Source organism: Amycolatopsis sp. NPDC102389, from assembly GCF_044765885.1.
In the GTDB taxonomy this organism is placed as follows: Bacteria; Actinomycetota; Actinomycetes; order Mycobacteriales; family Pseudonocardiaceae; genus Amycolatopsis.
This window is the reverse complement of sequence record NZ_JBIWKX010000030.1, coordinates 1-57,341: the sequence shown is the minus strand read 5'-3', so window position 1 is coordinate 57,341 and position 57,341 is coordinate 1. Positions and strand designations below refer to the sequence as shown.

The 57,341-nt window shown below is 68.8% G+C and carries 49 protein-coding genes (1 of these 49 running past the window's edge); 29 read left to right on the top strand and 20 right to left on the bottom strand.

The window, feature by feature from the left end; translation table 11 throughout:
- Positions 1 to 680: the 5' portion of a CPBP family intramembrane glutamic endopeptidase gene (locus ACIRGA_RS24090; RefSeq protein WP_400944664.1), read on the bottom strand. The gene continues 118 nt to the left of window position 1, outside the view; only the first 680 of its 798 coding nucleotides appear in the window; it begins with the start codon at positions 678 to 680; the stop codon falls past the left edge of the window.
- 23 nt (positions 681 to 703) lie between these two features.
- Between ACIRGA_RS24090 and ACIRGA_RS24085 the strand changes: the two genes are divergently transcribed.
- A complete protein-coding gene (locus tag ACIRGA_RS24085) occupies positions 704 to 1,165 on the top strand; it encodes a PPOX class F420-dependent oxidoreductase (RefSeq protein WP_400845865.1) in 462 nt (153 codons plus the stop codon).
- Here the strand turns inward: ACIRGA_RS24085 and ACIRGA_RS24080 are convergent.
- Entirely contained in the window at positions 1,162 to 1,953 is a 792-nt protein-coding gene (locus ACIRGA_RS24080) for a DUF2470 domain-containing protein (protein ID WP_400944662.1), read from the bottom strand. The genes ACIRGA_RS24085 and ACIRGA_RS24080 overlap by 4 nt on opposite strands.
- 94 nt (positions 1,954 to 2,047) lie before the next feature.
- On the opposite strand from ACIRGA_RS24080, the gene ACIRGA_RS24075 reads away from it, so the two are divergent.
- Positions 2,048 to 3,055, top strand: coding sequence for a hypothetical protein (locus tag ACIRGA_RS24075; RefSeq protein WP_400944660.1), 1,008 nt, complete (start codon positions 2,048 to 2,050; stop codon positions 3,053 to 3,055).
- 3 nt (positions 3,056 to 3,058) lie between these two features.
- Here ACIRGA_RS24075 and ACIRGA_RS24070 read toward each other — a convergent pair whose 3' ends face one another.
- From ACIRGA_RS24070 to ACIRGA_RS24060, 3 genes are all read right to left on the bottom strand, one after another.
- The gene (locus tag ACIRGA_RS24070; RefSeq protein ID WP_400944658.1) at positions 3,059 to 3,799 is read right to left on the bottom strand and encodes a hypothetical protein; all 741 of its coding nucleotides are present in this window, start codon (positions 3,797 to 3,799) and stop codon (positions 3,059 to 3,061) included.
- Positions 3,800 to 3,810: 11 nt separating this feature from the next.
- On the bottom strand, positions 3,811 to 5,628 hold the full coding sequence (locus ACIRGA_RS24065; RefSeq protein ID WP_400944656.1) for a substrate-binding and VWA domain-containing protein: 1,818 nt from the start codon (positions 5,626 to 5,628) through the stop codon (positions 3,811 to 3,813).
- Positions 5,629 to 5,791: 163 nt separating this feature from the next.
- Positions 5,792 to 6,967 carry a homogentisate 1,2-dioxygenase gene (locus tag ACIRGA_RS24060; protein ID WP_400944654.1) on the bottom strand — a complete coding sequence of 392 codons (1,176 nt, stop codon included), beginning with the start codon at positions 6,965 to 6,967 and terminating at the stop codon, positions 5,792 to 5,794.
- A gap of 85 nt (positions 6,968 to 7,052) precedes the next feature.
- Between ACIRGA_RS24060 and ACIRGA_RS24055 the strand changes: the two genes are divergently transcribed.
- Together ACIRGA_RS24055 and ACIRGA_RS24050 are read left to right on the top strand one after the other, a co-directional pair.
- On the top strand, positions 7,053 to 7,907 hold the full coding sequence (locus ACIRGA_RS24055; protein WP_305016648.1) for a hypothetical protein: 855 nt from the start codon (positions 7,053 to 7,055) through the stop codon (positions 7,905 to 7,907).
- Positions 7,904 to 8,545 carry an IclR family transcriptional regulator gene (locus ACIRGA_RS24050; RefSeq protein ID WP_016330607.1) on the top strand — a complete coding sequence of 214 codons (642 nt, stop codon included), beginning with the start codon at positions 7,904 to 7,906 and terminating at the stop codon, positions 8,543 to 8,545. Before ACIRGA_RS24055 ends, ACIRGA_RS24050 begins: the two co-directional genes overlap by 4 nt.
- A 3-nt stretch (positions 8,546 to 8,548) precedes the next feature.
- Here the strand turns inward: ACIRGA_RS24050 and ACIRGA_RS24045 are convergent, their stop codons facing one another.
- Positions 8,549 to 9,220 carry a DUF998 domain-containing protein gene (locus ACIRGA_RS24045; RefSeq protein ID WP_400944652.1) on the bottom strand — a complete coding sequence of 224 codons (672 nt, stop codon included), beginning with the start codon at positions 9,218 to 9,220 and terminating at the stop codon, positions 8,549 to 8,551.
- A gap of 88 nt (positions 9,221 to 9,308) precedes the next feature.
- Entirely contained in the window at positions 9,309 to 9,896 is a 588-nt protein-coding gene (locus tag ACIRGA_RS24040; protein ID WP_400944752.1) for a TMEM165/GDT1 family protein, read from the bottom strand.
- Between the two features lie 188 nt (positions 9,897 to 10,084).
- Here ACIRGA_RS24040 and ACIRGA_RS24035 point away from each other — a divergent pair, with 188 nt between their 5' ends.
- The 10 genes from ACIRGA_RS24035 (at position 10,085) to ACIRGA_RS23990 (ending at position 23,970) form a co-directional block, all read left to right on the top strand.
- Positions 10,085 to 11,041: a S41 family peptidase gene (locus ACIRGA_RS24035; protein WP_400944650.1), complete on the top strand. Its 957-nt coding sequence runs from the start codon at positions 10,085 to 10,087 to the stop codon at positions 11,039 to 11,041.
- Positions 11,042 to 11,122: 81 nt separating this feature from the next.
- On the top strand, positions 11,123 to 12,634 hold the full coding sequence (locus ACIRGA_RS24030; protein ID WP_400944648.1) for a cytochrome ubiquinol oxidase subunit I: 1,512 nt from the start codon (positions 11,123 to 11,125) through the stop codon (positions 12,632 to 12,634).
- A 378-nt stretch (positions 12,635 to 13,012) separates the two neighbouring features.
- Positions 13,013 to 14,020, top strand: a complete 1,008-nt coding sequence (gene cydB, locus ACIRGA_RS24025; RefSeq protein ID WP_400944646.1) for a cytochrome d ubiquinol oxidase subunit II — start codon at positions 13,013 to 13,015, stop codon at positions 14,018 to 14,020.
- On the top strand, positions 14,017 to 17,253 hold the full coding sequence (gene cydD / locus ACIRGA_RS24020) for a thiol reductant ABC exporter subunit CydD (protein WP_400944644.1): 3,237 nt from the start codon (positions 14,017 to 14,019) through the stop codon (positions 17,251 to 17,253). The genes cydB and cydD overlap by 4 nt, the downstream gene beginning before the upstream one ends.
- Positions 17,254 to 17,267: 14 nt before the next feature.
- Entirely contained in the window at positions 17,268 to 18,413 is a 1,146-nt protein-coding gene (locus ACIRGA_RS24015) for a GAF domain-containing sensor histidine kinase (RefSeq protein ID WP_038507361.1), read from the top strand.
- A 133-nt stretch (positions 18,414 to 18,546) separates the two neighbouring features.
- A complete protein-coding gene (locus ACIRGA_RS24010) occupies positions 18,547 to 19,164 on the top strand; it encodes an excalibur calcium-binding domain-containing protein (RefSeq protein ID WP_400944641.1) in 618 nt (205 codons plus the stop codon).
- On the top strand, positions 19,161 to 19,778 hold the full coding sequence (locus ACIRGA_RS24005) for a class F sortase (protein WP_400944639.1): 618 nt from the start codon (positions 19,161 to 19,163) through the stop codon (positions 19,776 to 19,778). Before ACIRGA_RS24010 ends, ACIRGA_RS24005 begins: the two co-directional genes overlap by 4 nt.
- Before the next feature lie 9 nt (positions 19,779 to 19,787).
- Complete coding sequence (locus ACIRGA_RS24000; RefSeq protein ID WP_400944637.1) at positions 19,788 to 20,396, top strand: histidine phosphatase family protein; 609 nt, start codon at positions 19,788 to 19,790, stop codon at positions 20,394 to 20,396.
- Positions 20,397 to 20,438: 42 nt separating this feature from the next.
- Positions 20,439 to 21,698, top strand: coding sequence for a haloacid dehalogenase-like hydrolase (locus tag ACIRGA_RS23995; RefSeq protein WP_400944635.1), 1,260 nt, complete (start codon positions 20,439 to 20,441; stop codon positions 21,696 to 21,698).
- A 73-nt stretch (positions 21,699 to 21,771) separates the two neighbouring features.
- The gene (locus tag ACIRGA_RS23990; RefSeq protein WP_400944633.1) at positions 21,772 to 23,970 is read left to right on the top strand and encodes an NB-ARC domain-containing protein; all 2,199 of its coding nucleotides are present in this window, start codon (positions 21,772 to 21,774) and stop codon (positions 23,968 to 23,970) included.
- On the opposite strand, the gene ACIRGA_RS23985 is transcribed toward ACIRGA_RS23990, so the two are convergent.
- Both ACIRGA_RS23985 and ACIRGA_RS23980 read right to left on the bottom strand, forming a co-directional pair.
- Complete coding sequence (locus ACIRGA_RS23985) at positions 23,930 to 25,576, bottom strand: hypothetical protein (protein WP_400944631.1); 1,647 nt, start codon at positions 25,574 to 25,576, stop codon at positions 23,930 to 23,932. The genes ACIRGA_RS23990 and ACIRGA_RS23985 overlap by 41 nt on opposite strands.
- Positions 25,576 to 26,202 (bottom strand): response regulator transcription factor, encoded by a 627-nt coding sequence (locus ACIRGA_RS23980; RefSeq protein ID WP_016330621.1) that lies wholly within the window; start codon positions 26,200 to 26,202, stop codon positions 25,576 to 25,578. The genes ACIRGA_RS23985 and ACIRGA_RS23980 overlap by 1 nt, the downstream gene beginning before the upstream one ends.
- Before the next feature lie 288 nt (positions 26,203 to 26,490).
- Here ACIRGA_RS23980 and ACIRGA_RS23975 point away from each other — a divergent pair, with 288 nt between their 5' ends.
- The gene (locus ACIRGA_RS23975; protein WP_400944629.1) at positions 26,491 to 30,522 is read left to right on the top strand and encodes an AAA domain-containing protein; all 4,032 of its coding nucleotides are present in this window, start codon (positions 26,491 to 26,493) and stop codon (positions 30,520 to 30,522) included.
- On the top strand, positions 30,523 to 31,395 hold the full coding sequence (locus tag ACIRGA_RS23970; protein ID WP_400944627.1) for a hypothetical protein: 873 nt from the start codon (positions 30,523 to 30,525) through the stop codon (positions 31,393 to 31,395).
- A gap of 36 nt (positions 31,396 to 31,431) precedes the next feature.
- Here ACIRGA_RS23970 and ACIRGA_RS23965 read toward each other — a convergent pair whose 3' ends face one another.
- The 3 genes from ACIRGA_RS23965 to ACIRGA_RS23955 all read right to left on the bottom strand — a co-directional run bounded on the left by ACIRGA_RS23965 (position 31,432) and on the right by ACIRGA_RS23955 (position 36,943).
- Positions 31,432 to 32,025 (bottom strand): excalibur calcium-binding domain-containing protein, encoded by a 594-nt coding sequence (locus ACIRGA_RS23965; RefSeq protein ID WP_400944625.1) that lies wholly within the window; start codon positions 32,023 to 32,025, stop codon positions 31,432 to 31,434.
- A 2,009-nt stretch (positions 32,026 to 34,034) separates the two neighbouring features.
- On the bottom strand, positions 34,035 to 36,557 hold the full coding sequence (locus ACIRGA_RS23960) for a M14 family zinc carboxypeptidase (protein ID WP_400944623.1): 2,523 nt from the start codon (positions 36,555 to 36,557) through the stop codon (positions 34,035 to 34,037).
- A gap of 68 nt (positions 36,558 to 36,625) precedes the next feature.
- The gene (locus ACIRGA_RS23955; RefSeq protein WP_061980383.1) at positions 36,626 to 36,943 is read right to left on the bottom strand and encodes a nucleotide pyrophosphohydrolase; all 318 of its coding nucleotides are present in this window, start codon (positions 36,941 to 36,943) and stop codon (positions 36,626 to 36,628) included.
- A gap of 121 nt (positions 36,944 to 37,064) precedes the next feature.
- Between ACIRGA_RS23955 and ACIRGA_RS23950 the strand changes: the two genes are divergently transcribed.
- The 3 genes from ACIRGA_RS23950 to ACIRGA_RS23940 all read left to right on the top strand — a co-directional run bounded on the left by ACIRGA_RS23950 (position 37,065) and on the right by ACIRGA_RS23940 (position 41,020).
- The gene (locus ACIRGA_RS23950) at positions 37,065 to 37,988 is read left to right on the top strand and encodes a nitrate- and nitrite sensing domain-containing protein (RefSeq protein ID WP_400944620.1); all 924 of its coding nucleotides are present in this window, start codon (positions 37,065 to 37,067) and stop codon (positions 37,986 to 37,988) included.
- Positions 37,985 to 39,322, top strand: coding sequence for a hypothetical protein (locus ACIRGA_RS23945; RefSeq protein ID WP_400944618.1), 1,338 nt, complete (start codon positions 37,985 to 37,987; stop codon positions 39,320 to 39,322). The genes ACIRGA_RS23950 and ACIRGA_RS23945 overlap by 4 nt, the downstream gene beginning before the upstream one ends.
- Before the next feature lie 144 nt (positions 39,323 to 39,466).
- Positions 39,467 to 41,020 (top strand): DUF1841 family protein, encoded by a 1,554-nt coding sequence (locus ACIRGA_RS23940; RefSeq protein ID WP_400944616.1) that lies wholly within the window; start codon positions 39,467 to 39,469, stop codon positions 41,018 to 41,020.
- An 11-nt stretch (positions 41,021 to 41,031) separates the two neighbouring features.
- Here ACIRGA_RS23940 and ACIRGA_RS23935 read toward each other — a convergent pair whose 3' ends face one another.
- The 3 genes from ACIRGA_RS23935 to ACIRGA_RS23925 form a co-directional block, all read right to left on the bottom strand.
- Complete coding sequence (locus tag ACIRGA_RS23935; protein WP_400944614.1) at positions 41,032 to 41,202, bottom strand: hypothetical protein; 171 nt, start codon at positions 41,200 to 41,202, stop codon at positions 41,032 to 41,034.
- 264 nt (positions 41,203 to 41,466) lie between these two features.
- Complete coding sequence (gene coaA / locus ACIRGA_RS23930) at positions 41,467 to 42,399, bottom strand: type I pantothenate kinase (protein WP_400944612.1); 933 nt, start codon at positions 42,397 to 42,399, stop codon at positions 41,467 to 41,469.
- Between the two features lie 157 nt (positions 42,400 to 42,556).
- Entirely contained in the window at positions 42,557 to 43,207 is a 651-nt protein-coding gene (locus tag ACIRGA_RS23925; RefSeq protein WP_400944610.1) for a macro domain-containing protein, read from the bottom strand.
- 97 nt (positions 43,208 to 43,304) lie between these two features.
- Between ACIRGA_RS23925 and pheA the strand changes: the two genes are divergently transcribed.
- From pheA to ACIRGA_RS23910, 3 genes are all read left to right on the top strand, one after another.
- The gene (pheA, locus tag ACIRGA_RS23920; RefSeq protein ID WP_400944608.1) at positions 43,305 to 44,213 is read left to right on the top strand and encodes a prephenate dehydratase; all 909 of its coding nucleotides are present in this window, start codon (positions 43,305 to 43,307) and stop codon (positions 44,211 to 44,213) included.
- A complete protein-coding gene (locus ACIRGA_RS23915) occupies positions 44,210 to 44,839 on the top strand; it encodes a histidine phosphatase family protein (protein WP_400944606.1) in 630 nt (209 codons plus the stop codon). The genes pheA and ACIRGA_RS23915 overlap by 4 nt, the downstream gene beginning before the upstream one ends.
- 219 nt (positions 44,840 to 45,058) lie before the next feature.
- A complete protein-coding gene (locus ACIRGA_RS23910) occupies positions 45,059 to 45,706 on the top strand; it encodes a DUF4232 domain-containing protein (RefSeq protein WP_400944604.1) in 648 nt (215 codons plus the stop codon).
- Here the strand turns inward: ACIRGA_RS23910 and ACIRGA_RS23905 are convergent.
- From ACIRGA_RS23905 to ACIRGA_RS23890, 4 genes are all read right to left on the bottom strand, one after another.
- The gene (locus ACIRGA_RS23905) at positions 45,703 to 46,140 is read right to left on the bottom strand and encodes a hypothetical protein (protein ID WP_400944602.1); all 438 of its coding nucleotides are present in this window, start codon (positions 46,138 to 46,140) and stop codon (positions 45,703 to 45,705) included. The genes ACIRGA_RS23910 and ACIRGA_RS23905 overlap by 4 nt on opposite strands.
- 61 nt (positions 46,141 to 46,201) lie before the next feature.
- The gene (locus ACIRGA_RS23900) at positions 46,202 to 47,461 is read right to left on the bottom strand and encodes an MFS transporter (RefSeq protein ID WP_400944600.1); all 1,260 of its coding nucleotides are present in this window, start codon (positions 47,459 to 47,461) and stop codon (positions 46,202 to 46,204) included.
- 216 nt (positions 47,462 to 47,677) lie between these two features.
- A complete protein-coding gene (locus ACIRGA_RS23895) occupies positions 47,678 to 48,028 on the bottom strand; it encodes a metallopeptidase family protein (RefSeq protein WP_007030570.1) in 351 nt (116 codons plus the stop codon).
- A 4-nt stretch (positions 48,029 to 48,032) separates the two neighbouring features.
- Positions 48,033 to 49,022, bottom strand: a complete 990-nt coding sequence (locus ACIRGA_RS23890; protein ID WP_400944598.1) for a septum formation family protein — start codon at positions 49,020 to 49,022, stop codon at positions 48,033 to 48,035.
- A gap of 144 nt (positions 49,023 to 49,166) precedes the next feature.
- Here ACIRGA_RS23890 and ACIRGA_RS23885 point away from each other — a divergent pair, with 144 nt between their 5' ends.
- The 4 genes from ACIRGA_RS23885 to ACIRGA_RS23870 are packed head-to-tail and all read left to right on the top strand — an operon-like array spanning position 49,167 to position 52,345.
- Complete coding sequence (locus ACIRGA_RS23885; protein ID WP_400944750.1) at positions 49,167 to 49,715, top strand: hypothetical protein; 549 nt, start codon at positions 49,167 to 49,169, stop codon at positions 49,713 to 49,715.
- Positions 49,716 to 50,882, top strand: coding sequence for a glutathionylspermidine synthase family protein (locus ACIRGA_RS23880; RefSeq protein WP_400944596.1), 1,167 nt, complete (start codon positions 49,716 to 49,718; stop codon positions 50,880 to 50,882).
- Positions 50,883 to 50,931: 49 nt separating this feature from the next.
- Positions 50,932 to 51,384, top strand: a complete 453-nt coding sequence (locus tag ACIRGA_RS23875) for a DUF350 domain-containing protein (RefSeq protein WP_016330638.1) — start codon at positions 50,932 to 50,934, stop codon at positions 51,382 to 51,384.
- A gap of 55 nt (positions 51,385 to 51,439) precedes the next feature.
- On the top strand, positions 51,440 to 52,345 hold the full coding sequence (locus ACIRGA_RS23870) for a haloalkane dehalogenase (RefSeq protein ID WP_400944593.1): 906 nt from the start codon (positions 51,440 to 51,442) through the stop codon (positions 52,343 to 52,345).
- A 60-nt stretch (positions 52,346 to 52,405) separates the two neighbouring features.
- Here ACIRGA_RS23870 and ACIRGA_RS23865 read toward each other — a convergent pair whose 3' ends face one another.
- Complete coding sequence (locus ACIRGA_RS23865) at positions 52,406 to 53,689, bottom strand: aspartate aminotransferase family protein (RefSeq protein ID WP_400944591.1); 1,284 nt, start codon at positions 53,687 to 53,689, stop codon at positions 52,406 to 52,408.
- Between the two features lie 153 nt (positions 53,690 to 53,842).
- Here ACIRGA_RS23865 and serS point away from each other — a divergent pair, with 153 nt between their 5' ends.
- Genes serS through ACIRGA_RS23850 form a run of 3 tightly spaced genes read left to right on the top strand, consistent with a single transcriptional unit; the run spans position 53,843 to position 57,197 of the window.
- Positions 53,843 to 55,111, top strand: coding sequence for a serine--tRNA ligase (gene serS, locus ACIRGA_RS23860; protein WP_400944589.1), 1,269 nt, complete (start codon positions 53,843 to 53,845; stop codon positions 55,109 to 55,111).
- A 23-nt stretch (positions 55,112 to 55,134) separates the two neighbouring features.
- A complete protein-coding gene (locus tag ACIRGA_RS23855) occupies positions 55,135 to 56,145 on the top strand; it encodes a DUF3558 family protein (RefSeq protein WP_400944587.1) in 1,011 nt (336 codons plus the stop codon).
- Between the two features lie 47 nt (positions 56,146 to 56,192).
- A complete protein-coding gene (locus ACIRGA_RS23850; protein ID WP_400944585.1) occupies positions 56,193 to 57,197 on the top strand; it encodes a DUF3558 family protein in 1,005 nt (334 codons plus the stop codon).
- Positions 57,198 to 57,341 lie beyond the last annotated feature (144 nt).

The following is a 57,341-nucleotide window of genomic DNA, read 5'->3' as shown; positions in this document are numbered from 1 at the left end:
CCGAACACCAGGCCCATCACGACGTTGCCGACGAAACCGCCGAAACCCTGATACAGGTGATACGACCCGCGAAGCACCGAAGACGCGGCCAGCGAGGTGTTCTCACGCCAGCCGAGCTGCCGCAGCCGGGTCAGCAGATACGCGACGACGAGCACCTCTTCGGCGAACGCGTTGCCGAAGGCCGACAACGTCAGCGTGATCGGCCGCCACCACGTCTCGCCCAAAGTGGACGGTTGCACCGACAGGCTGAACCCGAGGCTGTAGGAGAGAAAGTACAGCCCCAGCCCCGGAATCCCGATCACCGCGGCGAGCAGGAGCCCGTGGACGACGTCGCGGCTGGGCCGCCGTTTGTCGAGGCCGATCTCCGCGAGCTTCATCCCGCCGCGCCACAACAGGTACAGCCCGAGCGCGCCCCAGCCCACCAGCTGGCCCGCGCTCAGGAGCTGCTTGAGCAGGTCGACCAGGCTCAGCGTCGCCTGGGGGACGTTGAGCTGGGCCTGTTGCCGCGCCAGCGGCACGGGCTGCAGCAGCGAGTCCACAAGGGACAGCAGACTGCGCAGCCCGGACAGGCCGAGGGTGATGCCGAAGACGACGACCAGTTCGATGACGATCGCGCGGCGGCGTGCCGGATCTTCCACGAATTCCGGCAGCGCCGGGCGTTCGGGACGCAGCCAGCTCATCGGCCGCACGTTACCGTCGGGGCATGCCAAGGAGCATCGCGACCAACGAAACCGTCGACCGCGCCGCGCTGGTCGACTTCCTGTCCACCCGCCACCGCGCCATCCTGATGACCACCAAGGCCGACGGCGGACCCCAGCTCTCCCCGGTGACCTGCGGCGTCGACGGAGAAGGCCGCCTGGTCATCTCCACGTACCCGAAGCGCGCGAAGGTCGTCAACGTGCGACGCGAGCCGAAGGTGTCCGCCTGTGTCCTCTCCGACGAGTGGAACGACCAGTGGGTCCAGCTGAACGGCACGGCCGAGGTACTCGACCTGCCCGACTCGGTCGAGCCGCTGGTCGACTACTTCCGCGCGATCTCCGGTGAGCATCCCGACTGGGACGAGTACCGCGAAGCGATGGTGAAGCAGGGCAAGAGCATCATCCGCGTCACCATCGAATCGTGGGGCCCGATCGCCAAGGGCGGCTTCCCGGCCGAACTGGCCTAACCCTGCGGAAAGTACGGGCAGCCGACGAGACGGCGGATCTCGCCGCTCAGCTGATGCGGCCCGTCGACCGGCCGCGAGAACGCGAGCCGGACGTCGTGGTCGCCCGAGTCGGCCTCCACCCGCAGCCGCAGGCCGTAGCGGTCCAGCCCGAGCGGCCGGATCCAGCCGCCGCGCAGTTCGGCGGGCACGTGCTTGGCGAGCTGCTGGACGACGTCGGCGTGGTCGGTCTCCAGATGCCGCAGCCACGCGGCCTCGTAGTCGTGGAACGGGTCCGGCGGCGCGGCGCTGAACATATGCGGCCGGAGCGAGTGCGTGCCCTCGGCGTCGGCCAGTACCAGTGACGCCGGGGTCAGCCTCAGCAGCGTCAGGCCGTGTCCGACGTCCAGAAGCCGCTCGTCCGGCCGGGTTTCGGCGATGGAGACCGCGCGGGCCCGTGCCGAGACCTCGGAAAGCGGGCGGAGCCAGCCCGTGATCCACAGCAGCCCGCGGATGGGCTCGCGCAGGTCGACCGGCGCCTGATCGGTCAGTTCGACCATCACCGCGAGCTCGCCGCGCTGGGCCTCGTGCGCGCGTTTCACCAGGTGGTGCTCGTCCGGCAGCAGGATGCTGACGCTGCCGCTCGGATGCACGTGGTGCAGCTCGGGGATGACACGGCCGCACTGTCCAGGCAGGTCACGCTGCTCGGCGGTCGGCATCAGCGTCGCCGGCCCGTTGCGGGTGGCGATCGTCTTCGCGCGTTCCGCGGGGTTCGGCGCCGGCGGGCGGCGGATGGACGTCGGTGTGGTCACGGCTCACCTCCTAGTTAGGTGAGCCTAACCTGATCTGGCCGTTCAGTGGAAGTAGCCTGGATCACGTCTCACCGCATCCGTATACGTTGACCTGGTGGAAGACCACAGAATCCGGGTGCTCGAACCACCCGAAGGGATTCCGGCGTTGAACATGCCGGTCCTGAGACCCCTTCTCGATCGCAACACCGCGACCACCGGAACGATGACCATCGCGACCGGACTGGCAGTGGTGCTGGGTGTCGTGCTCGCGATCTCCGGAGGGCACGGGATCGCCGTGCCCACGGCCCTCCTCGTCTTCATGACACCGTCTTCGCTTTACTTGGGCTACTCCTCCCTTGCCGGATCCTCGCCGATGCGCAAACTCACCGACAAGCCGTTCCGCCTGGTGAGCGGGCTGGACGGCGCCCTGGTCGCCGGTTCGCGGGTGAGCGTTCCCCTGGACGGGCGGTGGCTCGTCGTGCGGTTCCCCGTCCCGCTCCGGACGCAACTCGCGGCGCAGCGGCGGCTCTGGGTGCTCGGGCGGTTCGTCGTGTTGCCCGGTGTCGTCGTCCCGCGTCGTGGTGCGTTCCGCGACAACCCGGTGAAGGGCTCCGTCCCCTTCGCCGCGGAGCCGGTGTCGCCGGGCCGGATTCTCGCGGCGCAGCGGAGGCTGCTTTCGGCGTACTACTTCCTCGCCGCCGTGATGCTGCTCGTCGCGAGCGCGTTCGCCTTCTGGACGGCGGTGGACTATCCGCGGTGGGACGGCGTCATGGTGAAGTTCCTGTCGTTTGTCGGCTACGGCTTCGCGGTGGGCGCGGTCGGGCTCGCCGTCGTCGCCGTTGTGCTGCTGAGGAAGCTGCCCGAGCCGCGGTGGACCGAACTCGCCGTCGTGTCCGGGCCGGCGTCGGTCAACTTCTTCGGCATGGTCACCGTGAAGGGCCGGACGGTCCTGCCGGACGGCCGCGAGGTCACGGTCCAGGCGGGCGGCTCGGATCCGTCGCTGGCCGCGAACATCGCCGCGACCGGACGGCTGTGGGTGCTCGGCGTGCCGGCGGCCGGGAAGACGGCGAAGGCGGGCGTGCCGGGACACGCGGTTTTCGGGCCGGTCCGATTCGGCCGGTGACGGTCAGCCGAGAGAGCGCCGCGTCGCCTCCTCGGTCTCCACGACACCCCGCCTGATCCCTTCCAGCTGCTCGCTCAACTCGCCGATCGTGGTGGTGTCGAGCAACGCGTCGCCGGTGGCGGCCGAGAGTTCGGCCGCCCTGGCGACCAGGCCGTCGAGGCCGAGCGCGCCGGATCGCAGCTGTGCCAGCAGTTTCCGCTGCGCGCCCGAAAGCCGCGTGTGCACGTCTTCCTGTGCCTGCACGGCCTCGAGCGACTGGGTCAGATCGCCGCGGATGTCGTCGTCGGCGGTCTTCAAATCCTTGCGCAGCCGGGCTTTCTCGGCCGACACCGCGCCCAAGTCCACGCGCGCCAAGGCCTTCCCGGTGGCGGACGCGCGAGCGGCCAGCCGCCGGAGGGTGTCGACGGTTTCCCGCACCACCGGTTCCATGCCCGCCACCCGGTCGGCGAGCGGGCCGGTGTCGAGTGAGGCGGAGATCGACCGGAAGCCATCGGCCGCGGCCTCCGCACGCCGCAGCCAGCCCGCCTCGGGTGAGCCGGGCTCGACGTCGGGAAGCGGCCGTTCTTCGGCCTCCAGCAAGGGTTTCGGGCGCGTGGCGGCGGCGACCCCGGCGCGGGCGGCGAGCACGGTGACGCCGACACCGAGCGCGGCGAGCGTCGGCAGTTGCACCGCCCAGGCCGCCCCCGCCGACGTCGCCGCGAGGAGCAGTCCCCACGGTTCGGCTAGCTCACGGACGAAGCGCATATCCGAGGATCTCAGAAATTCGAGATCACGGCGGTGAAGACCTGGTCGATCGAGTCCGGTTTGGACGAGTCGTACCCGACGCCTTGAGTGGTCTCGGCGATCTCCTTGAGCACGTTCAGATCCGCGTCCGACCCGTAGGCGATGGTGAACAGCCGCACCGCCTCACCGCCGCCCTCGGTCCGCAACCGGCCGGTGAGATTCTGCAGATCGATGCCGCCGGGATCCTCGTTCCGGCCGTCGGTGAGCACGACGACCGCGTTGATCGCGTCCGGATCCAGCCGCTGCTTCATGAACTCGTAGGCCGCGAGCGACGAGTCGTAGAGCCCCGTCCCGTTCTGCGGGGTCAGCCCGTTCAGCCGCGACGCCAGCTCCTGCCTGCCCGGCTCGCCGCCGATCGGCGACACCGGCCGGAGTTCGGCGTAGTCCTTGTCGCCGTCCAGTTTCGTCGAGAACATCCACAGCCCGACCTTGTCCGCGTCGCTGAACTGCGGCAACGACGCCACGGCCGCCTGTTTCGCGAGATCCATCTTGTTCTTGCCGGTCCCGCCGACGCTGTCGCCCATCGACCCGGAGACGTCGACGACCAGCAGCACGTTCGCCTTCTTCCGCAGGTCCTTCCACGACTTCAGCACCTCGGTCAGCACCGGCGGGCTCGGCGGGCGGATCAGGTTGAGCTTCGAGTCCGGCTCGGCGCCGTTCTCCTTCGTGGTCTGCGAGCCGGGTTTCCCGTCGAACGTGCGGAAACCGATGTCGCTGAACTTCTGCTGCGCTTCGGCGCCCCGCAGATGCGCGAGGAAATCCGCCGCGACCTGCTTGTGGACGTCGTCGGCCCAGTTCAGCACGGTGAACGGGTGGTCGGAGTTGAGCGTGCCGTCGCTCGGGTAGATCCCGGCGAGCGGCACCTTCGGCGGCGCGTGCTGGCCGCGTTTCGCCGGATCGTTCGTGGGATTGCCCTGGTTGTAGCCGACGAGCGAGTTCTCCTCGACCGTCACCGCCGAGATGTACGACATCGCGGCGCCGCGGTCGTCGGCCTTCTGCAGGTTCGTCAGGAACGTCAGCGTGTTGTCGCCGTAGTGGACGATGGCCTGCTCGACGTTCTGCACGAACGTGCGCGCCTCGGGTTTCGCGAGCGCGTTCGCGGTGAGGTCCGAAGACGTGCCCGTCGCCGCGTAGTAGGCGCCGATGGTGGCGTTGAGGCCGGAGGTCGAGATGTTCGGATTCGTCTTCCCCAGCCGGAACTTGCCCCATTCCGGATGGCCGTACTTCGCCCAGCCCTGCGGATCCGTGGCGAGCGCGGCGAGATCCTTCCAGCCGATGCCCTTGCCTGGCCAGCCGAGCGCTTCGGCCATCGGCTTCGGCATCGCGACGACCAGCGGCGCGTTCGCGACCGATTCCGGGTCGCCCTCGGGCACCAGCGCGGGGTGATCGGTGCCGGTGAGGTTCTGGCGCAGCAGATTCACCCAGCCGGACGCGGCGGGCGTCCAGACGTCCGGGCGCGGGCCGTCCACCGCCTCGTTCCAGCCGCGGGACAGCGCCTGCATCGCGGTGCCGGACGATTTCGACTGCACGAGCACGTCGACGCAGCGCCCGGCCACCGTGCGGCCGCTGTAGCCCTTGGCGATCTCGGCGACCACGCCCGCCTTTTCCGGCGACGACGACACCTGCAGCTTGACCGCGTCACCCGTCGTGCACTTCGCTTCCACGGCCTCCTCGCCGGAGTCGCTCGTGATCGCGCGCAGGCCGATGATCAAGCCGACGGCGACCACCGCCGCGGCCACGAACGCCAGGACCTTGCGGCCGCCGCGGGACTGCCCTGGATTCACGACCATGGAGAACCTCCCGGTGAGAAACACCGATTATCCGGAGGTTTCGCCTTGCCCGGCTTGGCGTTGCCGAACCGTTGCGGCCGTGGCGGTACTTATCCCGCCACCCCTGCCGCATTTAGTCCTCTGAATGCGCTGGGCACGCATTAGAGGACTAAATGCGGGGTCGCTAGGCGCCGGGGCCGCGGCCGGACCAGGTCCAGGCGTAGCCGTGGTCCTCCGACGCGTCGGCCGCCTCGCCGAGATCCAGCGGCGCGAAGGTGTCCACCATGACCGCGGTCTCGTCGAAGAACTGCGCCCCGATCGACGCCTCCGCCGCCCCGGGCTGCGGCCCGTGCGTGAAACCGGACGGGTGCAGCGAGAGCGAACCGACCTCGATCCCGGAGCCTTTGCGCGCCTCGTAGTTCCCCCGGACGTAGAACATCAGCTCGTCCGAGTCGACGTTCGCGTGGTTGTACGGCACCGGGATCGACTCGGGGTGGTAGTCGACCTTGCGCGGGCAGAACGAGCAGACCACGAAGTTCGGGCCCTCGAACGTCTGGTGCACGGGCGGCGGCTGGTGCACGCGGCCGGTGATGGGCTCGAAATCGTCGATGTTGAACACCCACGGGTACAGGCAGCCGTCCCAGCCGACGACGTCGAACGGGTGGGTCGCGTAGGTGTAGCGCGTCAGCCCGGCGCGGTGCCGCACGAGGACCTCGACGTCGGTGCCGTCGACGACCAGCGGCTCCGACGGGCCGCGGATGTCGCGTTCGCAGTACGGCGAGTGCTCCAGGAACTGGCCCTTCGCCGACAGGTACCGCTTCGGCGGGCCGATGTGGCCGCGCGCCTCGATGGTCAGCAGCTTGACCCCGTCGTCGTCGTGCGGGAGCACGCGATAGGTGCACGACGTCGGGATGACGAGGTAGTCGCCGTCGCCGACCTCCAGCGAGCCGTAGATCGTCTCGACGGTCGCGCCGCCGCCCTGGACGTAGAACAGCTCGTCGCCTGCCGCGTTGCGGTACAGCGGCGAAGGCTTGGTCGCGTGGACGAAGCCGATGGTGACGTCGGAGTTGCCGAACAGCTGCCGCCGGTCGGTGACCGCGTCGGCGTCGCCGAACTTGAGGTCCTGGGTCTTGAACGCGCGGGGCTTGAGCGGGTGGTTCGGGGTGATCGGGCCGCGCTCGTCCTCGATCGCGACGGCGTCGACGATCGCGGTGGGCAGGCCGCGGTGATAGAGCAGCGCCGAGTCCGCCGAGAAGCCCTCGACACCCATCAATTCCTCGGCGTACAGGCCACCGTCGGGCTTGCGGAACGCCGTGTGGCGCTTGTGCGGGATCTCGCCTACCTGCCGGTAGTAAGGCATCGGAATCTCCCCGGAACGTGTCCGTTGTGCGAACGATTTTGTCCTGATGTCGTACGCTACTAGCGTGTCAGTCGTGTCAAGCGCTGTGGAACTCACGCCACCCGGCCCCCGAGGAATCCCTCCCCTGTTCGCGCGGCTCGTCGACGACTCGGCGTTGTTCCCGCCCGGTGAGGCGTCCATGCCCGAAGCGCTGCGTGCGCACTTCGCGTCGAGGGCCGGTGAGCACTCCGGCGTCCTCGGTGTGTTCCTGTGCCAGGCGTCGAGGCTGCCCGAGCTCATCACCGAACTCATCAAGATCAAACCCAAGGAACCGCTGCCGCTGTCGCTGATCATCGACACCGGCCTCGGCGGCGTCCCGAAGGCGATCTCGATCGTCGAATCGCGCAGCGAGATCCTCAGCCTGCGCATGGTGGAGATGCCGGCGCCGTCGGACGTCGACGAGGTCTGGCTGGAGCGGGTGTCCGAGTTCGTGCCCGAGGACGTCATCCGCGTGGTCGAGCCGCGGCGCGGCGTCGGCTGGCTGGACGGCGTGCGGAAGGTGATCGAGCACGGCAGCTGGCCGAAGATCCGCTGCGGCGGCAAGGCAGGCGAGAACTTCCCCAGCGTCGACGAGGTCGCCGACTTCCTCGCCGTGGTCAGCGGCTCGACGGGGGCGTCGTTCAAGGCGACGAACAGCCTGCACCGCGCCGTCCGGCACACCGAGGAGTCGAGCGGTTTCACCCATCACGGGTTCCTGAACCTGATCGTGGCGTCCGCGCGCTGCCTCTCCGGCGGCGACGTGCGCGCGGCCCTCGAAACGACCGACGGCGCCGCGCTGGCCGCCGAGGCCAAGGGCATGTCGGACGAGGCGGCGAAGGCCGTTCGCGGGCTCTTCGCGTCTTACGCGGCGGCCTCGTTCGACGAGCCGGTCGCCGACCTCGGGGAACTCGGGTTGTTGTGACCCGCGAAGGGTCACTCACCCTCGACCGGGGCCTCGCCTTGTTGCAGGCCGTGGCGGACGCCGGTGGCGAGGCGGCGACGATCTCCGAACTCGCCGTCGCCATCGGCGCGAGCCGGGCTGCCGTCTACCGGCTGCTCGTCCCGCTGTCCGAACGCGGACTGGTGTGGCGCGACGGCAACAAAGTGCGGCTGGGCGTCGGCCTGCTCCGGCTCGCCGGGCAGGTCCTCCCGCAGCTGCGCGAGGCGGCGCGGCCGGTCCTGCGCGAGCTGGCGGAGAAGGTCGGCGCGACGGCGCACCTGTCGGTCGCGCAAGGGGATCAGGCGCAGGCCGTCGCGGTCGTCGAACCGTCGTGGACGAGCTTCCACGTCGCCTACCGCGTCGGCACCCGTCATCCGCTGTCCGCCGGCGCGGCGGGCAAGGCGATGACGCTGCGTCCCGGCGGCGGCGAAGGCTGGGTCACCTCGTCGGGTGAGCTGGAGGCGGGCGCCTCCGGGGTCGCGGCGCCCGTGCGCGGGGTGCCGGGCTTGAAGGCCAGCGTGGGTGTCGTGTCCCTCGAACCGCTGGACGCCTCCGTGGTGGGGCCCGCGGTCGTGGCGGCCGCCGTCCGGCTGGCCGAGGTGCTGAAGCAGCCCGAATAGCTCTCAGCGGTGGCTGAGCAGCGGGCGCACCATGGTCGCCAACAGCGTGAGGTCGACCGCGAACAGCAGCCGCTCGAACAGGCCGAGCGTGACCTCCTGGTGCGACGGGCCGGTGAGCATCGTCCAGACGAAGCCGCCGAGCACGATCACCACCGCGGCGAAGCTGGCCACCGAAAGCCGCCGGATCGTCGTGCGGCGCGGCTCCCACGGGCACCGCGCGCGGCCCGGCCGCGTCAGCAACCAGGCGGCGGCGGGAAGCGCGAGGAAAGCCGCCAGCGCGGCGTAGTTGTGGATCTGGCCTGCCAGCGACCGGGCCTGGCCCTCGGGGTCGACGGGGACGAGCGCGAGGACGAACAGCCCGGCGCACCACACGCCGAGCAGGACGAGCACGGATTCGTAGCCCTGGCGGTGCGCCTTGGCGATCCCGCCGAGCAGCGCGAGCGAACCGAAGCCCAGCGCCAGGCACATCGCGCCGAACAGCGGCGCCGCCGTCGAACCGGGCGAAAGGTAGCCGTAGACGTACTCGGACAGCGTCTGCCAGATCGGGCTGACCTGGCTGGACAGCCTCAGGTGCAGATCGATCGAAATGGCGACGGCCACGGCCATGCCGAAGATCGCGAGCCTGCCGTGCACGGGGGAGACGGCGCGGGCCGCGAGGGTCTTCGACGAGGTCACAACCGGTTTCTCCAGGCAAGTCGGGGCGGGTGTTCACCTTTTCGTTCCCGAAAGGTTACCCGGCGAACCTGTGAAAACCCCGTGCGCCTCAGAAGGCGAGCTGGGCCAATGCGAACAGCGAGAAACCGGCGAAGACGAAGCCCGCCACACGCTGGATGAGCTTGGGACGGATCCGGCTGCGCACCTTCGCGCCGATGAAGACGGCGAGACCGGCGACGGCGACCAGTGCGACGAAGGAGCCGAGGCCGACCGCGAACGGGTTGCCGAAGCGGGCCGTGAGGCTGGCCGTCGCGAGCTGGGACGCGTCGCCCCACTCGGCGGCGAACAGCACGCCGAACGACGTCAGCGCGGAGCGGAGGAAGGTCGCGGGGCCGGGACCGGAACGCGAGGCGTCCTCTCCGCCGTCTTTGGCGGGACTGAACCCTTCGCGGAGAAGCATGTACGCGCCGATACCGAACATGCCGGCGACGATCGCGGTCACCAGCGCTTCCGGCAGCAAACCGAGCACACTGCCGAAGGTGGCGGCGATCGCGGATTGCACGGCGAATGCGGCGGTGACCCCGACGAATACCGGCCACGCGCGAAAACGGGTGGTGAGAACCAAAGTCGCGACCAGGGTCTTGTCCGGCAGTTCCACCGCCAAGACCAGGCCGAACGCGCTGATCAGCGCCAGCATCGAGCTAGACATGATGGTTCTTCACCCCTTTCACTGCAACGATAAAGGGGCGATTCAGAGAAAGGCAAGCTGATGGTTTTTCCGAATCGGACGGCATGTGCGGGCGAATTGTATTCCTCGGCCGGGCGGAAATGAGTCTTCGGCAAACCGAATTCTTTTTTCAGGCTTCACTGGTAGCGTCGCCGGCCATGGACGAGAGAGCGCGGATCGAAGACGTGTGCAGGCGCCTGAAGGAGCACTACGTGTTCCCCGACGTCGCCGAGAAGCTGACCGTGTACTTACGGGCGAGGCTGAGTGACGGCGCGTACGCGGGGCTCGACGATCAGGCGTTCGCCGTCGCGGTCACGCAGGATCTGCAGTCGGTCAACGGGGACAAGCATCTGCGGTTGCGTCATCACGTCGAACCGCTGCCCGACGCGGAAGGGGAGTCGTTCGATCCCGAGGAGTTCCGGCGCGAGGCGGAGCTGAACTGCCACGGCATCACGTCGGCGCGGCGGCTGGCCGGGAACGTCGGCTACCTGGAGACCAAGCTCTTCTACGCGCCGGATAGTGCCGGTGAGGCCCTCTCCGCGGCGATGACGCTGCTCGCGACCACCGACGCGCTGCTCATCGACGTCCGGGAGAACCGGGGCGGCGACCCGTCCACGGTCGCGCTGCTGATCAGCTACCTGGTCGGCGACGAGCCCGTCCACTTCAACAGCATCTATCTGCGCGACGGCGACGTGACCAACCAGTTCTGGACGCTGCCGTACGTACCGGGCCGCAAGTTCGGCCCGGACAAGCCGGTGTGGGTGCTGACCGGGCCGACGACGTTCTCCGGCGCCGAGGACCTGAGCTACTCGCTGCAGCAACTCGGGCGGGCGAAAACGGTCGGCGCCGTCACCGGCGGTGGGGCGAACCCGCGGAAGCAATACAAAGTGGACACCCATCTGGATGTCACAGTCCCGGGTGGACGGGCCGTGAACCCGGTCACGGGGTCCAACTGGGAAGGCGTCGGCGTCCAGCCCGACATCGCCGTCGACGTCGAGGCCGCTTTCGACACGGCGTACGCGTTGGCGCTGGCCCACGTGCTGACGCTGGGGGACACGGGCGCGCGGCGGCAGGTCGCCGATGAGGCGCGGCTGGCGCTCGCCGCCCTCGGCTGAGCCGGGCGCGGGACCTACGTCCTAGCGAGATCGGGACCACTTGAACTGGCGGGCTCAACGGGCGTTGAGCAGGCTTGAGGCGTGGAGGTTCTCGATCTCGCTAGGTGGCAGTTCGGCATAACCACCGTCTATCACTTCCTGATGGTCCCGCTGACCATCGGGCTTTCCGTCCTGGTCGCCGGGATGCAGACGGCGTGGGTCCGCACGGGTGACCGGCGGTACCTGAAGATGACCAAGTTCTGGGGGAAACTCCTGCTGGTCAACTTCGCGATGGGCGTGGTCACCGGCATCGTGCAGGAGTTCCAGTTCGGGATGAACTGGAGCGCGTACTCGCGGTTCGTCGGCGACGTGTTCGGCGCGCCGCTGGCGATGGAAGGGCTCGTCGCGTTCTTCGTCGAGTCGACCTTCCTGGGGCTGTGGATCTTCGGCTGGGACAAGCTGCCGAAGAAGGTCCACCTGGCGTGCGCGTGGGCGTATTCGCTGGCGACCGTGGCGTCCGCGTACTTCATCCTGGCGGCGAACTCGTGGATGCAGCATCCGGTCGGGGTCGAGTTCGTCGACGGCAAGCCGACGATGAACTCGATCTGGGCGGTGCTGACGAACAACACCGCGCTGGCCGCGATCCCGCACACGCTCGCGGGTGCCTTCTCGGTGGCGGCGGCGTTCCTGGTCGGGGTGGCCGGCTGGCAGTTGTGGCGCAAGCGTTCGGAGGACGACGAGCACCGCGCGGTGTGGCGTTCGTCGTTGCGTCTCGGCGGCTGGACCGGCGTGGTGGCGTTCGCGGTGCTCGCGATCACCGGCGACGTGCAGGGCAAGCTGATGTTCGAGCAGCAGCCGATGAAGATGGCTTCGGCGGAAGCGTTGTGCCATACGGAGAAACCGGCGAGCTTCTCGATCATCGCGATCGGCGACGTCCGGAACGCGAACTGCGAGGACGTCAAGACGTTCAACGTGCCCGCTCTGCTCTCGTTCTTGGCGCACAACGACTTCTCGACCGAGGTCAAGGGCGTGGAGAACCTGGTCACCGAGTATCAGGCGAAATACGGCACGAACTACCCGGACGACCCGCAGCTCGGTTCGCTCGCGGGCAAGCCGATCGACTACGTGCCCAGCCTGCCGGTGACCTACTGGGGCTTCCGCGCGATGATCGGCTTCGGCGCGATCTCGGCCGGGATCGGGCTGCTCGCGCTGTGGCTGACCCGGCGCGGGCGGATCCCCGGGCAACGCTGGTTCCCGTGGCTCGTGCTCGGCGGGATCGCGACCCCGTTCATCGGCAACAGCGCCGGCTGGATCTTCACCGAGATGGGCCGTCAGCCGTTCGTGGTGGTGCCGAACCCGACCGGTGTCGACGGGGTGTGGATGTTCACGGCGCAGGCCGTCTCGAAGTTGTCCACAGGCGAGGTGTGGACGTCGCTGATCGCTCTGACGACCGTCTACGCGGTGCTCGGCGTCGTCGAGGTGTTCCTGATGCGCAAGTACGTCCGCGGCGGCGTCGACGCGGTCATGCCACCCGAGAAACCGGCCTCGACCAGCAAGAACAGCGACTCGAAAGGCGGTGACGGCGATGACGACGCGCTGGCCTTCGCCTACTGATCGCCTCTTGACCTCACGTACCCAGCCCCCCGCCCTTCCCGGGGGACGGCCCCGCACCCAGCGTATCGGGAGTATCGCTCAGGCGGGTTACCCACAGCCGATCTGTGGACAACTTGGGCGGTTGTGGATAACTCAGGGCGACCGGGGTTTGAAGGGTGGGACGGCGGGCGTCGCGAAAGCCACTTTCGCGACGCTGGATGTCCCGAAAGTGGCTTTCGTGACATGGCGGACGGCGTCGTCAGGGCGCGCGGACGGGCTGCGGGCTGAAGGGGCCCTTCACCGCATCGCACGCCCCGAAGGCTCCCTTCACCGCGTCGCATGCGGTGAAAGCGTCCTTCAGCCCCAGCCCGAGCCCAGGTCCAGGAAAGGGAGCATCCGATGACCCTCGAAACGATCTGGTTCTGCGTCATCGCCCTGTTCTGGCTCGGTTACCTCTTCCTCGAAGGCTTCGACTTCGGCGTCGGCATGCTCATGCCGGTCCTCGCGAAGGACAACACCGAACGCCGCGTCATGGTCAACACGATCGGCCCGGTCTGGGACGGCAACGAGGTCTGGCTGATCGTCGCCGGCGGCGCGATGTTCGCCGCGTTCCCCGGCTGGTACGCGTCGCTGTTCTCGGCCGCGTACCTCCCGCTCCTGGTGGTCCTGCTCGCCCTCATCGGCCGCGGCGTCGCGTTCGAGTACCGCGGCAAGGTCGACACCGATCGCTGGCGCCGCAACTGGGACCGCGTCATCGGCATCGGCTCGTGGGTCCCGCCGTTCGGCGTCGGCCTGCTCCTCGCGACCACCGTTCTCGGCCTCCCGCTCGACGCCGACGGCAACCGGGTCGGTGGCCCGTTCGCCGCCCTCAGCGTCGAAACGCTGCTCGGTGCGATCGCGGTCGTCGGGTTCTCGCTGGTCCACGGCGCCGCGTTCCTCGCGCTCAAGACCGAAGGCGACCTCCGCCACCGCGCGCGGAAGCTGGCCACGCGCCTGCTGCCGGTCTCGCTGCTGCCGTTGCTCGCGTTCCTCATCGTCGTGCAGCTGCGCTCGGGTGACCTGTGGACGCTGCTCCTCATCGGGGTCGCCGTCATCGCCGCCGTGCTCGCGTGGTTCAAGATCCGCCTGGGCCGCGAAGGGCAGGCGTTCGCCGCGCTCGGCGGGGTCATCGCCGCTTCCGCCGTCGCGATCTTCGTCGCGCTGTACCCCAACGTCCTGCCGTCCACTTTGGACGCGGCGAACACGTTGACGATCGCGGGCGAGGCGTCGAGCCCGTACACCCTGACCGTGATGACCTGGGTCGCGCTCTTCGGCGCTCCCGCCGTCCTGATCTACCAAGGCTGGACGTACTGGGTGTTCCGCAAGCGCATCGGCACCCGGCACATCCCACCGGTGCACGCACCATGACCGAACTTCCCGGCCGCGACACCCTTTCCGCCACGGAGTCCACAATGGACCCAGCGCGACCGGGGAAGGGTCCGCTCGGCGCGCTCGCTCCGCTTTCGGGCGCGGCGCGCCGGGCGTTGATCCTCAGCGGGATCCTCTCGTTCGCCAACGCGCTTCTGCTGGTGGGACAGGCGTTCCTGCTGGCCGACGTCCTCTCCGCGGTCGTCCGCGGAACACCGGGGGACCGCACCGTCCAGCTGGCCGCGCTGCTCGCGCTCGTCGTAGGGCGCGCGTTGACCGGCTGGGCGGTGCGGATCGTTTCCGTTCGCGCGGCCGCCCGCGCGAAGGAGGAATTGCGCGCCAAAGCCCTCGACCATGCCTTGAAACTCGGCCCGGAATGGATCGCGCGCCGCGGCCACGGCGAGCTGACGTCGTTGACCACCAAGGGACTCGACGCGCTCGACGCCTACTTCACCCAATACCTTCCGGCGCTGGTGACCGCCGCGATCGTGCCGCTCGCCGCCGGCGTCGCGATCCTGTTCGCCGACTGGCCGTCGGCCCTGCTCGTCGTGATCACCGTGCCGCTGGTGCCGCTGTTCGCCATCCTGATCGGCAAGCACACCGCCGAACGGGTCGCCGAAGCCGCTGACGCGGAACAACGGCTGTCCGGGCATCTGCTGGAACTCGTGCGGGCGCTGCCGATCCTCAGCGCGTTCCGCCGCGCCGGGGCACAGGCCGAGACGGTCCGGAAGATCTCCGAACGCCATCGCCGCACCACGCTCAAGACGTTGAAGGTCGCGTTCGCGTCGGCGTTCGCGCTCGAACTGATCGCGACGCTCTCGGTCGCGCTGGTCGCGGTCGTCATCGGGGTCCGGCTCGTCTCGGGCGAGCTGTCGCTGGCCATCGGGCTCGGCGTGCTGATCCTCGTGCCTGAGTGCTACCAGCCGTTGCGCGCGGTCGGCGCCGCGTTCCACGCCAGCGAAGACGGCGTCGAGGCCGTGCGACGGGTCGCGGATGTGCTCGCGGAACCGTTGCCGCCCAACGGTTCCGCGACACCGGCCAAGGGCGAGGTCCACGTCGGCGGGCTGCGGGTCGCCAGGCGCGGCGGATTCGCGCCCGACGGCGAGACGTTCAGCGTCCGGCCCGGCGAGATCACCTGGCTGCGCGCGCCCAGCGGCGGCGGCAAGTCGACGACGCTCGCCGCGCTGCTCGGCTTCGTGCAGGCGCACGACGGGACGATCACCATCGACGGCACCGACCTCGCCGACGCCGATCTGGCGCGGTGGCGGGAAAACGTCGCCTGGGTGCCGCAATCGCCGGTGTTCGGCGGGGGCACGGTCCGCGATGAGGTCGGCGCCGAAGACATCCTCGGCGAACTCGGGCTCACGGGGCTGGCGGAACGGCCGGTTTCGAAGCTGTCGCAGGGCCAACGCCAGCGTGTCGCGGTGGCGCGGGCCCTGGTGCGGGTCCGGTCGGGCGCGTGGCTGCTCCTGCTCGACGAACCCACCGCGCACCTCGACGAGGTCAACGCCGCGCGCGTCATGACCGCCGTCCGCGCAGCTGTCGCCAACGGCGCCGCCGCGATCATCGCCGCCCACGAACGCGGCTCCGGTATCGACATGTCGACATCGATGACGGTCGGGGCTGGAACCACGGAGGAAACGCGGGAGGTCAGGCCGCTGCCTTGGCGCGACCTGCTGCACCCCCGGTTCTTCGGTGGCGCGTTGCTCGGCGCCGCCGCCCTGCTCGCCGGGGTCGCGCTGACCGCGCTTTCGGGCTGGCTGATCGCCAAGGCGTCGCAACAACCGCCGATCCTGACCCTGACGGTGATGATCGTCGGCGTGCGGACGTTCGGTCTCGGCCGCGCGGGGCTGCGGTACGTCGAACGGCTGGTCACGCACGACGCCGCGTTCCGGATCGCGGGAAGCCTGCGCGTCCGGCTGTGGGAGTCGCTGGTGCGGCTCGGGCCGGCACGAGCGCTTCGGGCGGGCGAGGAGCAGCGGCGGCTCGTCGGCGACACCGACACCGTGCGCGACCTGCTCCCACGCGTGGTCACGCCGCTGGTCGTGGTCGCGTTGGTGGCCGTCGGCGCGGTCGCGGTCCAGGCCGCGGTGCTGCCCGAAGCCGGGCTCGCGCTGGCCGCGGCCGTGCTCGTCAGCGCGTTCGCGCCGCTGCTCGCGCTTCGGGCGGAACGCCGCGCGACCAGTGCACTGGCCGCCGGGCGGCGTTCGGTGTCGGCCCAGGTGCTGAGCCTGTTCGAAGCCGCCGCCGAGCTGATCGCCTACGGGGTCGACAAAGAGCAACGTCGCCGAATCGCCACGGCCGACGCCGCGCTGACCGCTGAAGCCCGGCGACAGGCCTTCGGTGCCGGAGCGGCCGATGCCCTGATCATCCTGGCGACGGGGGCCGCCACCGTCGTGAGCACCGGGTTGGCCGTGAGCGCCGTCGCCGTCGGCGCGCTGAACCCGGTGCTCGCGCCCGTGGTCGCCCTGGTGCCGCTCGCGCTGGCGGAGGTCCTCTCCCTTCTTCCGCCCGCCGCGCAGCACTGGGACACCCTGCGCCAGGCCCGCCTGCGCCTCGCCGCGTGCGATGAAGACGTCCTTCACGGCGAAATTCTTCACAGCACCGGCGGGGTGCGGATCCGGAACGCCGACCTCGGCTGGCCCGGCACCGAGCAGCCGGTCCTCACCGGGGTCGACCTCGACATCGCGCCCGGTACGCACGTCGCCGTCGTCGGCCCGAGCGGCGCCGGAAAGTCGACGCTCATCGCGGCCCTGCTCGGTTTCCTCGAGCCGCGCACGGGAGACGTCGCCGCTCCCGAAAACGTCGCCTGGGCACCTCAGGAACCGATGCTCGTCTCGACCACGGTCGCCGAGAACCTGCGTCTCGCGCGGCCGGCGGCGTCCGAGGCCGATCTTCGGAATGCCTTGTACCAGGCCGTTCTCGAGGACGTCGAGCTCACGACGATGCTGGACAGCGCCGGTGCCGGCCTTTCGGGCGGGCAGGCGCAGCGTCTCGCGCTGGCGCGGGCCGTGCTCGGCGCCGAGCAGGCCGATCTCGTCCTGCTCGACGAGCCCACCGCCCACCTCGACGAGCCGACCGCGCGCACCGTCCGCGAACGGCTCGGCGAGGCGCTCGCCGGGAAGACCGTCGTCCACGTCACGCACCACGCCGCCGAAGCCGACGGCGCGGACGTGATCCTGGAGGTCCGAGAGGGCCGCGTCACAAGGCGAGTACTGGCCGGAGCGGACTAATGTCGATAGCGCTCATGGATCCCACGCTTGCCGCGCGCGCACTGTCCGCCGCCACCGAGATCACCGGCACCGCCCTGTCCGGTGACGACCCGGGTGACGTGCTGGAGACCGTGGTCGCCCGCGCCGTCGAACTGGCCGAGGCCGACCTCGGTCTCGTCATGGTGCGCGCGGACGACGGCCAGGTGGTCGCCGAGGCCGCGCACGGAGCCACCACCCAAGGCCTGCGAGGGCTGGCTTTTTCCGCCGATTCCGCGGCGGGCCAGGTCGCGCGCGGCGGGGAGCCGGTGGTCAGCGAGGACTTCACCGTCGATCCCCGCACGGCGCCGTTCGTGCCGCCGGAACTGCAGGGCTTCGGGCCTTTCGCCGCTTCGGCGTTCGGCGCGGGCGGACGGGTTCTCGGCGCGCTCACCGTGTACCGCCGCCACGGCGGGGAGCCGTTCTCCGCCAGCACGGTCGAGGTGCTCACCGCGTTCGCCGCGCAGGCGGGTGTGGTGCTCGCGCTGGCCGAGGGTGCCAACGCCCGGCACCGCGTGACCCTCTACCAAGAGCGTGAACGCATCGCGCGCGAACTGCACGACGTCATCGTTCAGCGCCTCTACGGCGCCGGGATGCAGCTCGACCGCGTCCGCAAGAACATGCGGAAACGCTTCGCGCAGGCCGACGGCGCGCGGCTGTCCGAGGCGATCGACCAGCTCGACCAGACCATCGAAGAGATCCGCGGCACCGTGCGCGCCCTGCGCAGCCCGGAACCCGCGAACGAGACCGTCACCGCCACCGACCTCGCCGAGTCCGCGCGGGGCGAGGTGCGCATCGCGGGCGAGCTGCTCGGCTACCCGCCGACCCTCGAACTGTCCGGAGAACTCGCCGACATCCCCGCCGAACAGGCGGATCACATCCGGGCCGCCCTGCGCGAGGCACTGTCCAATGTGGTCAGACACTCCGGGGCGAGCGAAACCCGCGTGACGCTCAGCCGTGATGCGGAAGGCGTCAAACTCCGCGTGCGGGACAACGGATCCGGCGTCCCGCAGGGGGTCGCCAAACGCGGCCTCCGGCATCTCGCCGAACGGGCGACGACGTCCGGCGGGCGCTTTTCGATCAATTCTTCCCCGAGCCTGGGGACTTTGGTCGCTTTCGACGTTCCGCTCGATCAAACCGTGTGAAATTAACGATCCTGGTCGCTCATTAGAGTGACGGTCCGCGTTTTCCGATTAATCCGTAACAGCTGCGGCCAGGGCGCGATTCTAAGGGCATCGAACGCGCTCCGAGCGCGGATTCCCAGCGAAAGGACTCCTCATGTCCTCGGTTCGTCGCGCCCTCGGCACGGCCGCCATCCTTGCCGGATTCTCCTTGTTCGGCCCCGCTTCCGTCGCGTTCGCGCTGGCGGAAGCACCCGCGATCGCCGATCTGGACTGCGGTGACTTCAAGTATCAGGAAGACGCGCAGGCGGTGCTCGACAAAGATCGATCCGATCCGCATCGCCTCGACGAAGACCACGACGGAATCGCTTGTGAAACGCTGCCCAAGCGGGGAACTTCGCCGACCAAGACGAGCACGCCGACCGTTCCTTCGATCACCACGGAAACGCGCGCGCCGCGGTTCATCGACAAGGACTGCGCAGATTTCCCGTCGCAAGCCGCCGCACAGGCCGAGCTCAAGAAGAACCCGCGGGACCCGTACAAACTCGACGGTGACCACGACGGGTACGCCTGCGAATCCCGGTTCGGCGAACCCGCGAAATCCGGCCAGGTGAAGGTCAAACCCGTCGGCGGGGTGGCGACCGGCGGTGGGGAACCCGCCGAAAGCAACGGTGGGTTCCTGGAGATCGTCGCGGTCGCGCTGACCGGCACCGCCCTGTTGACCATGTCGGCCGCGGGTGCGTCCCTGGTCCTCCGGCGGCGTGCCGAGCGATGATCCGGCCCGCCTGGCGCCGGTGGCCGTTTCCGCTGGTCATCGGCACGCTCATCGGGGTGGTGCTCGCGGCCGCGCTGACCGCGTGCGCCGTCCCTCCGCCGGGCGAGGGCGCGTCGCCTCCGACGGTGACGGCGGTGGCGCCTTCGCCCACGGTGACCTCGCCGGCCATGAGACCGGCGAGGCTCGAGATCCCGGCGATCGGGGTCCGCACCGGCGGGGTCGTCGGCCTCGGCCTGGCCGGTGACGGCACCCTGCAGGTACCGCACGACGCGATCACCGCCGGCTGGTTCACCGGCGGTCCGGCCCCCGGCGAGATCGGGCCCGCCGTCCTCGCCGGGCACGTCGACTACAAGAAGGTCCCCGGCGTTTTCGTCCGGCTCAAGGACCTCAAGGCCGGCGACGAAGCCCTCGTCCACCGCGAGGACGGGAGCACGGCGGTGTTCACCGTGTACGCCGTCGAGCGGCATCCGAAGGCGTCCTTCCCCACGGACAAGGTCTACGGCGACACGGCCGGGCCCGAACTGCGCCTGATCACCTGCGGCGGGGATTTCGACTCCTCGACCGGCAACTACCTGGACAACGTCGTGGCCTTCGCGAAGCTGACTCGCGGCTAGATTCTCCGGATGCGCACCGTTCACGTCGTCACGCATCCGGAGGCCACCCACCACGTCGATCGCCTGGTCGGCGGATGGTACGACGCCGATCTCACTCCGGACGGTGAGCGCGCGGCCATCGCCGTCGCCGAGTCGCTGCGCGCGGAGGTGCCTGACGAGGTGGAGCTCTATTCGTCGGACCTGCGCCGCACCGCGCGGACCGCGGAACTGATCGGCGAACGGCTCGGCGTGACCCCGGTCCTGGACCGGCGGCTGCGCGAGAAGTCGTACGGGGAAGCCGGTGGCAAACCACAGGCGTGGCTGGACAGCCGGTTCGTCCCGCCTCCGGCCGTCGGCGAGCGGCTGGGACACGACGAAGGAATCCCCGGCGCTGAAACGAAAGGCGCGATGGCGGCGCGGGTCTACTCGGCCATGGAGTCGATCCTGGAAAGCCCGTGCGAGCACCAGATCGTCGTCACGCACGGTGGCGCGCTCACCTTCGTGATCGCCGCGTGGATCCGGATGCCGCTCGAGTCGGCCGGGTACGTCGACTTCCGCGGTTCACCCGGCAGCGTCACCGTGCTTCGTGAGGACGACTACTTCCACAACCGGCAGGTCGTGACCCTCGCCGGGAAGTGACAGGATCTCCCCGGACAGTCGACGACCATGTGGGGAGATGACATGCCGAGGTTCCTGCGAGCCGTGGCCCTTGCCGCCGCCGTGGCGGTCGTACCTGTGGCTTTGCCCGGTGCGGCGACCGCAACGACCGTGTCGACACAGTCTCGCTGCCCACAGCTACAACTGGCCGACCATTGGTACGGCGACAACGCGGCGAAGATCCAGCAGGTCATCTGCGGTACGAAGCACGGTGAGCGGCCGGTCGCGGTGTTCGACTGGGACAACACGGTCATCAAGAACGACATCTCCGACCAGACCGTCTTCTGGATGATCCGGCACGACAAGGTCCTGCAGCCGCGGGACAAGGACTGGCGCACCACGAGCCGCTTCATGACCGACGCCGGCGCGAACGCGCTGAGCAAGGCGTGCGGCACCGCCACCCCGGCCGGAAAACCGCTGCCGACCAGTAAGAACGTCACCTGCGCCGACGAGCTCCTCTCGGTGCGGAAGAGCGCGAAGACGACCACCGGCGAAGAGGTCTTCGCGGGGAACAACCGGCGGTACATGGAGGCGGCCTACGCCTGGGTCGCGCAGATCAACGCCGGATACCGCCCGGACGAGGTCCGTGCGATCGCCCGGCAGGCCAGGGCCGCGGCGCTGCTGGCGCCGATCGGGGCGACCCAGAAGGTCGGTTCGAGCACCCAGGTCGCGTGGATCCGGTACTACCCGGAGATCAAGGACCTGATCGCGACGCTGAACAAGGCGGGCTTCTCGACGTGGGTCGTTTCCGCCTCGCCCAAGGAGTTCGCGGACGTCTGGGGTTCCGCCGTCGGCATCCCGCCGAGCCGCACGCTCGGGATCTACTCGCAGACCACGAACGGCCGGATCAACGGACACCTCGAAGGCTGCGGCGGGCACGCCGACGGCGCCGACGAGATCATGACCTACATCGACGGCAAACGCTGCTACATCAACGAACGCATCCTCGGGATCCGCGGCCCGAAGGCGATGGAACCGGCACCGGCGGACCGGCGGCAGGCGCTCGCCGGCGGCGACGCGACCACCGACGTCACGATGCTGCGCGACGCCACCGGAGTCCGCGTCACGCTCAACCGCAACAAGGACGAGCTGATGTGTCGCGCCTACGACAACGCGGACGGGAAGTGGGCGGTGAACCCGATGTTCATCGAGCCCTTCCCCGCGTTGAACCGCACCTACCCGTGCTCGACGACGGCGTACGAAAACGCCGACGGCACACACGGTCCGGTGATGCGCGACGACGGCACGGTCATCCCTGATCAGCGCGACACCGTGCATCCCTGAGGCGGTTCACGATGCGTGACGCTCGGTCGCCCCGCTGCTACCGTGGCGTTCTTGGCTGAGTAAGGGGGAGGCCGTGGTTGACCTGTTGCAGGTCGTCGTGGACGAAGCCGCGAAGGCGGCCGCGACCTCGGCGGTGGGCGCCGTGTCCACGGCCGGGCGGAACGTGGTGTCACTGCTCAGGGAACGGCTCGGTACGGGCGACTCCGGAAAGGACGCGCTGAGTTCCCGTGCCCTCGCCGCCGCCCGCGCGGACAAGGAATGGGCGGATCGCCTGATCGAAGCGGTATCTGAACTTCATGCCGAAAACGCCTCGACGGCCACGGCGGGCATCGATAACTTCCGCAACCACTTGGCCATCCTCGCCGACCCGCCGCGGACGGGGCTGAAACTGATCGTCGGCCCCGGCGGTTCGGGCAAGACCGAACTCGCCCGCCAGATCGCCGACAGAGTCCAGGCGGACTTCCCGTCGGGCCGGGTGGAGGTGTCGCTCGCCCGGTATCGCGACGGCGACGAATTCGACGCCGCGGCCGTGAAACGGTATGTGCTCGAGGAATTCGGGATCCCCCGCGGCGAGATCCCGGTCGACGACGAACAATTGGACCGGCAGTTCCTGTCGGTGCTGGTCACGAGGTCGTTCGTGCTGATCCTGGATGACGTCGAGCTGGCCGCCGAGCTGGCCTTGTTCACCCGGTTCCGTACCAGCCTCGTGCTGGCGACGGCTTCGCTGTACGGCCGCGAACTGAAGGCGTGCGATCCCCATGCCATCGAGCTCCGAGGGCTCGACCAAGAGGGTGCTCGGCAGTTGCTCACCGACTTCTGCGGCAAGGTCCGCCCGTCGGACGAACCGGTCGAGGCCGATCAGCTGATCGGCCTCTGCGACCGGATGCCGCTCGCGCTCCGCGAGGTCGGCGTCACCCTCGCCGGTCGAGCCGGGGAAACCAGGCCGGTGGCGACGCTGCTCGACGAGTACCGCGCGACGGGGGTCGTCGACGCCGAAAGTGTCATCCAGGATTCCTTGCGGCGGACGTTCGCTCAGCTCTCGGACGCCGCTGTCGAGGCCTGCGCCCTGCTGGCCGAGCATCCCGGCGGGTTCTTCACCCGGGCCACCGCGGCGGCGATGACCGGCGACCCGAAGGTCCTCGACGAACTGATCGCCGCGCAGCTGACCCAACAGTTCGGTGACTGGTATTCGCTCACGATCCTGGTGGGGCAGTACGCGCGCGGACTGACGGCGGATCGGAACGCGGGCTTCGATCGCCTGCTCGCCCATGTCCGGGACACCGCGGTCGCGGCGGATTTCCGCGAGAACCCGAAGCGTCTGCGCACCTACGTCGTTCCCTCGAAACGGACTTGGGACCTGCCGGTCGATCACATCGATTGGCTGGAGTGGCACCGCACGCTGATCGGCGAACTGGTGAAGCTCGCCTGGTTGCGCCATCGCCACAAGGAAGCCTTGCAGCTGGCCGGAGCCTTTGAAGCGCTCGTGAACAAACGGGGCTACTGGCGCGAATTCGTCGAGATCAGCGACTGGGCGGTGAAAGCCGTCGAAGCGGACGATGACGCGAAGCCCGGTCAGCTCCCGCGGGCGCTGATGATGCGAGGCAAGGCCCGCTACCTGACTCACTGGTTCCCCGCCGCGCTCGAGGATCTCGACAGGGCGGCCGAAATCCTCAGCGGCCCGGCGGTCGGTATCGCGGAGCGCCGATGGCACACGCTGCGGGCGTCGCTGGCGGAGTTCCGGGGACGGTTCCACGAAGAGCGCGCGGATCTGCTCGTTCATCGCCAGGCTGGGAAAGCGGAGATCCAGCGGGAACTCGGGGAGGCCGCTCGCCAACTCCGGCTCGCGTGCGCGCTCAGCACCGAGCTCGAAGACCGGCCGGCTCTCGCGATCCATCCCCGGATGCTCGCCAACGTCCTGATCAAGCTCGGCGAACCGACCGAGGCGATCGCCGTACTCGGCACCATGACCGCCGAAGGGCGCAATCAGGCCCGGGTTGAAATGGTCTACGTCAACGCTTATCTGGCGCTCGGCGAACTTTCCGAGGCGCGAGCGCGGTTCGGGTCCGCCTGGAATCAGCTGACGTCCCAACGGGCCACGCAGTACGCCTGGGAACTCAGGGAACTGCAGGCGCGGCTGATGACCGCCGAGCGCGATCCCGGCGCGATCGAGGTATGGGGACGGCTCGCTTACGACGCAACCCGGATCGGTCACCCGCGAGCCGACCGGTACTTCACCGCACTCGAAGCGTCACCGCCCGATCGCCGACGTTGAGCGGTTCGTTCGGCGGCAACCGGTCCAGATATGCCAGCGACGCGCCGATCAGCGGGTCGATCGTGCGGTCGGTCAGTGTCAGTTCTCGCCGGACGCCGTCACGGGTGCGGACCAGGCACGTGCTTCGGCCGACGGTCGCCGCGGCCACGGCGGCGTCCGGCCACTGGCGGAGAATCTCCTCGGACCACCGGGGAAAGTGGTCGGCGTCCTGATCGTCCAGCCTGCGGTAAACGATCTTCGCGTTGGACAGCTGCCGCAGCGTCGCCTTAGTTTCGTGCGCCACCAGGTGTTTGTCCGCGAGGTCGTGCCGACGACCGGTACTCGGGAACCGCTTGATCCTCGTCGCCGGCCCGGCCTCCTCCGTGCCGACGACGAAGGTGGAGACCTCACGCGGTTCGACGTCGGGAACTTCGTGGGGCGGAAACGAGGCTTCGGTCGCGGGCTCGGGAAGCTTCATCAGCCGGTACAGCCGCGGTCGCAGCAGCTCGGCGGACATGTCCGCGGCGCCGACGGCCTGCTTCACCACGGCCGCGTGGTCGCCGGGGCTGTGCCGCCGGATCGCGAGATCGATCTGCGGTCCCAGTGCCTTGCCCGGATCGAGCCGCGCGGTCCGTTCGGCGAGCGCCGCGATGGGCGAACCGGGAATCACGGTTTCGCCGCCGTCACCGACCAGGAGCAGGGGCCGATCGACCGCGGCGGCGTACAGCGCCAGCGAACCGAAGTCTGAGATGACACACGAAGCGGCGGTGAGCGCGGCCTGCCAGCCGGCTTCGGGCGGAAGCACCTGGAGTCCTGCTTGGCGCGCGTCGGAGAGCCACGCGTCGACCTGCCAAGGGCTGTGGGCCGAGGTGATTCCCGGATGGAGCACGGCGCAGCAGCGATAGCCGTCGTACTCGAGCTCGGAGACCAGCCGCAGTGGAAGATCGGGCACGCTCCCCAGCAGGGAATCGGGTCCCCAAGTGGAGGCGATGACCACCAGGGTATGGCCCTCGGCCCCGAAGGCGGCGCGGTAGGCGAGGGCGCGATGGACGCCCGCGCGCAGGCGGTCATGGCACGGGTCGCCGACCATCACCGCGCGTGCCGCCGCTCCGGGGCCCGCTTCCCGCAGGTGGGCGCGCTGCTCGGGGTGGGAGAGCGCGACCATGGCGGGGACGACTCGGCCATCGCGGACGAGCCGGTCCGGATTCATCCCGGCCACCGTCCGGCTCCGCGGGTAGTACTTCTGGTAGCCGATTCCATGGGGCACCAGGACGATCGGCGCGTCGAAGAGATGGAGATCGTCGTTCTCGCTCGCCGCGATCACCAGGTCGAAGCGGCTTTGGAGGGCTTGCCGCCAAGGAACGACAGAGGCGCGAAGCGTGCCGAGGAATTCAGGAACACCGGCACCGAAGATCGCGGTGCTGTCCGCGTCGTAGGTGAAGACCAGCTGGAGCCGGCGATCGCTCTCGATCAGCGACAGGATGTCCAGCAACCTCGTCAGTGTCGTGACCGTGCGGACGACCACCAGGACCTTGCGTTCGACACCGATGGTGAGCCACTGGTCGAACTCGGGATCGACCGGGACCTTCGCCCAAAACGACGGGGGGGGGGTACCTTTTTCGCGCACTACCTGTCCCGGCGGGCGATCCACGCCGCGGCCTGCGTGCGCCGCTGCATGCCCAGCTTCGCGAGGACGGACGTCACGTAGTTCTTCACCGTCTTCTCGGCGAGGAACAGGCGTTCCGCGATCTCGCGGTTGGACATGCCCTGCCCGATCAGGTCCAGCACCTCGCGCTCACGTTCGGTGAGGGAGCCGAGTTCGTCCTCGGGCGGATGCCGCAGCTTGTCGAGCACCCGTGCGGTCGACAGCGGGTCGAGCAGCGATCGGCCCGCCGCGACCTCGCGGACCGCGTTGACGACGTCCTGGCCGCGGACCTGTTTCAGCAGGTACCCGGCCGCGCCCGCCATGATCGCGCCGACCATGGCCTCCTCGTCGTCGAACGCGGTCAGCATCAGACACTGCGGCGGGTTCGGCTTCGAGCGCAGCTCGCGGCAGAGCGCGATTCCGTCGCCGTCGCCGAGCCGCACGTCGACCACGGCGACGTCCGGCTCGACGTGCATAGCTACGGCCAGGGCCTCGTCGACCCCGCTCGCCTCGGCGACGACCTCGATGTCGGGCTCGTCGGTGAGGAGGTCACGCAGACCGCGCCTCACCACCTCGTGGTCGTCGATGAGCAGCACCTGGATCGGCATACCTCCACGTTACTGGTGACATTGCCATCGGAACCCGCTGGATCTGGACACGCCATGTGGTCGCCCGGGTCCATCTGAGTGATCTTCGTTCGAGAGTGTGACGTCTCCGCGCGGGCGAACGACCCTTAGGCCAAGGAGGGGAGTGATCGTCTTTCGGAGCGGCATCCCCGGCGCCGCGTGCTACCGCGTCGCCGGAGGCTGTGGCATCCTGTAGGGCTCGCCGCAGAACGGCGGGCCCTGACGGTGCGCCCGTCCAGGTCCGCAACCGTTCTGCGAGGGGAAAGCGGTATGACCGCACAGGTGGATCCGCGGCGTCATGCAGTTGTCGCGGAGAAGGTGGCCGCATGGCGAGACAGTCTGATCGACTTCGGGCCGCGCAACACGATGCTGTACTTCAAGAACGCCAAAGTGGGCAGCCTGGACCTGACCTCCGCCGAGCCGGCCGCGCTCGTCGAACTGGCGAAAGGGAACAAAACCCGGCTGCGCCAGCTGTTCCCCGGCGAGGCCGCTCACCGTGACGCCCGGACCCGAGCGCGTGATCTGGCCAAGCGGATCCAGCTGTTCGAAGAAGAGCAAGGGATCGACGTCGGCCGGATCGCCTTCGGCCTCGTGCACACCACGGCGGACCAGCACCGAGGCACGAGTCCCGTGAAGCCGCTTCGTGCGCCTCTCTTACTCCGACCTGTCACGCTCAAGGCCAGGACGGCTTCCGAGACTGATTACACACTGGAAATCACCGACGAACCCGAGATCAATCCGGTGCTGCTGCACGCGTTGAATCAGCACTACGGGATCGACTTCGATCGCGCGACGCTGACCGAAAGACTGGAGGCGCACCTCGACCCGGCGCTCGGGCACGACGATCAAGTCGAACGCGTTCATGCCGATCTGGCCGCCGTCGCGGCCGCGCAGAGGGTCGACCTGACACTGGAGAACGCGGCCGTTCTCGGTGCCTTCAACTACGCGAAGCTGCCGATGGTCGAAGATCTCGCGAACGCGACAGACCTGCTGGTGGAACATGACCTCGTCGCGGCGCTCGCCGGCTACCAACCCGCCAAGGAAGCGCTTGACGAGGAAGGCGCCGCCGCGAACCTGCCGCTGGTCGACCAGGTTCGACCCGACGCCGAATTCCTGGTTCAGGACGCCGACTCTTCGCAACACCGGGCCATCATGACGGCGTTGAGCGGCCAGCACCTCTTCGTCGAAGGGCCGCCCGGGACGGGGAAAAGCCAGACCATCGCCAACATCATCGCCGGGGCCGCCGCAGCCGGGAAAAGGGTGCTGTTCGTCGCCGAGAAACGCGCTGCGATCGAAGCCGTGCTGAATCGCCTCGACGAGGTCGGTCTCGATGGCCTGATCTTCGACCTCCACCAGGACAAGATCAGCAAACGCCGGATCGCTCAACAACTCGCCGACAGCCTCGATCAAGTCGCCAAGGAACCTCCCGTCGAGGTGGACGAGCTGCACGAGAAGCTCGTCCACGCACGGCAGCGACTGATCAGTCATTCGCAGGAACTCCATCGACGTCGAGACCCCTGGGGGCTCAGCGCCTACCAGGTCCGGGAGCGGCTCCTCGACCTCACCGCCGCGCCGAAGATCCCGATCGCGTTTCGTGCCGCGCAGTTGCGTGCGCTGACCGGGGAGACGGTCCGACATTTCGGCAACGACCTCAAGAGCTTCGTGGAAGAGGGTGGGCTGAGGATCCTGCAGAACTCCACGCCCTGGGCGAAGGCACCTGTGCGAAACGAACAGGACGCCCGGCGTGTGCTGGCCGAGCTCGATCAGCTCGCCGACAAGACGTTGAAACGCGGGCAGGACAACATGCAGCGGCTGCTCGCGCAGACAGGGCTCCGGAAGCCTCAGGACATCGTCGGCTGGCAGGACGTGCTGGCCCTGCTCGACGCGGTGGAACGGAGCGTCGACGCCTTCGGGCAGGACATCTTCAGTGTCCACCTCGACCAGTTCCATTACGCGACCGGGAACCGGGCCGCGCGGGCGCGGTATCCGCAGCAGTTGCCGTGGAAGCAGCGACGAGACCTCGTGAAGCGGCTTCGGCGGATGTCCAAGTACGGGCTGGCCAAGAAACCCGCACTTCACGCCGCCTTGACCGAAGTACTCCAGCAACGCCATCGGTGGCACGAGCTTGGTGGCGCACAGACCCAGCCAGCCTCGGTACTGGGACTGCAGGAGGTCATGCGTGACTACGCCGAGCTGCGGCGTCAGCTGGCCTCGGTTGCGTTGTCGGCGCAACGGCCGGATCTCGAGTCGGGGCCGGCGGAAGCGATCGAACAGAACCTGGAGGCGCTTCGTGACGATCGCGGCATGCTGTTCAAGATGCCCGGGCTCAATGCCGCGCTGGGCCGGTTCGAGAGCTTGGGTTTGCAGGCCTTTCTCAAGCAGATCGCCGACCGGAATCTCGGCCCCGAGGAAGCCTGGCAGGCGTTTCAGCGAAGCTGGCTCGAGTCCCTCGACGACGAGTTCAAACTCAGCGTTCCCGAACTCGCCCGGTTCGCCGCCGATCGGCAGAGCCGGGTCAACGCGGAGTTCCAGGATGCTGACGTCAAGCATCGAAAGACCTCCGCACGACGAGTGCGTCGTCAGGTTGCGCGGAATGTGCGTGCCGCGAAAGACGACTACCCCGAACAGGCCCGCATCCTGAAACGTCAAGCCAGTCTCAAGACCCGGCATATGCCGACCAGGAAACTGGTCGAACAGGCGGCCGACGTGATGCTCGCGCTCCGGCCGTGCTGGGCGATGTCGCCGCTGGTGGTGAGCCGGATGCTGCCTGCCAAACGGCTTTTCGACCTGGTCGTCTTCGATGAGGCGAGCCAGATCCGGCCGCCGGACGCGATCACGTCGATCATGCGCGGCGACCGGCTGGTCGTAGCCGGCGATGAGAAGCAACTACCACCATCGGACTTCTTCGACCGTGCCATCTCGGCCGAGGACGAGGAAGACGACGATCTCGACGGCAATCTCAGTGACTACGAGTCCATCTTGACCGCGCTTCGGCCGGTCATCCCGGCCAGTCAGATGTTGAGCTGGCACTACCGAAGCGAGGACGAACGGCTGATCTCCTTCTCGAACCGGGAGATCTACCGAGAAGGCCTGGTCACCTTCCCGGGGTCCGCGAAGGCGAGCCCCGTGTCGCTGGAGCTGGTCGATGGGGTGGTGTCGCCAGGCCAAAACGGTTCGTCGCCGGCGGAGGTCGAACGCGTCGTCGAACTCGTGCTGGCACATTTCCGTGAGCACCCCGGTGAGAGCTTGGGTGTGATCACCCTGGGGAGCAAACACCAAGCACGGATTCAGCGACGGCTGCTGGACGCGAGGAAGGAACATCCGGAACTCGACGAGTTCTTCTCGGACGAGATCGAACTCGGCCGCAGGTTCTTCGTGAAGAACCTGGAGAGTGTCCAGGGAGACGAACGGGACGTCATCATCTTCAGTATCGGCGTGGCGAAAGGGGCGAACGGGCGTATCTCTCGCACCAGCTTCGGCCCGTTCAACTACCAGGGAAGCGATCGCAGGCTGAACGTCGCGGTCACCCGAGCGAAACGGCGGATGATCGTCGTCTCGTCCTTCACCGCCGACGCACTGGAACCCAGGCAGGACATCACCGGCACCGAGCTGCTGCGCCGGTACCTGGAGTTCGCGCAGCGATACGGCGATGTCGACCAGGTCGGGCGGCCGACGGCCGCGAAGCTGAACGGTTTTGAACGTGCGATCCACGACGCATTGCTGGAGCGAGGAATCGCGGTCCAGCCTCAGTGGGGTTTCTCCGGCTACCGCATCGACTTCGCGCTGGCCCACAGCGACGATCCGGGCAGGATGATCCTCGCCGTGGAGGGCGACGGCCACCAGTATCACTCGTCCCAGAGCGCGCGGGATCGGGACCGGCTGCGGCAATCACATCTGGAACGGCTGGGCTGGACCTTTCACCGTCTGTGGTCGTCCGCGTGGTTCTCCGACCCGGCCGGCGAAACCGACAAGATCGTCGCCGCCTGGCGGCGAGCGCACGAACGCGTCGAATCGGAGCCGGAAGGCCCACTTGTCGTCGAGCCGGAACCTGTCGTGACCAGGTCGTCACGAGGACCGAGGCCGCCGATTCCCGCCGGTTTGAAGATCACCGAGTACTCCGAACGGCAGCTCATCGAGCTCTGCAGATGGCTGATGACCGATCGGCTCCTTCTCGATCGGGATGACCGGCTTCAGGAAGCCATGGCCGAACTGGGTTTCCGGAAGCGGGGATCGGTGATCGTGGATCGGTTGAACAAGGCCATCGAGATAGCGCAGCACCTTGCCGACAAGGAGGAGAACTGAATGTTCCCGCTGGATACGCGGACCGTCGATCGGCTCGCCAAGGTCGTCGTCGATCATGGTGGCGCCTACGAGCGGAAGGGGTACGAGCTGGCGGCGCTGTTCAAGCAGGCGGGGTGGGGAGAGCCGCCGGAATACGATGGCTCGCCAAGGATTCCCTGGTTCGTCGAGCAACTGACGGACCGCCAGGACGATCACGCGGCGATCACGCGGCTGATCTGCCGCGTCTGCGACCCCATCGAGTACGACGATGGCACCGCCACCTCTGAAGTGTTTCGCACCGAGGTCAACGCGATTCTCGAGGCGGAAGGCCTGGTGGTCGCCCTCACCGCGGGACGCCCGGTGCTCGGGGAGCTGGGGAAGAACGGCGACCAGCCGATCTATTCGGAACCGCCGGACTTCCGTCGCCGTATCGAAGCGCTTATCGCCGATTCGCGCACCGTCGACATGCTTATGGGACGGTTGGAGGAAACCCGGATCTGCGAGTCCGGTGGCGCGTACACGATGGCCATCATCGGTATCGGGAGCTTGGTGGAGGGTCTCCTGCACGCACTGTTGACGGAGCGGGACGCTGATTTGCGAGTCAATGGGTTCCCCGATCTCACCCAGCGTCAGGGCGCCCAACAACGCGGTCGCATGAAGGCCGATCGTGTTTCGTTGCAGTTGCTGATCGAGACGGCGCACGCCAAGGACTGGATTCAACTCGACGCGAAAAAGTTCACGGACACCGTGCGAGATTTCCGGAACTTCGTGCACCCTCGTAAAGAACTGTCGGAACGGCCTCGGTTCGATCAGGACAGTGTCATGTTGTGCTGGGCGCCTGTTCACGCGTTGCTGAACGACCTGGAAGAGAACGTTTCACCGGTCAAGGCATAGAAGCGAGGGGCTGCGCGTGCTGCGCAGCCCCTCGGGTCACTTGTCGCAAGCCGTGCCGTCGTTATCCCGGTCGAGGGCGGGTCTGTAGCCCGGTTCGCCTCTGTGGATCGGAGCGGCACCGGCCGCCCTGGCCGCATCGCAGTTCTTGTAGTAGATGTTCTTGTTCGGCTCCGGCTCCGGTTCTGGGGCCGGTTCCGGTTCAGGTGCCGGCTTGGGTGTTTCCTTGGGAGCCGGTTGCGCCGGGGGCGTGGGAGCGGGAGGTGCGGGAGCGTCGATCGTGCCGAGGCAGGGGGCGCCCCAGAGTCCTTTGCTTGCCTGGCGGGCCGCGGCCTCGGCCGCCTGCAGTGCGGCCGAAGCGGCCTCGGCGGCGTACTTGACGAATCCACCCTGAATCGCGGCCGTCGCGTAGTCGACGCCGTCGGACACCAGCGCGAGAGATACCCCTTGTGCGGTTTCAGCGGTGATCCGGACGGCTTTACTGACCAGCGTGGTGGTAGCCCACGTCAGCGTTTCACCTGCATGGCAGCCGGTTCCGGGCTTCGGAGCGGTGACTCCGAGGACGCGTACGGATCTTTTGGTGCCGTCACTCGCGGACACCTCGAGGGTGGCTCCGTCCGAAACAGCGGTCACGACATAGGACAGAGGTTCTGGACTTGTAGTTGTCGTCGTCGCTGTCGATGTGGCGGTCGTCGGCTGGGCAACGGTGCTTCCGCTCGTCGGAGCGGGCTCTTTGCCGAATATCGCCCCGAGCACGAACAAGACGCCGAAAACCGCGAGAGTGATCTTGAGCCACTTCGGGAGCCGTCTTTTCCGCGGCTGTGGGGATTGGGGGGTGGGGTGCATTCAGGTGTTCCTCTTCCGCGCCGCGATGTACCGTCCCTGACTTCGCGTGTCAAACGAACGGTGTTACGCGCTGAGTGCGCAACTATCCATAATCACCCATTCGGTCGCGGGCGCACGTCACGATCAAGTTACGAAAGAAGGTTTCCCGCGAATTGATGTGACGGAAAGGCGGCATCCATCGATGACATGAGGCTGATGACTTGAAAGAAAAGGTGTGGGCCTGTATGTCGGGTTTGATCGAACTGGTGGCGTTGCACCCGCGGGGACGTTTCCCGGCCCTGCCGGTCGAGTTCACCGCGTTGGAAGTGAAGACCACAGGGTTGCGACCAGGCCGTGTGATCGAGCTCGCCGCTGTGCGTTTCCGGGCCGACGGTCAGGTGGCGGCCGAGTTCAGTTCGGTGATCAATCCCGGCCAGGGGATTTCGCCGGGATGGGAATGGGCGCATGGCGTCGCTCGCGGAGAGTTGGACAGGGCCCCTGCGTTCGGAGCGATGCTGGGACCGGTTCTGGATTTGTGCAGGGGCAGCGTCGTCGTGGCCCACGAGTTGCCGTCCGTCGGCGAGTTCTTGTCCGCGGAACTGGTCAGGGCCGGTGTCCAGCTGCCCACACTTCCTGGGGTCAGTGCGAAAGACTCTCTAAAGGCAGCGATCCGGTTGCCGAATTACCGGCTGGGCACCGTCGCGCATGCCTTCGGCGTCGAAGACCTTGTGTCGCAGTCCGCACTCTCGTCCGCGCGGGCAACGGCACGGGTGGTGAGTCTTCTGATCGGAATGCATGGTCTCGCCTTCGTCACACCACCTCGGTTTCCTGCGCTGCCGCGCTACGCGGTCGGAGGGGCACCCATGGTCCGGGCAATGATCCCGGCTTCGGGTGGAGGCTGGATGGCTGAAGCGGTCGAACGGGTACCGACTGATCCTGCACTGGCCGGCGCGGTCGACCATGCTTATCTCGACCTGCTCGCCGCGGCGGTCGGTGATCAGCACATCTCCTCCGGCGAAACCTGGTCGTTGGCGGCGTTGGCGACGGAAGCCGGACTGTCCGATGAGGTCGTTCGCTCCATCCACACTACCTTCGTTGCCGCTTTGCGAGCCGTGGCGGAAAGCGATGGCGTGGTCACCGATGCCGAGATGCGTGAGCTGTCGCAGGTCGCGAAGGCGTTGCAAGCCGAGGATGTTCTCGTTGGCTTACGACCGGCCAAAGACGGCCACGAGGCTGTCCGTGTGCTTGTCCTCGGAGCCAGTGCCCAGGCCGATGAGATGAGGGCGAGCGTCCTTGACGGGAACATGAGGCTCGCGAAGAAGCTGACGGCATCAGTGACCCACCTCGTTCACGACGCGACGGTTCCGCCTGACGAGCCTCGGTTGAAGCGCGCGACCGAACTGGGTGCGGACGTACTTGATCTCGAGGCCGCCGCAGTCGTGCTTGGCCTCGCGGAAGCCGGGACAACGCCTGCGCCTGCCACCGCGGTCCTGCCTCCGGTCGTTTCACAGAGCGGACCGAGGCGACCGAATGTGGTGCCGTCTCAGCCGAACCCGGTGCTCCCCCCTCACTCGGGCCGGCAGGCACCGCTACGAGCGCAATCGACAGGCGTTCTGGTGTTGGGTCGTCTCATGATGGCCTTGGGTCTGCTCGTGATGTTCATCGTCGTGGTGGCCATGTTCGGTGGCTCGCCGTTGGGGGCGGGAATCCTCGGCGCGGCGATCGGCCTCGCCTTTTTGTTCGGCGGGCTGGCTGGTCGCGGAGGAGGGACAAGGTCCCCGCGGCCGAGAGCGCATCGCCAACAGCTCCTAGACCCGTTACTTCGAGGCCGCCCAGTAAATCGCCTTGGCCACCTGCGAGTACAAGCCCTTCGGGTGATCGCGGAACAGCGGTTCGGTGCCGAACAGCACCGCCCGCCCGCCGAGGCCCGTGGTCCCGGACACGACGGCGGCCTGGCCCGCCGCCTGCAGCGGCCCGCCCGTACCGTCGTCCCGCGTCCGCCAATGCCCGGCGACCAGGGGATTCCCGCTCGCGTAGCGCTGCTCGACACTGACCGAGGAGCCGAGATCGGTGAACCAGAACGGCCCGTAGACGAACGAGTCCGGCAGCGCGCCGGCGCCCACCGGACCGGTCCCGTTGACGACCGAGACGACGCCGTTCCCGTCTTCCCAGCCCGCCACCGGACGTGCTTCGAGAAGTCCCGCGTCGGTGTTGAACCGCGCGCCCGTGGCACCGCGCGTGACCACGCCGCCGCGGGCGAGGAAGGCGCGCAAAGCGTCCTTCGCGGCCGGGGTGAGGTCGGTGTACCGCAGTCCCGAGGAGACGAACAGCAGGTCCACCCGGGACCAGTCGAAGCCCGAGTTGAGCATCGCCGCCGACACCGGCCGCACGTCGAAGCCCATGTCCCGCAGCGCTTTCAGCTCGTCCGGACCGACGGCGGCCGCGATCGTCTTACGGGTCAACGGTGCCGCCGCCCCGCGTGCCTCGGTGAACCGGACGCCGTAGCGGTCCGCCACCTCGGCCGCGGCCGGGCGGGCCGACGCGGGCACGACGATCGTGCCGTCGTCCGTACTGCCGAGGGCGAGGCCTCGGTTCAGCAGATCGTTGACGGCGCTGACGTCCTTGCCGTCGACCAGCTTCAGCGCGAGGTCGCGGCCGGGCGCGGCGTCGACGCCACCGGTCGGCGACGCCGCGACGACGTCGTGCGCACGGACGTCGAGCCGTCCCTGCTTGACGATGTCGACCGACGCGCCCCACAGCAGGCGATGGCTCCAGCCGGAGATGTCGTACATGACCGGCACCTTCGCCGAGATGTCGCTGCCCTGCTCCAGCATCACGTTCGCCAGGCCGCGTTTCGGCTGGTGCATGTCGACCAGGTACGAACCCGCCGGGTAGCGGCGCCCGGCCAGCGAGAACGGGCGATCGGCCTGCCGCACGCGGACGTCGTTGGCCACCAGGTGATCGACCAGCCGGGAAGCGGCGACGGCCGAACGCTGGTCGGCCCCGGCGGGGATGACGTACGCGCGCGGGAACTCCGTGCGGTAGCGGTCTTCCGGCCCGAAGCCGGGCACGAACCCGTCGGGGATCTCGCGCTGTGCCTCACCGGCCGTGCCGCGCCGGAACATCTCGATCTGGTTCGCGATGAGCTCGCCGCGGTTGCGGTCGGCGTAGTTCAGAGTGCTGCCGATGGTGGCCTCGACGACCTCGGTGTTGATCACCGCGCGCCGCTGGAGTTCCGCCACCGGCTGGGTTTCGTAGTCCGCGTTGTTCACCCGCATCGGGATCTCGATCGTGAAGGACACCGCGCCGTGATACATCGCGTACTGGGCGGTGTAGATCGGCGCCCAGCCGTCCCAGCTGCCGGGTTCGTAGTCGCGGAACGGGATCTCCGGCTTCGCCGTCTCGGGGCGTCCCAAGGCCTTGACCGCCTGCTCCATGCCGAGCCCGTTGGCGTACCCGTGCTTGATGTAGAGGTCGAAGTCGTAGTTCTGGCCGTGCGGCGGGGTGGTCGGCTCGATGAGCGTGTTCTGGACGTAACCGTGTTCGTCCAGCATCATCAGCGGCTGCTTGCCGATGGCGATCCCGCGCATGGCCCGCACTTCCGGCTGCGACGCGGTGACGAAGTCGCGGTTGGGGTCGAAACCCTGCGACGTCTGCCGCGTGCCTGCGACGCGGCCGTCCGGATTGGCCGTGACGTTGAAGTAGAAGCGGTTCCGTTTCAGCAGTTCGACGGTCTTGGGGTCGTTCGACGTCGCCAGCTTCTCGATGACGCGGAGCGCGCCGTCGGTGCCTTCCCATTCGTTGCCGTGGATGTTGTTGTTGATCCACACCGGCGCCTTGTACCCGTGGCGCAGGAACGGGTCGCGCGCGGCCTGCGCCGGGTCGTTCTCGATCAGCGACCGCCAGGCGTCCTGCCGTTTCGTCTCGGACCGGCTCTCCGGCGCGGTGAGCGTCACCAGGTAGAGGTCGCGGCCGAGGCCGGACTGCCCGGCGATCTCGACCGAGATCCGGTCACTGCGCGCCTGCAACGCGTTCAGCTTCGGCGCGATCGCGTGATACGGCGCGAGCCCGAGTTTGATCGACTTGTCGGCCGTGTTCTCCGGATACACGCGCAGCTTCGTCTTGCGCGGATAACCCGAATGGTCACCCGCGACGTTCTCGCCCGCCGCGGCCCGCGCGACGCTCATCGGCTGGTCGGTCGCGGCCACCTCGTTGCGCTCCGGCCCGTTGCCGGGATCGCGATGCGGTGACGCCGGCGGCGGCGCCGCGTACGCCGGCGCGGCGACCGCGCTCAGTGACAACATCAGGGCCAGGAACACGGTGCGAGCCGAACGCGACAAGAGCCACCTCCAGGGACGTCGGCACAGTGTTTCCGCCGAACGAACGCCCCACAAGACCCGAAAGGCGGCTAATCGGGCGCCGGGAACCGGTGCTCGTTCCGATCGATCTTGGCGTTGGCCGCTTCGATCAGGTCCACCCCGAGGCTGTTCGCCAGCTGGAGGAGGTACAGCGTGACGTCGGCGATCTCGTCGACGACGTTGTGCGCCAGCTCGGGGTCGGAACGCCACTTCTCGGATTCCTCCGGGGTGAGCCATTGGAACAGCGAAGTCAGCTCGCCGACTTCGCCGGACAGCGCCATGACCAGGTTCTTCGGGGTGTGGAACGGTTCCCAGGCCCGTGCCGCGGCGAAGTCGCGGAGGCGCTGGTTGAGGTCGTCGAGAGTCACGTGCCGTGCCTACCAGATCGTCACGGTGCGCTAACGGCCGTATGGCGGACGAGCGTTGACGTGCAATTTGCAACTTGCCTAGCGTCGCAGGCCGTCGGGGAATCGATCCGGAAGGAAAGCCTTGACGTACCAGCGAAGCCTTCGCTCTCGCGTGCTCTCCATCGCGTTCGTGCCGAGCGCGGCCTTGGTGCTCGTCGCGTTGTTCATCGGCGGATTCCTCGTCCAGCAGGCCATCGAGGCCCGTGACGACGCCGAAGACGGAGCCGTCACCATGGCCGAGGCGAGCCGGGGGATCGCGTCGCTGCAGCGGGAACGGGCGGTCGCGCTGCGGGAGCCGGGCAGCCGTTCCGCCACCTACACCGCGTACGCCGACCGCATCGACACCTCGCTGTCCTCTTTGCGGGAGATCGCGCGGGGCGCCCCCGACGCCGAGATCGGCTATCAGCAGACGATCGCCGTCGAACTGCTCACCGCCGTCGAAGGCATGGACCGCAGCGATTCCCTCGCGGTCGCCGGGATCGACGACGAGGGGCGGCGCGACTACGCCGCGGCCGTGGGCGCGTACCGGTCCAGGCTCGACGCCGTCGCCGGAAAGCTGACGGAAAGTAGTCGCCGGATCTATCGCGATCTCGTCGGAAGTGTGGACTGGAGCCGGTTCGGCGCGGTCGAAGCCGCGTTGAGCGCGGCCACGCCGCCGCCCGTCGGCCAGGACGCCTGGCGGGCCGCGGCCGGCGTCGTCGGCCGCACTCTCGGCGACCTCGCCGCGCGCCAGATCGAGTATTCGGCGCAGCTCGCGATCGACGGCGGACGCCGGGTGCTGAGTGGCGCCCTCGCCGCCGCCGCGGCGATCTCACTGCTCGCGGTGGTGGTGATGGCGATCGTCATGCAGCTCGCCAAGCGGCTGCCGATCCCGATCATCCGCTGCCCTTCGCGCCTCGATGCGGTGCCTTTGAGCTGGTCACACCTGGTGAGCGATTACGCCGAAAAGAGCACGCTGTTGGCCCACACGAGTCGGGGAAGCGGTCGGGCAGACTTGTCCGGGTGAGTTCCCCGACGGATCTGCGCCCCTACCTGCGTACTTTGGACGCGGAAACGCTGGCGGACCTGCTGCATGCCCAGGCTGAGCGTGACCCTGAGTTACGGCAGGCTCTGGAGAACCGCTTCGCCACCCAGGGGAGTGACGTCGCCGAGGCGCACCGCCTGCTCGACACCGCTGTGCTGGCGGGCAACGTCGAGTACGCCGCGAAGGTCGGGTCCGTCCTCGACACGCTTCAGCGGCTTCTCGACGCAGGCAGCCGGGCCGATCTCGCGCCGCTCGCCCGCCGGACCGTGGACGACATCAGCGAGATGCTGGAGCAGATCGACGACACCTCGGGCGAGGTGGCGGATCGGCTGGACCGGGCCGTCGAGCTGTACGCGCGAGCGTGCGTGGCCCGCCCGCCGGATCCCGAAAGCCTGGCCGCCTGGGTCCTCGAAGTGGAGTTCGACGGCCCGGGCTGGCCGGTAATCGAGCTCGCTGACTTCGCCTCCGCCTTGGGGGAGAAGGGAATCGCGCGGATTCAGTCCACTGTGGACAGTGTGCTGGCGGAGCAGCCGTCCGGTGTGAAACGCGAGACGGCCGAGCGGCTGCGTGAGGAGCTGGCGGAGGTGTCCGGCGACGTCGACGCGCTCGTCGCGATCCTCGCCGCCAAGCCGCCGCGCGTGGACGTCAGCCTCAAGATCGTGCGCGTCCTGCGCGCGGCGGGGCGGCACAGCGAGGCCATCGCGCATGCGGCGCGGGCGCTCACGCATGACAAGAAGGAAGAAGCGCCTCCGCCGGAAGCTGAGCCAGTTCTCTTGTCACGTAAGGACTTCGACGAGAGTCCCACGGCTGCGACGTATCTCGCTCTGCGCGAGGAGTCGCTGGAAGCGGGGTGCTGGGTCGCGCAGCGGAAGGCCGCGGTGGCCCGGTTGCGCGAACTCGCCGCCGGAAGCACGGAGGCCGCCGACGAACTCGTCCGCGCGTTGCTCGGCGAGGACCGCGCCGACGAGGCATGGCGGGCGGCGGTGCGGTTCGAGGCCTCTTTGCCGGTGCGCGTCGAACTCGCGGACGCGCGTTCCGTCGCCCATCCGGCGGAAACCATTCCCGTGTACCGGGACCATGTCGAAGAATTGATCACGCGGAAAGATCCGAACGCCTACCGCGAGGCGGCCCGGCAGCTGCGCAAACTGCGCACGGTGCACAAAAAGGCTGATATGGCTGAAGAATTCAGCTCGTACCTCGGCACATTGGTGGAAATACACAAACGCAAGACACGGCTGATCACCGAGATCAAGGCGGCGAGGATCGCGATTCCCAAAACCGTAACCGCGCCCGCCACCGGTCGTTATTCGCACTGAACCGAGGAAACCCGGCTAAGAGGTAGAAGTCGCGGTGGTCCTGAACCGGTGTCCACCCGCGTCCTCCCCGCGACCGGGACGCCGTGTTCCGCGCCCGGGACCACCGCGACGAGCCCGATCGGGTCCGCGTGAAAACATGTCGCCATGAGTCCGGTGAGCCGTGCCCGCAAGAAGGCAGCCCAGCCCTCCACCCCGAGTGTGACGGGCCTCTTCAAGGACGTCCTCCGGGACTTCTCGACCCTGGGCGCCGAACCCGAGGTGCTCGACGTCGAACTGCTGACCTCCGAGGTGCTCGGCCAGTGGTGGGAGATCGAGGTCGAGGAGGACGAAACGCCGCTGGGCCTGGAGCTCATCGCGTTCGCCGAGCGGAAGATCACCCCCGCCGCGGCCGCGCTGCTCGCCGGGTTGCGGGTCTTCGCCGAGACCGAGGAGGAGCGCGAGGCGGCCGCCTCGGCGCTGAACACCGTGCTGGGCCGCGGGATCCCGGAGCCGGAGTGGGTGGCGGATCTGGCCGCGGTGACCGTGGGGGACTGCTGGCGGACCGGCGACGTCTTCGGTGACGAGTCCTCCCTGCTCTGCGTCTTCTCCCGCGGCGAGGTCGAGCACGGCCTGCTCGCACTGGTCGACTTCACCGAGGGAGGCCGGATCCGCGACGTCGTCGTGGTCGACAAACCGCAGGACGTGCTGGCCGAGATGCGGCAGCAGGCCGCCGACGACCCGGAGCTCGTCACGCTGGAGCGGGTGCTGCCCGAGCGCGCCCACCAACTGCTCGCGGACGGCCTCGCCGCGACGGACGTCGAAGAGGAACCCGACGTCAGCGAGGATTACGCGCGGTTCCACGCGCTCGCGCTGGCCTGGATCCGGGCGCTGCCCGCGCCCGAACCGTCGCCCGAGATCTCCGAATGGCCCGATCAGGTCCGCGAAGAGGTCGTCGCCGACTTCATCGGGTCCGGGCTCGTGGAGGACACGGACGCGACGCGGTTCTACGCGCGCCTGCTCGTCGACTACGGCTGTGAGACCGAGCCGGGCAGCCCGCTGCGGGTCGGGCCGGAGAAGCTCGCCCGGTTCCTCGAGTCGCTGCTGGACGGCGAGTTCGAGATCGACGAGGCCTACGAAGACGCACTGGAGCCCGCTCTGCTCGGCTGGGTGACCTGGGCCGCCGACCGCGCCGGGCTCCCCGAGGCCGCGCGGGTGGCGCTGCTGGAGAGCGCGACCGAGTTCCTGGAGGAGTTCGCGCAGGACGAGGACTCCGCGCTGGACGTGTACTTCGACGGCTCCGAAGGGATCGAAGACCCGGCGGAACTCGCGGAAGCCCTCGCGCGCCGGGTCTTCGCCGTCCCGACGGTCTACGCGGAGATCGGCGACGAGGAGCTGGAACTCGAGCCCGCCGATCCCGAACAGCGCCGCCTGCTGGTGATCGGCGAGCACCCCGAGTACCACGAGGCGCTCGCCGAGGAGACCTTCGACGGCGAGCCCAGGATGCGGCTCGCGCTCAAGACCACGATCGTCGACCAGCTCTGGGACGACGAGCCCGCCGAGGTCTGGCAGGCCGTGCGGCGGCTGAGCGAGACCGGGCAGGAGCGCGAGGAGATCTTCGATCGCCTCATCGACGCGCTGTCCGCCCAGCTCACCGAAACGGGCGAACACGAGATGGACTACGACGTCGACGACTACCGGAAGGCGCTCGGCGAGCTCTGAGCGCGGGAGGCTCAGCCCAACGGCGCCGCGGGGGTGCCGTTGCTCTCGGTGACTTGCGGCTTCTTGCGGCGGCGGTCCCCGCGGGCGTCGTCGAAGTCGACGACGAAGGCGCCGGCGGCCATGGCCACCAGGAGTGCGAGTCCGAGAATCGAACCGACCCAGGTCAGGATGGTCGAGAACATCGTGAGCCTCCTCCCTGCTCAAGGTCTGTTCGAGACCTCTTGTTCCCCTGACACAAGGGTCGCCGTGGGGGGCTGTAGCCGGTATCGGCCAACCGGTTACACGTACTGAGCGTGGATCGGCCGATCGGCCGAGGAAAGCCGCCCGGCGACAGCGGTGCGCCACCGGCGGGCCTCAGTGGCTCGCCGGTGGTGCGAAGACTGCTGCTTGTGAGGGAACGGCGGGCGGCGGGGAACCCGCGAGCGCCCCGTCACGCGGTGTGTCGATCAGAGCTTGCGCAGCCGGACCCGGTTGATCGTGTGGTCGGCGTCCTTGCGGAGCACCAGGGTCGCCCGCGGCCGGGTCGGCTTGATGTTCTCCATCAGGTTCGGCTCGTTGATCGTGCGCCACAGGTGGCGTGCCTCGGCCCTGGCCTCGTCGTCCGGAAGGCCGGCGAAGTGGTGGAAGTGCGACGCGGGGTCGGCGAAAGCGGTGTGCCGCAGCTTCAGGAAGCGCTCGACGTACCAGCGTTCGATGTCGGTCGTGGGCGCGTCCACGTAGATCGAGAAGTCGAACAGATCCGACACGGTGAGCCGGGGGCCGGGCTGGAGGACGTTCAGTCCTTCGAGGATCAGGATGTCGGGCTGCTGAACGACCTGTTCCTCGTCGGGAAGGATGTCGTAGGCGAGGTGCGAGTACACCGGCGCGCTGACCCGCTCGGCCCCGGACTTCACCTCGGTGACGAACCGAAGCAGCGCCCGCCGGTCGTAGCTTTCCGGGAAACCCTTGCGGTGCATGATCCCGCGCCGGACGAGCTCCGCCCGCGGGTAGAGGAACCCGTCGGTGGTGACCAGGTCGACCCTGGGGTGATCCGGCCAGCGGGCGAGCAGCGTGCGCAGGATGCGCGCGGTGGTCGACTTGCCGACGGCCACGCTGCCCGCGATCCCGATGATGTAGGGGACTTTGGTGCCCCGGCTGTCTTCACCGAGGAAGGTGGTGGTCGCTTCGTACAGCCGCTGCCGGGCCGCGACCTGGAGATTGATCAGCCGCGAGAGCGGCAGGTAGACCTCGGCGACCTCGGCCAGGTCGACCTGTTCGCCGAGACCGCGCAGCCGCAGCAGTTCCGCGGCGGTCAGCGGCAGGGGAGTCGACCTGCGCAACTCTCGCCACTGCTCACGGTGCAGCTCGACGTAGGGACTGAGCTCACGGACCCGCGGCATCGCACACTCCTCGCCCGTCGCCTGCGCTGGCGCCGTACAAAACCGTGTTGACGAGTTCTCGGCGGGTGAACGTGCCTCGAACCGGATGAAGCCGCTTTAACGGTAGGGCTTACGGCTCGTGAACGCGCTGCGATGTGATGTAGCCCGCTTCGGGGCGTTACCGTCCGTTACGGGGACGGTCAGGGGTGAAGACCTCGTCCCAGGCCGCGGCGACCTGGCGGGCGCAGGCCGCGGGAGCGACCCCGCCGACGCCGGTACCGAGCCCGGGCATCGCGATCGTGTGCACGAGATCACGGACCCGGCCCTGGTCGAGCCTGCCGTCGCGCCACTGCCGGAACACCGCGCGGGCGGCCAGGTACGGGTGCACGGTGTCGCGGGGGAGGTGTTCGCCGGGTTCCCGCATCGTCGGCGCGCTGATCAGCCAGGCGGGCTCCGCCTCGCCGGTGGGCACGATCACCGCTTCGCCGATCGGCAGCTCTCCGCCGTGGTAGGCGAGGACGGCGCTGCGGACGTTCTGCTCGACGCCGGGGTACGCGCGGGCGTAGACGGCGTCGATACCGCCGCGCATCCAGCCGTAGGAGTTCGCGGGGCTGACGACGGCCTGCGCGACGACGTCGAGCACGGACCCGCGATGCACGAAGACGCGGCCGTCCACGGTGTCCGCGACGGTCGTCCAGGCTTGGGCGAGCAGGTCATCGACGGCGCACAGCACCAGCTCCGGAGTGGGATGGTCCGGCACGGGAGGGAAGGAGGAGCCGACAGAGCCGACATCCTCGTGGCCGGTGTGCGTGCCCGGTTCGGCGGTCACGCCCTAAGCATGACAAAAAAAGCCACCCGGCGTAACCGGTGCGCGTACCGGCTGTCCGAGTGAAAGTGGCCACTCGCGTCGTGCGTAATCTGGCGGGGTGTCACGGATCGCCTACTTCGGCCCCCAGGGAACCTTCACCGAACAGGCCGCGCGCCGGCTCGCCTCCGGTGAGGAGCTGATCCCCGCGGAGACCATCCCGGCGGCACTGGCCGCGGTGCGCTCGGGCGCGGCGGGCGCGGCCTGTGTCCCGATCGAGAACTCCGTGGAGGGCGTGGTCACCGCCACCCTCGACAGCCTGAGCGAGGCCGAGCCGCTGGTCGCGGTGGCGGAGGTGCTGCTGCCCGTCCACTTCACCGTGCTGACCCGGCCGGGGACGACCGAGATCCGCACCGTGGCGAGCCATCCGCACGCGCTCGCCCAGGTCCGGCACTGGGTCGAGGCGAACCTGCCGGGGGCGAGCCCGGTCGCGACGTCGTCCACGGCGGCGGCCGCGGTCGCGGTGGCCGCGGGCGAGTTCGACGCGGCCGTCACCGCGCCGGTCGCGGTCGAGCACTACCCGCTGGAGGTGCGGGCCACCGAGGTCGCCGACGTCCGCGACGCGAAGACCCGGTTCCTGCTGGTCCGCGCGCCCGGCGAGCTGCCGGGGCCGACCGGGGCCGACCGCACGTCGATCGTCGCCGCCGCCACGAACCGGACCGGTGCCCTGGCGGAGCTGCTCACCGAACTGGCGGTCCGCGGGATCAACCTGACCAAGCTGGACGCCCGCCCGACCAGGAACAACTTCGGCGAGTACCGCTTCTTCATCGACTTCGAGGGGCACGTGGCCGAGCCGCGGATCGGCGACGCGCTGGCCGCGTTGCGCCGCCGGTGCCGCAACGTGCGGTTCCTCGGCTCCCACCCGCGCGCGGACAACGGCACGACCGAGATCGAGCCGGGCGCCGCCAACGAGGATTTCACCGACGCGATCGACTGGGTCGCCTCGGTACGGAAGGGAGCGCAGGCGTGAAACTTCTCCTTGTCCGCCACGGCCAGACCGAGGGCAACGTGCGCGGCGCGCTCGACACCGCGCTGCCCGGTCCGCCGCTCACCGAGCTGGGCCGGGAGCAGGCGCGGGACCTCGCGACGCGGCTGGACGGCGAGCCGATCGTCGCGGTCTACGCCTCGCAGGCGATCCGGGCGCAGCAGACCGCCGCGCCGCTGGCCGCCAAGCTCGGCTTCGACGTCCAGGTCCTCGACGGCGTGCACGAGGTCGCGGCGGGCGAGCTCGAAGGCAAGACGGACAAGGACTCGGTCACCACCTACATGAGCGTCGTGCGGCGGTGGACGCTCGGCGAGCTCGACCCGCCGATCCCCGGCGGCGAGACCGGCACGCAGGTCCGCGCCCGGTTCCTCGACGCGGTCGCCCGGCTGCGCGCCAAGCACGAGCAGGCCGACCCCGACGGCACGGTGGTGCTGGTGAGCCACGGTGGCGCGATCCGGCTGGGCGGCGAATGGCTCGCCGGGAATGTGACCGCGGAGATCGCCAACCAGGGCCTCATCCCCAACACCGGCGTCGTCGAACTCGCCGGGACCGACGGCGGCTGGACCTGCCTCACCTGGGCGGACACCCCCGTCGACGCTGACGGGGGCTGAAGGACCCTTTCACCGCATGTCACGCGGGGAAAGCGTCCTTCGCCGCGTCTCATGTGGGTATGGCTCCTTTCGGCCCGTTTGCCTCCGCCCCCGCCGGGGAACACAGCACACAAGATCGATTAACACCTTGTGGGGAATTAACCGGTGGGGAGCAACCCCGATGGCGGACGACACGTCTACTGGACGGTGGGTCACCCGGATACAGGGAGGCGAAGGACCATGGTTCGTTCGAAGTTGATCTCCATCGGCGGTCTCGTCGCGGGTACCGCCGGGCTCCTCTTGCTCAGCGCCTGCGGTTCCGAGCCCGCGCCCGTCGCGCAGAACACGTCCGCGTCGCCGTCCAGCTCGGCGCCGGACACGTCGGCCGCGCCCAGCGCGAGCTCCTCGAGCCCGGCACCGTCCCCGCAGCCCGCTCAGCCGCCCCCCGCGCAAGCGCAGAAGAACGACGGGCTCTGCAAGGCGGGTGACGTCAAACTGTCCCTCAAGGACAGTGACGCCGCCGCGGGCACGGTGTACCGGAAGCTCGTCATCACCAACTCGAGCGGGCACGCGTGCACCGTCCAGGGCTTCCCCGGCGTCTCCTACGTGACGGGCGCCGACGGTCACCAGGTCGGTGAGGCCGCGTACCGCGACGGCGCCAAGGGCGGCCCGGTCCAGCTGGGCAACGGCGAGAGCGCGATCGCCGACGTCGGCTTCGCGAACGTCCGCAACTATCCCGAGGAAGTCTGCAAGCCGGTCGAGACCAGGGGCCTGCGGGTGTACCTGCCGCAGGAGACGGCGTCGAACTTCGTGGCGATGCAGGGGCTCGGCTGCACCGGCAAGATCTCGGGCAACCAGCTGGTCGTCAAGACGGTCCACAAGGGCTAGAGCTGGGTGCAGAGCTGTTCGGCCTGCACGAGGTGCCGTTGGCCCGAGATCTGGTTGAAGTGCAGGCTGAACACCATCCGGCTGACACCGTCGATGTGGTCGGCCAGCGGCCGGTAGGTGTCGTTGGCGGCGGCCGCCGCGGCGGAGAGTTCGCGGGCGGCCGTCATCCGGTGCAGGACCTCGGGGGCCAGGACGGCCACGGTGCCCTCGCCGGGCGGGGAGTCGGTGGTGTCGGGGATCGTGCCGACCCTGGCCAGTGCCGAGCACGCGTCCCGCGCGTCTTCGAGTGCTCCCGCATTGACCCCAGAGAGCGCCCAGAGCATGCCGATCACACCGCCGCCGATCACGAAACCGGCGACGGCGGTGAGCACTTGCAGGCGTCTGGAAGGTTCCGTCGTCCCCACGCCGGCCTCCGGCATCAGTGTCTGCTGCATCGCGGACCTCCCCGTCACCCGTGGCGGTGATGGGCTATTTCAGCACCGAAAGCCGGGTTTTTCACCGGTCTTGGTGGAGAACCCGCTCCTCCGTGGCCGATTCGTCATCGAAGGCTCCGGGCCGTAACGAGACGAACGCGAAACCGGCTACGCCGAACAGCAGCAGCCCGGACGTGAGGAACGTCCGGGCCGGGGAGCCGAGGGCGTGGGTCAGGACGCCGCCGAGCAGGGCGCCGATCGGGATCGCGCCCCAGACGACGGTGCGCCACACGCCGAGGACCCGGCCGAGCAGGTCGCCGGGGACGAGAGTGTGGCGTGCCGTGCCGAGCACGATGTTCACCGCGACGACGGCCGCCGCGAACAGGCCGAACAGCGCCGCCCCCGCCACCGGCGAACTCGTCAGGCCCATGCCGGTGAACGCCGCGCCGCAGCAGGCCGTGCCCCCGAGGAGCACCGCGCGACGGCTGGACGCCTTCACCAGGCGTGGGGCGACGGCCGCACCGAGCAGGCCGCCGATGCCGCCGACGAACGCGAAGAGCCCGAAGGCCGCTTCGCTGAGACTCAGATACTCGATCGCGTACAGCACCAGCTGCGCCTGCGCGAGTTCGCTGACCAGGCTGATCAGCCCGGCGATGACGACCAGGCGCAGCACCAGCCGGCTCCGCTTCAGCCAGCGGAAACCCTCCGCCAGCTCGGTGCGGAGGTCGGTGGTCGCGCCCTCGGCGGCTCGCGGCCGGTAGCTCCCGGCGAGGCCGACCAACACGATCGCCGCGATCGCGAAGCCCACCGAGTTGAGTAAGAACGGGAAGGTCGCGAAGAGCGCGAAGGTGGCGCTGCCGACCGGCCCGCCGAGGAAGGTCTGGCCGACGATCTCGCAGGCCTGGAGCTTGCTGTTCGCGCCGTCTAGCGAACCTTCGCCGACGACCGCCGGGATGAGCACGTTCGCGGCGCTGTCGGCGACCACCTCCGCGAAACCGATGAGCAGGGCGGCGGCGTAGACCAGCCAGATCGTCGCCCCGCCCGCGGCGACCAGCGCGGCCGTCCCGCCGACGACCACCGCGCGGGCGCTGTTCGCGAAGATCATCGCGCGCCGCCGGTCGACGCGGTCCAGCAGCGCGCCCGCCGGGAGCGCGAACAGCAGCCACGGCAGGAACTGGGTCGCCGAAAGACCGGCGATGAGCAGCGGATCCCGGGTCAGGGTGACCGCGAGCAGGGGGAACGCGACCTTGCCGATGCCGTCGCCGAGGTTCGACGCCGCGCTGGACGCGAGCAGCCAGCGCAACCGCCGGTCGCTCCTCCTTCGCACCGTCGACTCGGCCATGCACCGCCTCCCCAGGCATTCGCCGGCGGCGGCCGGCGACAACGTGTCGAAAAGTTTAGCGGGGCTGTCGCCCAAAGTGGCGGGGTTGTTACGCCCAGTTAAGAATCCGGAGAACCCTTGGTGCTCCACGCACAAAAATCACCGACCATGCCGCTCACGGCGCGGAATCCGCCGCCCGGGGAGCAAGGGACCTTTGCTATCACTCGCCCGGCGGCTTCAGCCCCAGCCGAGTTCGTGCAGGCGCGCGTCGTCGATGCCGAAATGGTGCCCGACCTCGTGGACCACCGTGATCAGCACCTCCTCGACGACGTCCTCCTCGGTGTCGCACATCTGCAACAGCGGGCGCCGGTAGATCGAGATCCGGTCGGGCAGCACCCCTCCGTACTCGTGGGTCCGCTCGGTCAGCGCGACCCCGTGGTAGAGCCCGAGGATCGTGGGCGACTCCTCGTTGAACTCCTCCACGAGCACCACGACGTTGTCCATGGCGTCCGCGAATTCGGGCGGGAGCTCGTCCAGCGCCTCCGAGACCAGCTCTTCGAAACGCTGCTGGGTCATCTCGACGGGCACGCGATCACCCTCCGGTCTTCGGGGGCGAAGAGGACGAAGACGACGACGGCGGCGGGGCCTCGCCGTTGCCGACCTTGACGCTCCCGGTGACCGGCGCCAGCCCCTTGTTCTCCGGCAGGACCGCCGCGACCTTGCAGTTCACCAGCGTCGACCCGGCGTCCCAGCTCTCCTGCTCGCGGACGTCCCAGCTGAGGATGAGCTTCTTCGCCGTCAGATCCGCGTTGCCGGTGTACTCCTGCGCTGCCGTCGAGCATTCGGTGTCCAGCCAGGTGTTCTGCTGCTCCTGCGACGGGTAGCCGTCCTTGAACTTCGTCTTGAGGTCGAGCGTCGCGATGATCTCGTACGAATGCGCCTGCGCGCAGTCGATCGGGTCGCCGAAGCTGTTGTTGAGCAGCGCGAGGCAGGTGCCCGGCTCCCACACCGCGGACTGGTTCTGCTCCTTGGCGAGCCCCTTGGTCGGCTGCAGCTTGCCGCCCTGGCCCGCCCATTGCAGCCCGCACCGCAGCTGCCGGTCGCCGTCCGCCCACTGCGGGGGTGTCGGCCGGAGCAGGTTCATGCTCAGCTTGCCGTAGGGGTCGAGGTTGCGGCCGAGGTACGGCTTGACGTCGATCGTGCAACGCGAGCGCGAGATCTCCTGCCACTGCTCCAGGTTCGGGCTCGGCACACCCGGCGGGTACTGCGCGCCGATGTCGACGATGCTGGTGACCTCGAACAGGTGCGCCTCCGCGCACGGCACGCGCCGCGCGTCGGTGGCATCCGGATTGTTCCAGGTCAGACAGGTGCCAGGAGGAGATTGGAACGCTTCGACCGCGGCGGGGGACAGCTTGGGGGCGCCGCCGCCCGCACCGCCTTCCGGGCCTACATTCCACGAGAACGCCACACTCAGCGAAAGCGCGATGAGCGCGCCCGCGAACACGCCGGCCATGACGAGCCGGGTGCGCAGGGTGCTCAGCGCGTTTCGCGGATCACGGAACCGCTCGGCCTGTTGAGACATCCACTCCATGATGCCCGCGCCGCACGTAAGGTGCGCGTACCGGGTGGTTAGTGTTGGACACGAGTTCGGCCGGCGGGCGATTACGGAGCTTCGATGACGCAGGATGACAACCAGGGGGCACAGCAGCCGCCCAAGCGCGGTTCCATGCGCTTTCAGGACGGCAGCACGCAGGCACGGCAGCCGTCGCTGGCCGAGCAGCGGGCACGCCAGCAGGCGCTGGCGGAGCAGCAGCGCCAGGAGGCGCTCGCGGCCGAGGCCGCCCGCGCCGCCGAGAAGAAGTCTTCGACCAAGAAGAAGCTGCTGATCGGCACGGGCGTCACCGTGGGCCTGGTCGGGCTGGTCGCGACGTTCTACACCGTCGCGAAGCCGACCAACGTCACCGCGGTGTGCACCACCAAGGACGGGATCGTCGACCAGGACGACAACTGCGACGAGCGGTATGTGACGTCGCACGGCGGCTACCACTCCGGTGGCTTCTTCTTCATCCCGATCGGCGGCGGCCAGTACAACAGCTACCGCTACAACTACGGCGGCTCCGGCGCGATCGGGCAGCGCGTCTCCGGCGGCTCGTACGATCCGCCGTCGTCGCGCGCGAACGTCAGCACCAAGTCGGGCAAGACCGTCCAGCGCGGCGGGTTCGGCATCAGCGGCAAGAGCGGCTCCGGCGGCAGCGGCAAGAGCGGGGGCTCGTAGGTGTACCGGGATTCCAAGCCGCCCCGGCGGGACTGGCAGAACATCGTCGAAGAGCAGGGCCTGGTCTTCGGCACGCCCGCCCGTGACGGCGCCGGCAAGTCCCGGCCGTACTGGGACGAGTCGGTCCACTACGTCTTCGACATGGACGAGATCCTGTCGGTCGAGGCGGACGTCGAACTGCTGCACTCGATGTGCCTCGAAGCGGTCGACAACGTGATCACCACCGAGCAGTACCACCGCTTCGGCATCCCCGAGTGGGTCTGGCCGCATATCGCGGAGTCGTGGAAGCGGCAGGATCCGCACGTCTACGGCCGGTTCGACCTGCGTTACGACGGCAAGAGCCCGGCGAAGCTGCTCGAGTACAACGCCGACACCCCGACCTCGCTGCTCGAGGCCGCGGTGCTGCAGTGGCACTGGAAGACCGCGGTCTTCCCCGAGAACGACCAGTGGAACTCGATCCACGAGAAGCTCGTCGAGCGCTGGGGCGAACTAGCCGACAAGCTGCCTTCGAACGAACTGCACTTCACCTGGTCTTCGGCCGATCCGTCCGGTGAGGACCACGTCACGACGGCGTACCTGCAGGAGACCGCGGCCGAGGCCGGGCTCGACACCGTCGGCCTGTCGATCGAGGAGATCGGCTGGGACCCGGTGCTCAAGCGGTTCGTCGACCTCGAAGAGGCGCAGATGGCGACCGTGGTGAAGCTCTACCCGTGGGAATGGGTGGTCGACGAGGAGTTCGGCCGCTTCGCCGTGGAGACCATGCCGCGCACGCTGTGGGTCGAGCCGCTGTGGAAGATGATCCTCTCCAACAAGACGCTGCTCGCGATCCTGTGGGAGAACTACCCGGGGCATCCGAACCTGCTGCCCGCCTTCGCCGACGACCCCGGCCTGCTGACCGAGTACGTCCGCAAGCCGAAACTCGGCCGCGAGGGCGCGAACGTGCAGATCGTCGCCACCGGGTACGAAACGCAGACGGACGGCGTCTACGGCGCGGAAGGGTACGTCTACCAGGCGTTCGACCCGCTCCCGGAGTTCCAGGGTTACCGGCCCGCGCTCGGCGCGTGGATCGTCGGGGACCACGCCGCCGGTCTCGGTATCCGCGAGACCGCGGGACTCGTCACCGACGACGGTGCGGCGTTCGTCCCGCACATCATCGTCGAGTCGTGATAGAAGCAACCGCACAAACCTGACATTTCCTGACTTCTGGAGAACCCCTGTGACCACCACCCTTGCGCTGTCCGACACGTTCGGCTCCGACCTCGTGCGAGGGATCGGCGCGATCCTGCTGTACGGCGTCGTCGGCCTGCTGATGATGTTCGCCGGGTTCTGGGCGATCGACTGGACCACGCCCGGCAAGCTGTCCCAGCTGGTCACCCGCGGCCTGCCGAACGCGGTCATCGTCACCGCTTCGGGCCTGCTGTCGATGGCGTTCATCATCGTCGTGGCGATCGCGAACTCCGCCAGCGACCTGACCGAGGGCCTCATCACCTCGCTGGTCTACGGCCTGCTCGGCATCATCGTGCAGGTGGCCGCCGTCCGGCTGCTGGAGTGGGCGACCCGGATCGACATCCGCTCGACCATCGAGAGCGAGAAGTTCGCCCCGGCCAGCGTCGTCGTCGCCTCCGCGCACCTGGCCCTCGGCCTGATCGTGGCCGTCGCCATCTCGTGATCTTCTGACCCGCTGAAACCGGCATAGGCGCACGATTCCCACTAACGTGGGAGTCGTGCGCCTTTTAAGGACACCGGACGACCGGTTCTCGGACCTGCCCGATTTCGACTTCGAACCGCGCTACGCGGAGCTCGTCGACCTTCACGGCGGCGTGATCAGAGTGGGATACGTGGAGGCAGGGCCGGAGGACGGGCCACCCGTACTCCTGCTGCACGGCGAGCCGACCTGGTCCTACCTCTACCGCAAGGTCATCCCGGTGCTCGCCGACGCCGGGCTGCGCGCCATCGCGCCCGACCTGGTCGGCTTCGGCCGCTCCGACAAACCCGGCGACATGGTCGACCACACCTACCAGCGGCACGTCGAGTGGATGCGCGCGTTCGCCTTCGACGTCCTCGACCTCACCGACGTCACCCTGGTCGGTCAGGACTGGGGCGGCCTGATCGGCCTGCGGCTGGTCGCCGAAAACCCCGATCGCTTCGCCAGGGTCGTCGCGGCCAACACCGGCCTCCCCAGCGGCGACACCGACATGCCCGAGCTCTGGCACAGATTCCGCGACACCGTCGAGAACGCCCAGGTCCTCGATGTCGGGCGGTTCGTCCAGTCGGGCTGCCAGACCAAGCTGCCGGAAGCGGTCCGTGCCGCCTACGACGCGCCTTTCCCGAACGAGATGTACAAGGCGGCGCCGCGCGCGATGCCGTCGCTGGTGCCGATCACCCCGGACGATCCGGCCTCGGGCGCCAACCGGGCCGCGCTGAAGGTGCTGGCCGAACTGGACAAGCCGTTCCTGGTCTCGTTCTCCGACGGCGACCCGATCACCGCGCCGTGGGGCCTCGAACTGCGGGCCTCGATGCGCGGCGCCCGCGAACTGGAGCATCCGACGATCACCGGCGCCGGTCACTTCCTGCAGGAGGACGCCGGCGGACGGCTGGGCGAAGTCATCGCCCGTTTCGCGAACTCCTGAACGCCAGAAAAGGACCGTTCTTTGCGAATTTCGCCAGGAACGGTCCTTTTCTGGCGTTCGTCAGGAGATGGCGGCCAGTGCGTCGGTGATGATCCCGAGGCCTTCCGCGGCCTCTTCGGCGGTCAGCGTCATCGGCGGCGCGATCCGCAGCACGTTGCCGTGCAGCCCGCCCTTGCCGATCAGCAGCCCCCGCGCCTTGGTCTCCTCCATCATCCGCGCCGCGGCGCCCGGATTCGGCGTCATACCGCCCGGCTCGACCAGCTCGACGCCGATCATCAGGCCCTTGCCGCGCACGTCCCCGATCAGCGGGTTCCCGGCCGCGCGCAGGCCGCCGAGCAGCTCGTTGCCGCGGGCGAGCGCGTTGGCCTGCAGGTCATGGTCGGCGATGTGGTCGAGCACCGCGGCCGCGCCCGCCATCGCGACCGGGTTGCCGCCGAAGGTCGAGATCGAGTTCGCGGTCAGGCAGTCGACGAGGTCGCCGCGCGCCACGAGGCCGCCGATGGCGAGGCCGTTGCCGAGGCCCTTCGCGAAGGTCATCGCGTCGGGGACGACGTCGTGCGCCTGGATCCCCCAGTAGTGTTCCCCGGTCCGTCCCCAGCCGGTCTGGACCTCGTCGGAGATGAACAGGATCCCGTACTGGTCGAGGACCTCCTTCATCGCCTTGAACAGGCCGTCCGGCGGTGAGCTGAAGCCGCCGACACCCTGGATCGGCTCGGCGATCATGCAGGCGACGTCGCCCGAAGTGCCCGTCTCCAGGACGTCGACGAGGTCCGCGACGCACGCGTCGATGTACTCCGTGTCCGAAAGCGCCCGGAACGGGCTGCGGTACCGGTAGCCACCGTGCACGTAGCTCACCTTCACCGGGCTGAGCGACGACGCCGACCAGCCGCGGTTGCCCGTGATGCCGACCGTCGCGAACGACCGCCCGTGGTACGAGTTCCGCATCGCCAGCACCTGGTTGCTGCGCCGGTACTGGGTGGCGAGCATGAGCGCGGTGTCGTTGGCTTCGGTCCCGGAGTTGGTGAAGAACACCTTCGCGTCGGGGATTCCGGAGAGCTTCGCGATGCGCTCGGCCAGCTCGACCTGCGACCGGATCAGGTACAGCGTCGACGTGTGGAGGATGCCGGTGTCGAGCTGCTTGCGCACGGCGTCGCTGATCGCCGAGACGTCGTAGCCCATCGAGTTCGTCAGGATGCCCGCGAAGAAGTCGAGGTAGGTACGCCCGGTCGAGTCGATGACCCGGCGGTCCTGCGCGTGCACGATCTCGATCGGCTCGTCGTAGTAGAGCGCCAGCCACGACGGGAGTACCGCCTTGTGCCGCGCCAGCAGGTCCGCATCGGTCATCGGGTTTCTCCGTCCGCAGCAGGGAGATCTCAGTATGGGGAGCGGCCGAAACGGGCGGCAACGATCAGACTGTCGGGTCATCCCCGCGGACCCGCACATTCTGTGCGGGACCCGCACATTTCGTGCTGCTCGCACGGACTACCCTCGGCACTCGTGATTGACCCCAGGACTCTGCGCGATGAACCGGACGTCGTGCGCGCTTCGCAGCGCGCCCGTGGCGAGGACGAAGGAGTGGTCGACAAGCTGCTCTCCCTCGACTCCCGCCGCCGGTCCTCCATCGCCGCCGCCGACAAGCTGCGCGCCGAGCAGAAGTCGCTGGGCAAGCTGATCCCCAAGGCGCAGGGCGACGAGCGGGCCGAGCTCCTCGCCAAGGCGAAGGAGCTCGCCGCCCAGGTCAAGACGGCCGAGGTCGAGCAGACCGAGGCGTCGGAGGAGTTCGAGCAGCTGCACCGCCTGGTGCCGAACCTCGTCCACCCCGACGCGCCCGAAGGCGGCGAGGACGATTACGTCGTGCTCAAGCACGTCGGCGAGCCGAAGAAGTTCGGCTTCGAGCCGAAGGACCACCTCGAACTCTGCGAGGGCCTCGGCGCGCTCGACATGGAGCGCGGTGCGAAGGTCTCGGGCTCGCGGTTCTACTTCCTCACCGGCGTCGGCGCCCAGCTGCAGCTCGGCCTGCTGAACATGGCGATCGCGCAGGCGACCGCGAACGGCTTCACCCCGATGATCACGCCGACCCTGGTGCGGCCGGAGATCATGGCGGGCACCGGGTTCCTCGGCGCGCACTCGTCGGAGGTCTACCGGCTGCGCGACGACGACCTGTACCTCGTCGGCACCTCCGAGGTCCCGCTCGCCGGCTACCACGCCGACGAGATCCTCGACCTCGGCAAGGGCCCGAAGCGGTACGCGGGCTGGTCTTCCTGCTACCGCCGCGAGGCCGGTTCGTACGGCAAGGACACCCGCGGCATCATCCGCGTGCACCAGTTCGACAAGGTCGAGATGTTCGTCTACACGCGTCCCGAGGACGCCGAGGCCGAGCACGCGCGCCTGCTGGACTGGGAAGAGCAGATGCTCGCGAAGATCGAGGTCCCGTACCGGGTGATCGACACCGCCACCGGCGATCTCGGCACCTCCGCGTACCGGAAGTTCGACTGCGAGGCGTGGGTGCCGTCGCAGGAGACCTACCGCGAGCTGACCTCGACGTCGAACTGCACGACGTTCCAGGCCCGCCGCCTCGGCATCCGCTACCGCGACGACGACGGCCGCCCGCAGACCGTCGCCACGCTGAACGGCACGCTCGCCACCACCAGGTGGATCGTCGCGATCCTGGAGAACCACCAGCTCGAAGACGGTTCGGTCCGGGTGCCTGAGGCGCTTCGCCCCTTCCTCGGCGGAACCGAGGTGCTCACGCCCGCATCGAAGTAGGGTCCGCACCGAGGAGGGACCCGATGAACCGCCGTCGCACGCCGATCACCGCGTTGTCCGCGGCGGTCCTCCTGCTCGGCGGATGTTCCGGGACGATCTCGGGTACGGCGTCGCCGGTGCCCGGCCAGGGGCCGGTGCTCACCAAGGCGGCGCCGTGCTCTTTGCTCACCCAGGAACACGCCGACGCGCTGGCGCTGAAGCTGCCCGGTGTCGAGACGAAGGGCAACAAGGCCCAGAAGGTCCCGCCGATGTGCCTGCTGTCCGAACGCGACGATTCACCGCGCGGGGTGTCCCTGTCGATCACGCGGAGCGTCGACATCCCGCTGAACGACTTCTACGCCGGTGCCCAGCCGGGTGAGAAGTTCGGCATCGGCGGCTTCACCTGGACGCGCTACGCGTCCCCGCTCGGCCCGACGGCCTGTTCGCTCAGCACCGAACTCGGGCCGTCCTCGTTCGTCGAGCTCGGCAGTGAGACCCAGACGGGCGCGCCGGAGTCGACGGCCTGCGACCTCGCGCTCGCCGCGGCCCCCGCGATCGCGTCGAGGCTGCCCGGTGGCGAGCCGAACCCGAAGATCGTCGCGCCGCCCGGGCAGAAGAAACCCGAGCCGTCCGGGCCGTTGCTGCAGGTCGACCCGTGCACGCTGCTGAAGCCCGACGAGGCCGCGAAGCTGGCCATCGCCGCGGGGACCCCCATCGACCCGGCGAACCTGGCCAATCCCGAGGACAAGGGCTGTACGTGGAAGGACTCCGACGGTGACAAGGGGCAGCGTCCGCTGGACGTGACGCTCTTCCCGGCGACGGCCGTCGCCGACGTCGCCGGTCTCGAAGGCACCCCCGAGGAGAGCGACCTCGGAGGTCGCAAGTGGACGGTGTGGGTCAACGCCTCGGCGAAGTACTGCACGGCCGCGCTGCCGATCACCGGGACGTCCACCGTGAAGGTCTCCAGTGGACACTGGGACGACGAGACGAAAGCCTGTGACCTGCTGCGGGCCGCGCTGCCGACGGTGAGCGCCGCGCTGCCCGCCGGTTCGTGAACGGCGGCCGCGCACAAGTAGTGTGCGAGCCGATGAGGAGGGGACGCATGCGGTTTCGGAACTCGCTCGCGATCGGGCTGGTGGTGCTGACGCTCGGCGGCTGCACGGCGACGATCGCCGGGAAGGCCTCGCCGGTGCCCGGACAAGGACCGGTCATCACGAAGGCCGAGCCGTGCGAATTGCTCTCGGAGGAACACGCGAAGGCCCTGGGCGTCACCTATCCCGGTGAGGAGCGTGCCGCCAAACCCGAGCAGAAGGTGCCCGCGGTCTGCCGGTTCCGGAAGCTGGAGGACGTGAGCAAGGCGTCGAACCTCGAGGTCTCGTTGAGCAAGGACCTCTCCTTGAACGAGTACATGAGCGGCGCGCAGGCCGGGGAGAAGTTCGGGATCGGCGGGTTCACCTGGACGCGCTACGCCACCATCCTCGGCCCGAAGTACTGCTCGCTGAGCACGGAGCTCACCGCGGACTCCTTCGTGGAGATCGCCAGCGAGAGCCCCGACCACACCGAGGCCAACTCGTGCGACCTGGCCAAGGCGGCGGCCCCGGCCGTGGCGTCGAAGCTGCCGGGCGGGCAGCAGGATCCGCAGATCACCGCGCCGCCCGGGCAGAAGCCCGCCGAGCCGGGCGGGCCGCTCGTGAGCACCGACCCGTGCGCCATGCTCAAGCCCGAGCAGACCGCCCAGTTGCGGCTCGCCCCCACCGGCGAACCGATGAAGTCCACCTCGGACCCGAACCAGGTCGGCTGCGAATGGGCCGACACCGACGGCGAAAAGGGCGAGAAGGCGTTCGACCTCTGGTTCTACCCGGCGAAGGCGATGGACGAGGTCCCGTCGCTGATCACGCAGGGCCAACCACAGGACTTCGACTCCGGCGGCCGCAAGTGGAAGGTCTACACCGAGTCGGGCAGCAAACTGTGCGCGGCGGGGCTCGCGATCACCGCGACGTCGACGGTGGCGATCATCGCGGGCAACCTCGACGACCCCGCGAAGGCGTGTGACGTGATCAAGGCCGCGGTGCCGCTGCTCAACGCGAACCTGCCGCCCTCGTCCTAGGCGCTCACCTGCCCGTTTGATGCTTGCATGACCGGTTTTCAGGGGGGTGGGGGGGGGGGGGGGGGGGGGGGGGGGGGGGGGGGGGGGGGGCCGGCGCCGGGCGGGCCCCGGGCCGGCGGGGGCGGGCGGGGACAGGCAAGAGAT

Excerpts from the sequence above, each read along its gene's own strand:
- ACIRGA_RS24085 (WP_400845865.1), top strand. The coding sequence starts at position 704 with ATGCCAAGGAGCATCGCGACCAACGAAACCGTCGACCGCGCCGCGCTG.
- ACIRGA_RS24070 (WP_400944658.1), bottom strand. The coding sequence starts at position 3,799 with ATGCGCTTCGTCCGTGAGCTAGCCGAACCGTGGGGACTGCTCCTCGCG.
- ACIRGA_RS24065 (WP_400944656.1), bottom strand. The coding sequence starts at position 5,628 with ATGGTCGTGAATCCAGGGCAGTCCCGCGGCGGCCGCAAGGTCCTGGCG.
- ACIRGA_RS24060 (WP_400944654.1), bottom strand. The coding sequence starts at position 6,967 with ATGCCTTACTACCGGCAGGTAGGCGAGATCCCGCACAAGCGCCACACG.
- ACIRGA_RS24040 (WP_400944752.1), bottom strand. The coding sequence starts at position 9,896 with ATGCTGGCGCTGATCAGCGCGTTCGGCCTGGTCTTGGCGGTGGAACTG.
- ACIRGA_RS24035 (WP_400944650.1), top strand. The coding sequence starts at position 10,085 with ATGGACGAGAGAGCGCGGATCGAAGACGTGTGCAGGCGCCTGAAGGAG.
- cydB (WP_400944646.1), top strand. The coding sequence starts at position 13,013 with ATGACCCTCGAAACGATCTGGTTCTGCGTCATCGCCCTGTTCTGGCTC.
- cydD (WP_400944644.1), top strand. The coding sequence starts at position 14,017 with ATGACCGAACTTCCCGGCCGCGACACCCTTTCCGCCACGGAGTCCACA.
- ACIRGA_RS24015 (WP_038507361.1), top strand. The coding sequence starts at position 17,268 with ATGGATCCCACGCTTGCCGCGCGCGCACTGTCCGCCGCCACCGAGATC.
- ACIRGA_RS24010 (WP_400944641.1), top strand. The coding sequence starts at position 18,547 with ATGTCCTCGGTTCGTCGCGCCCTCGGCACGGCCGCCATCCTTGCCGGA.
- ACIRGA_RS24005 (WP_400944639.1), top strand. The coding sequence starts at position 19,161 with ATGATCCGGCCCGCCTGGCGCCGGTGGCCGTTTCCGCTGGTCATCGGC.
- ACIRGA_RS24000 (WP_400944637.1), top strand. The coding sequence starts at position 19,788 with ATGCGCACCGTTCACGTCGTCACGCATCCGGAGGCCACCCACCACGTC.
- ACIRGA_RS23995 (WP_400944635.1), top strand. The coding sequence starts at position 20,439 with ATGCCGAGGTTCCTGCGAGCCGTGGCCCTTGCCGCCGCCGTGGCGGTC.
- ACIRGA_RS23980 (WP_016330621.1), bottom strand. The coding sequence starts at position 26,202 with ATGCCGATCCAGGTGCTGCTCATCGACGACCACGAGGTGGTGAGGCGC.
- ACIRGA_RS23975 (WP_400944629.1), top strand. The coding sequence starts at position 26,491 with ATGACCGCACAGGTGGATCCGCGGCGTCATGCAGTTGTCGCGGAGAAG.
- ACIRGA_RS23970 (WP_400944627.1), top strand. The coding sequence starts at position 30,523 with ATGTTCCCGCTGGATACGCGGACCGTCGATCGGCTCGCCAAGGTCGTC.
- ACIRGA_RS23940 (WP_400944616.1), top strand. The coding sequence starts at position 39,467 with ATGAGTCCGGTGAGCCGTGCCCGCAAGAAGGCAGCCCAGCCCTCCACC.
- ACIRGA_RS23935 (WP_400944614.1), bottom strand. The coding sequence starts at position 41,202 with ATGTTCTCGACCATCCTGACCTGGGTCGGTTCGATTCTCGGACTCGCA.
- coaA (WP_400944612.1), bottom strand. The coding sequence starts at position 42,399 with ATGCCGCGGGTCCGTGAGCTCAGTCCCTACGTCGAGCTGCACCGTGAG.
- ACIRGA_RS23910 (WP_400944604.1), top strand. The coding sequence starts at position 45,059 with ATGGTTCGTTCGAAGTTGATCTCCATCGGCGGTCTCGTCGCGGGTACC.
- ACIRGA_RS23905 (WP_400944602.1), bottom strand. The coding sequence starts at position 46,140 with ATGCAGCAGACACTGATGCCGGAGGCCGGCGTGGGGACGACGGAACCT.
- ACIRGA_RS23900 (WP_400944600.1), bottom strand. The coding sequence starts at position 47,461 with ATGGCCGAGTCGACGGTGCGAAGGAGGAGCGACCGGCGGTTGCGCTGG.
- ACIRGA_RS23890 (WP_400944598.1), bottom strand. The coding sequence starts at position 49,022 with ATGTCTCAACAGGCCGAGCGGTTCCGTGATCCGCGAAACGCGCTGAGC.
- ACIRGA_RS23885 (WP_400944750.1), top strand. The coding sequence starts at position 49,167 with ATGCGCTTTCAGGACGGCAGCACGCAGGCACGGCAGCCGTCGCTGGCC.
- ACIRGA_RS23865 (WP_400944591.1), bottom strand. The coding sequence starts at position 53,689 with ATGACCGATGCGGACCTGCTGGCGCGGCACAAGGCGGTACTCCCGTCG.
- ACIRGA_RS23855 (WP_400944587.1), top strand. The coding sequence starts at position 55,135 with ATGAACCGCCGTCGCACGCCGATCACCGCGTTGTCCGCGGCGGTCCTC.
- ACIRGA_RS23850 (WP_400944585.1), top strand. The coding sequence starts at position 56,193 with ATGCGGTTTCGGAACTCGCTCGCGATCGGGCTGGTGGTGCTGACGCTC.